Genomic DNA, 53,106 nt, shown 5'->3' with positions numbered 1-53,106 from the left:
CTCATCAAGGACGTGGCCTCCCGGCCGGACGCGGAGTACCTGGACCAACTGCTGGCGGAGGCCGCGGGGGAACGGTCCCGGACGATCCTCTCGGTACCGAAGTCGCCAGCCGCCGACGCACGTCCCGAACGGGCCGTTGACACCGGTGAGTTGGCGGCGGGAGCGGGCGAGACCATCGGCCGGTTGGAGGGTGACACGGTCGACGCGGGAGGTGCCAAGGCAGGGACCGGGGCCGGGAGCCGTACCGGACGGGGGCGCCGTTGGGTGCTGGTACCCGTGACCTTGGCGGCCCTCACCGCCGGTCTGGTGTTCCGGGGGGACCTGCTCTCCTTCGGCGAGGACAGATCGCCCGCGCACCACAACTCCCCGCCCCCGTCCAGCACTTCACCCACCGCCTCACCCACCGTGCGGGAGAACCTGCGCACACCCGCCGGGGCCCGCAGGGTCGTACGCGAGTTGAAGAAGGTGATGGGCACGACGAGGGTGATGAACTTCGACCTGGAGGTGCCCCGTGCCTCCGCCCAGGTGCCGTCGAAGGACGGAAAGGTGTGGGACTACTTCGACTACAAGGAGGGGAAGGGCGAGAAGCGCAGCGGATACCGGTCGGATGGTCGCGCGTCCTTCGACATCGCCAAGGTGAACTGGGACGCGCTGCCCCGGCTCATGCGGACCGCCGAGACCGGACTCGGGCTGAAGAAGGCGTCGGTGTCCGGTGTCCATGTGGGCCTGAAGTCCGCCGAGGTGGACCGGGACGACGAGGTCGTGGTGCTGGAGATCGTCGCCGTCGACGAGTACGGCGGCGCACGGCTGTACGCGGACGCCGACGGCAAGATCATCATGCGCGACAAGGCGAGTTGAGCCGAGGGCCACCGACCGGCCGGGAGTGACCGGCTGAGGGCCGACTGAAAAATCGAGTGCGGGGTGTCGCTGCCATGGTGTGCCATCGGGTGTATGGCAACTGTGTGGCCAGAGCGCCGAGTTGGTCTGTTGGAAGAAGCAGTGGGGGCGCTGCGGGAGTGGCAGGACGACGCGGCGCCGATGCAACTCCATCCGGGAGACCTGGGCTGGTTCTGGCGGTTCGGCGCGGAGGCCACGGCCGCGGCGGTCAGGACCTGGCGCCGCGACGGGCGGATACTCGCCGTCGGCCTGCTGGACGGCCCCCGCCTGCTGCGGCTGACCATCGCGCCGGACGCCCGGCAAGACGTGGAGCTGGCACGGCGGTTGCTCGCGGATGTGACCGACCCGGAGCGCGGCGTACTGCCCGCGGGGAAGGCGGACATCGAGGTGCCGTCGGGTGCGCTGGTCCGGGATCTGCTGGCCGAGCACGGCTGGCACGAGGGGGAGGCGTGGACACCGCTGCGCCGACAACTCACCGAGCCGGTGCCCGTTCCGGGCGTACGTATCGAGGTGATCGGGCCGGAGCAGGCAGGCGCGCGGGCCGCGGTGCATCGGGCGGCCTTCGACGGGTCGGCGTTCACCGGCGAGCACTGGCACCGGATGGCGGCCGGGTCGCCGTACGCCGATGCCCGTTGCCTGGTGGCGTACGACGAGCGGGGTGAGGCGGTTGCGGGGGTGACGGCGTGGTCGGCGGGCGCGGGCCGGCCGGGGCTGCTGGAGCCGATGGGTGTGCACCGGGGACATCGTGGCCGCGGCTTCGGCAGGGCGATCACCGTGGCCGCGGCTTCCGCACTGCGGGAGTTGGGCGCGTCGAGCGCGCTGGTCGCCACCCCGAGTGCCGACACCGGCGCCGTGGCCACCTACCGGTCGGCAGGCTTCCGGCAACTGCCCGACGTACGGGACCGGTCCACGGCCTAGGGCGGGTGAGGGCTCAGAGGCCCTGAAGGATGCGCTGGGCGCGGCCGCGGATCTGGAACGCCGTGACGATCTCGACCGCGCCCACGACCACCAGCCAGATCCCGGTGAGCACCACCAGGACGGCGACGGAGGCGACCGGGGAGACGATCAGCACGATACCGGCGAGGGCGTTGACGATGCCGAGGAAGATCTGCCAGCCGCGGGCCGGGACCGCAGGGTCCGAAGCCGCGGCGATGGTCTGGGTGATGCCGCGGAACAGCCAGCCGATACCGATCCACAGCGCCAGCAGCAGTACCGAGCGGGCGGCGTCGCGGAAGCAGAACAGGCCCAGCACGACCGCCAGCGCACCGCTGATGAACGCCATGACGCGCAGCCCGCCCGAGACATGCGCGCCGAACGCCGCGGCGAGTTGGAACACCCCGCTGACCAGGAGGTAGATACCGAAGAGGATTCCCGCGGCCAGCAGGGTGGCGCCCGGCCACGCCAGGGCGAGGACGCCCAGGATCAGCGAGGCGACGCCCGCGAACAGCACGGCCTGCCAGGCGGAGTGGGCCAGCCGGCCCAGCAGCCCGAAGGCCGCCCCCTCGGGGTCGCGGTCCGACGGCTGCTGGTTGTCCGGTGCATGGGTCATGCCCGAGTCTTCGAACGCCGCCCCGCCGACCGCAACCGAGCAGAGGCCGTTCGGGGTACGGCCCGCCGGGAGACACATCCTCTGGCCGCGTTGCCGTGCCTCCATCGTCACCGCCAGCGCGAAGAACAACTGCCGGTCGACGGCGTCCTCGTGGACGGTGAGGCGGTACCCGTCGTCCTGCACCTTGGGCTTCTCGATGCCGCAGCAGTCCGAAGGAGCCGAGCGGCCGGTCCTCCTGGTCGAAGGCCTCACAGCCGGTGAGCGCGGTGAGCCAGTCCTGCGAGCTCTCCCGGACGGTCACCAGCGTCGGCACGCCGCACAGGGCATTCGGCCTGCCGGGTGCCGGACCTCTGCGGTGCCGGTACGGCTAGAGCAGGCCCTTGGTGGAGGGGATGCCGGGCTCTCGGGGGTCGAGGGCGCAGGCGTCGCGCAGGGCTCGGGCGGCTGCCTTGAACTGGGCCTCGGCGACATGGTGGGCGTTGCGGCCGCGGAGGACGTCGACATGGAGCGCCATCCTGGCGTTGAAGGCGAACGACTCCCAGACGTGCTGGGTGAGGGTGGTGTCGTAGTCGCCGATGGTGGGCGCCAGGCCCTCGGGCTGGGTGAAGACCAGATAGGGGCGCCCGGAGACGTCGACGACGACGCGGGCGAGGGCCTCGTCGAGGGGGATGGAGCGGTCGGCGTAGCGGGAGACGCCGCGGCGGTCGCCGAGGGCCTGGTCGAAGGCCTGGCCGAGGGCGATGGCGGTGTCCTCGACGGTGTGGTGGGTGTCGATGTGCAGATCGCCCCGGGTGTGGATCCTGAGGTCGAAGAGGCCGTGCCGGCCGAGTTGGGTGAGCATGTGGTCGTAGAAGCCGACGCCGGTGGAGATGTCGACCTGCCCGGTGCCGTCCAGGTCGAGTTCCAGCTCGATGGAGGTCTCCTTGGTGGCTCGGCTGATCCTGGCGGTGCGCGGGGAGTTGGCGGGCATGGCTGTCCGTCCCTTCTCGGGGTGGTGTGTCAGCGGTGGCTGTGGAGCGCGTCGAGGACCGGTGTGTGCAGCAGGGTGTTGGTGGCGACGGCGCTGCCGCCGTCCGGGCCGGGTGTGCCGTGCAGATCGGTGAAGGTGCCGCCGGCCTCGGTGACGATCAGGGAGACCGCGGCGAGGTCGTGGAGGGCCACCTCCGGTTCGGCCGCGATGTCGACGGCGCCCTCGGCGAGCAGCATGTACGACCAGAAGTCACCGAAGGCCCGCTGCCGCCAGGTGGTGTCGTGCAGCTGGAGGAAGCCGGCGAGCAGGCCGAGTTGGCGCCATCCGGTGAGGCTGGAGTACGACAGTGAGGCGTCGGCGAGGTCCGCGATCCGCGAGGTGTGGATCTGCCGGGGCGCATCCGGGGTGCCCGGCAGGGTGGTGCGGGTGAAGGCACCGAGGCCCTGCCCGGCCCACCAGCGGCGGCCCAGCAGCGGGGCGGAGACCACGGCGGCGGTGACCTCCCCGTCCACGGAGAGGCTGATCAGGGTGGCCCAAGTGGGCACGCCGCGAAGGAAGTTCTTCGTTCCGTCGATGGGGTCGATGATCCAGCGGCGGGGCCCGGTGCCGGTGTCGGCGTACTCCTCCCCGTGGACGGCGTCACCGGGGCGTTCGGCTTCGATGCGGGCGCGCAGGGTCTGTTCGACGCTCTGGTCGGCGTCGGTGACCGGGGTGGCGTCGGGTTTGCTGGTGACGCGCAGATCGGTGGCCTGGTAGCGGTGGACGGTGATCTCGTCGGCGGCGTCCGCGAGGCGGTGGCAGAGGGCGAGGTCGTCCCGGGGTGTGGGGGCGGCGGGGGTGCGGTTCATCCGAGGGCCTGGATCGCGTCGAGGAAGGCGGTGGTCTCGGCCCGGGTGCCGGCGGTGACGCGCAGCCGGTGGCCGAAGCCGACATCGCGGACGAGGACCTGGTGGTCGAGCAGGCGCCGCCAGGTGGTGGCGGCGTCCTCGCGGGTCTCGAAGAGGACGAAGTTGGCGTCGGACGGCAGGACTTGGTGGCCCAGCGCGGGCAACTCGCGCAGCATCCGGTCGCGTTGGGCGGTGACCTCGGGCAAGGTGCTGAGGACGTCGGCCCGGTGGTCGAGGACGGTGACGGCCACGGCCTGGGTGAGCGAGGACAGGTGGTACGGCAGCCGGACCAGGCGCAGGGCGTCGACCAGGGCCCGGTCCGCGGCGAGGTACCCGATACGGGCGCCCGCGAACGCGAAGGCCTTGGACATGGTGCGGGAGACGACCAGTCGCGGGCGGCCGTCGAGGAGGGTGGTGGCGGAGGGCCGGCCGGAGAACTCGGCGTAGGCCTCGTCGATGACGACGAGCCCGGTGGCCGCCTCGTAGAGGCTGGTGATCAGCTCGTGGTCGGAGGAGGTGCCGCTGGGGCTGTTGGGGTTGCAGAGGAAGACGACATCGGGACGCAGGCGTCGGACGGCGGCGACGGCCTCGGCGGTGTCGATGGTGAAGTCGGGGCGGCGCGGGACGCTGACGTAGGTGCCGCCGGTGGCTTCGGTGATGGTGCGGTGCATCGAGTAGGTGGGTTCGAAGCCGAGGACGGTGCGGCCGGGCCCGGCGAACGCCTGCATGAGCTGTTGCAGTATCTCGTTGGAGCCGTTGGCCGCCCAGAGCCGGTCCTCGGCGAGGACGGTGCCGGTGGACTCGGTGAGGTAGCCGGCGAGGGCGGCGCGCAGGACGGTGGCCTCGCGGTCCGGGTAGCGGTTGAGACCGGTGGCCGTGTCGTGGCAGGCGCGGGTGACGGCTGCCACCAGGGCGGGGGAGGGCGGGTGCGGGTTCTCGTTGGTGTTGAGCTGGACGGCCACCTCCAACTGCGGTGCGCCGTAAGGGGTTCGGCCGCGGAGCTCGGGCCGGATCGGCAGCGTCGGCTCGGTGCTGGTGAGGTTCATCGCGGCACCCGGACCCGGACGGCGTTGACATGGGCGAGGAGGTCCTCCGCGCTGCCGAGTGCGTCGATGTGGTCGGCGACCGCGGCCAGCGCGTCGCGGTCGTACTTGACCACATGGATGCCGCGGAGGAAGGACTGGACGGAGAGGCCGCTGCTGTGGCGGGCCGTGCCGCCGGTGGGCAGGACGTGGTTGGAGCCGGCGAGGTAGTCGCCCAGGCTGACCGGGCTGTGGGGGCCGACGAAGACGGCGCCTGCGCTGGTGACGCCTTCGGCGACGGTGTCCGCGTCGCGGGTGAGGATCTCCAGGTGCTCGGCGGCCCACTCGTTGACGACGGCGAGCCCCTGCTCCGGTCCGTCCACCAGGACGAGGGCGGACTGCGAGGTCAGGGCCGTCTCCACCCGTTCGCGGTGCTTGGTCACCTCGATCTGGCGGTGCAGTTGGTCGTCGACACCGTCCAGGAGGGCCGGGCTGTCGGTGACCAGCAGGCAGGAGGCGCGCGGGTCGTGCTCGGCCTGGGAGATGAGGTCGGCGGCCAGGTGGACGGGGGAGGCGCTGTCGTCGGCGAGGATGCCGATCTCGGTGGGCCCGGCCTCGGAGTCGATGCCGATGACGCCCTTGAGGAGCCGCTTGGCCGCGGCGACATAGACGTTGCCGGGGCCGGTGACCAGGTCGGCGCGCGGGCAGTCCTCGGTGCCGTACGCGAACATGGCGATCGCCTGCGCGCCGCCCACCGCGTAGACCTCCTCGACGCCCAGCAGCGCGCAGGCCGCGAGGACGACGGGGTGCGGCAGTCCGGTGTCCCGCTGCGGCGGGCTGGCGACCGCGAGCGAGCCGACCCCGGCTTCCTGCGCGGGGACGACGTTCATGATGACGCTGCTGGGATAGACCGTCAGACCGCCCGGCACATAGAGGCCGACGCGGCTCACGGGCACCCACCGCTCGGTGACGGTGGCGCCCTCGGCGACGGTCACGGTGTGGTCGGTGCGGCGCTGGGCGCGGTGCACCAGGCGGGTGCGGCGGACGGCTTCCTCCAGCGCGGCGCGGACCTCCGGTTGGAGCGCGGCCAGCGCGTCGGAGAGGTGCCGGGCCGGGACGCGCGGCTGGGGCACGTCGACGCCGTCGAGGCGCCGGGTCAGCTCACGGACGGCCGCCGAGCCGCGGGTGCGGACGTCGTCGCACAGCGGGCGGACGAGTTCGATGGCGGCTTCGACGTCGAGTTCCGCCCGGGGCAGAACGTCGTGGCCGTTGCTTCCGGTGCCGCGCAGGTCGATACGGCGGATCAGGGGTGCGCCGGGCGGGGGCTGGGTGGAGGTCATCTCTCTCCGTTCGGGAGCTTCGGGAGCTTCGGGGGCCTTCGGGAGCAGGGGACGGGTCAGGTGAGGGGGCCGGTGAACTTCCGGGCGGCGGTGAGGAGTTCGCCCTCGCGCAGCAGGCCGACGGTGGCTTCGATCTCCGGGGCCAGCCAGCGGTCGCCGCCCGCCCCGGGTACCGCCTCGCGCAGCCGCTCGACGGCGGCCGCGGTCGCGGGTGCGGGGGAGAGCGGGGCGCGCAGGTCGAGGGCGCGGGCGGCGGCCATCGCCTCGACGGCCAGGACGCGGGTGAGGGCGTCGATGGAGCGGCGCAGTTTGCGCGCCGCCGACCAGCCCATGGAGACGTGGTCCTCCTGCATCGCGGAGGACGGGATGGAGTCGACACTGGCGGGCGCCGCGAGCCGCTTGAGTTCGCTGACCAGGGCGGCCTGTGTGTACTGGGCGATCATCAGGCCGGAGTCCACGCCGGGGTCGGCACCGAGGAAGGCGGGCAGTCCGTTGCTGCGGGCCGGGTCGAGCAGGCGGTCGGTGCGGCGCTCGCTGATGGAGGCCAGGTCGGCGGCGGCGATGGCGAGGAAGTCGAGGACGTAACCGACGGGCGCGCCATGGAAGTTGCCGTTGCTCTCGATACGGCCGTCGGGCAGCACCACCGGATTGTCGACGGCGCTGGCGAGTTCGACCCGGGCGACCTGGGCGGCGTGGTCGATGGTGGCGCGTACCGCTCCGGCGACCTGGGGGGCGCAGCGCAGCGAGTAGGCGTCCTGGACGACGGTGCAGTCCTCGCCGCGGTGGCTGGCCACGATCGCCGAACCGGCCATGAGGGCACGGAGGTTGGAGGCGGAGTCCTGCTGCCCGGGGTGGGGCCGTACGGCCTGGAGGTCCTCGGCGAACACGCGGTCGGTGCCGAGCAGGGCCTCCACGCTCATGGCGCAGGTGAGGTCGGCGTGGGTGGCGAGGGCGCTGAGGTCGGTGAGGGCCAGGCAGAGCATCCCGAGCATTCCGTCGGTGCCGTTGATGAGGGCCAGGCCCTCCTTGGCCCCGAGGGTCACCGGGGTGAGACCGGCCTCGGCGAGTGCCTTCGCGGCGGGCTTCAACTCGCCTGTACGGTCGCGGACTTCGCCCTCGCCGATCGCGGCGAGCGCGCAGTGGGCGAGCGGCGCGAGGTCGCCGGAGCAGCCCAGCGACCCGTACTCGTGCACCACCGGAGTCAGCCCGGCGTTGAGCATGTCCGCGTACAACCGGGCGGTCTGCCGGTGGACCCCGGTACGGCCGGTGGCGAAGGTGTGCAGGCGGAGCAGCATCAGGGCCCGCACCACTTCGGTCTCGACCTCGGGACCGGAGCCGGCCGCGTGGGAGCGCACCAGCGAGTGCTGGAGGCTGTCGCGCAGTGCGACGTCGATCCGGGTGGAGGCCAGGGCGCCGAAGCCGGTGGAGACGCCGTAGATCGCGGCGTCCGACGCGGCATGGGTCTCGACATGGGCGCGGGCGGTGTCGAGGGCGGCGAGCGCGGCCGGTCCCAGCTCGACCGGGGCGCCGTGCCGGGCGACGGCGACGACCTCCTCGACGGTGAGGGCGCTGGGCTGGAGGACGACTGTCGCGGGGGCGGTGCCGGAAGGCCCGGCGATGGCGGTCACCATCTCACTCCTATGTTTGAACATACTTAACGTTCGGACCTGTCCGGGCCGGGAAAGGCCCCACCGGTCGGGCCCGGTTCAGGCGGCGCCCAGATACTGCCGGGCGGTGTCCGCGACGGCGGTGCGGGCGACATCGTCGAAGGAGGTGCCGACGACCAGGATGTTCACACCGGTGCCGCGGAACGCCCGGTGGTTGCCGATGTTGATCCCGCCCTCCGCGAGGGTGGGCACCGACACCGCTTCCACCAGGGCCGCCAGCCGGTCGGCGACCTCCTTGTCGATCTCGCCGGCCGCGGCACCCCCGTAGGACATGCCGGTCATCAGGCCGATCATGTCGACGCCGATGTCCTCGATCCGCTTGGCGACCTCGGCGACCTCGGCCGGGGTCTCGGCGGGGATGCCGAAGGGGTGCCGGTCGCCGGGGTGGGAGATGTACGCGTCGACCAGCAGGCCGTTGCGGTGCGCGACCTCCACCCACTCCTCCAGGTCGGCCAGGCTGGCCTTGTGGGTGTGCAGGCAGTCGGCGCCGGAGCGGGCGAGGTTGGTGAAGTCGGCCTCGGTCAGATCGACCGGGTCGAGTTCGGTGAAGCCGCCCGGGATGCCGACGGTGATGAAGATGTCGGGGCCGACCACGGAGCGGATGCCGCGGACGACGCGGTCCACCTCGCCCATGGTCACCTCGTGGCGGACGTTCTCCGCGGAGTGCATGTCCTGGACGCCGTGCAGACCGCGGGCGAGGGCGATGGCGGGGTGGTTGGGTTCCAGCATCCGGACGCCGGAGTCGACCACGGCCTTGGCCAGCCGGGCGTCGTCGGCGGTGATGCCGGTACTCAGCAGGGTGGTGCCGCCGTGCTCGGCGATCGCCGCACGGACCTTGGCCATTCCGCGTTCACGGCGGCGCTGCATATCGGCGGAAGCGAACATCTCGGTGACTCTCCTAGGGGTGTTGCTCGGTGGTTGCGGTGACGGCCTGGCGGCGCGCACGCAGGTTCAGGGTGGCGAATCCGCACAGGGCGATCCCGGCGGAGACGAGCAGGGCGGCCAGCAGGCCGAAGTGGGCGGTGCCGACGACGGGCAGGGCGAACAGCGGGACATAGGTGACGCCCATGCCGTGGCACGCTCCGACCACGGCCCCGCCCGCCGTCGCCGCGACGACGGCCACGGCCTGCGCGGCCCGGCCGGCTCTGACGTGCGGGAAGCTGCCCTCGACATAGGTGCCGAGCAGGCTGTTGATGCCGAGGGTGCGCCGGGCGGGCTTGCGGTCGCCCGGGGTGCGGGGCAGCAGGATCGCGGCGGCGGCGACCCCGGCCGAGACGGCGACCAGGGCGACCATGTCGATCGCGGCCAGGAACGAGGTACCGCCCGCGCTGAACTCCACGACCATCAGCGGCAGCACGAAGGAGTGGTAGTAACCGCGCAGCAGCACCCACCACATACAGGCGCCCACCGCGGCACCGATCCACACACCCGCGTGCGTCAGCCCGAAGGACAGGGCGCGGGCGCACCAGTGGTCCAGCGCATGGCCGGGCCCGGACAGCAGCAGCCGGGCGAGCGCGCCCGCGACCAGCCCCGCACCGCCGCTGGCGATGATGTTGGCGCCGGTGGCCGGGACCCGGTGGCGCAGTGCGCCGCTGGCGGCCAGATCGGCCAGGGTCCCCGCGAGGAACCCGGCGACCAGCGCCGTCAGCACCCCTCCGTTGGAGGCCAGCACACCCGCCAGCACCCCGGCGATGTGCCCGGCCTGGCCCACACTGCCCACCCGGGACGAAGCGGTGTAGCTGATGCTGACCAGCACCAGCGGCACCAGCAGGCCCACAAGGTGGTCGCGGGTCCCGGCGCCGAAGAACTGCGCGATACCGACCCCGACGGCGATCGCCAGAATCGCCGGCAGCGCGTCCACCAGCACCGGCCGCGGATCGTAGCGGCGCCACCAGCCGGCCGGTGAGGTGGGCAGGTCCACCGGCCGGTACTTCAGCTTCCACTCCCGGGCGAAACCGGAGGTGTAGCTGATCGCCCGGGTGTGGTTGGTGGTGCCGGTGGTGCCGGAGGCGGACACGAACCGGATACCGAGTGCCTCCGCGGCGGCGACGGAACTGCCGCCGCTGCCCGCCGCGGGCAGCCGGTGCGCGGCCGCGGCGGCGACACTCGCCTGGTTCGTACCGTGCGGGTCGGCGCTGATCAGGATGACGCCGTCCACCTCACCGGAGCCGATCAGCTCGGCGATGGCCGCGTCCTGGTCCTGCGCCAGCTCGTTGATCTTCGCCAGCCTGCCCGCCTCCACCAGATGCGGCGCCCCGTCGTGCAGCTCCCACAGCGAGCCGGTGGCGGTCTCGGTGACCGCGTCCAGAGAGGCGTCGGCGGACACGAAGCACGCCGCCTTCAACTCGACCCCGGCCTTGCGGAGTTGCTTCTGCACGATGCGGATGAGCTGCGCGGGATCGGCCCCGCCCAACCGGTGGAGGTTGCCGCCGCTGCTGCCGAGAAGGACGACGCGTTTCACCGCGACGACTCTGCTTCCTTGCCGCCCGTTCGCAGGCCCTCCGCCGGCTCCCCGTCCAGCAGTTCCGCGGCGGAGGGCATCGACAGATGCCGGATCCGCAGCTTGCGCTTGGCCAGCACCAGGTACAGCGGGATCGACACCACCGGGCCCACCAGCCACGCCAGGTCGACTCCGCCCATGGCCCGCGCCAACGGCCCTTCGAAGACAGTGGTGTTGATGAACGGCACCTCGATGACGAAGGTGATCAGATAGGTGGCGATCGCGGGCATACCCCAGCGGCCGAAGGTGCCGTTCTTGGAGAAGAAGTCCTCGGTGCGGTACGAGCCGTGGTGGATGACGTAGAAGTCGACCAGGTTGACCGTCGTCCACGGGATCATGAAGTACAGCACGAAGTTCAGGTAGTTGATCAGGTTGTCGACGAAGTCGGCCGAGCCGGCGATGCCCGCCAGTACGGCGAGGCCGCCGATCAGCAGCGCCGCGGCCACCCGCTTCGGCACGGTGGACCTGATGTCCTTGAAGTGCTGGAGCAGGGTCAGCGTGCTGATGGTGCCGCCGTAGATGTTGGTGGAGTTCACGATGATCAGCCCGATGGCGAGCATCACCACGATGATCCCGCCGCCCGTGCCGCCGCCCAGATTCCGCACCGTCTGGACCACATCCGCGGTCGGCGCCAGGGTGGCCACCGCCGCACCCAGCACCATCACCACGACCGAGCCGCCCACGGTGCCGACGTAGGTGTACCAGAAGGCGCCCTTGGTCTCGTGCGGCGGAAGGTAGCGGGAGTAGTCCGACACATAGGGCGCGTAGGTGAGCTGCCAGGTGACGAACAGCGAGGTCGCACCGAGGAAGGACGACCAGGAGAACCCGCCGTGGCCGAGCTGGTCCATGCTCACACCGTGGCGGAACAGCAGCACCGCCACCACGATGAACAGCACACCCATGACCCAGCCGATGTACTTGATGCTGCTGTGGATCATGTCGTAGCCGACGATCGCCAGTACCAGGATCGGCACCACGGAGACGGCGATCCACAGGGCGAGCGAGCCGCCGAACACCGACTGGAAGCCCTGCCCGGCGATCACCACCGCCACCGCGGAGAACGCCACATACATCACCCAGGTGATCACCAGCGGCAGCAGGGTCCCGTAGAAGCCGAACTGGGCGCGTGACTGGATCATCTGCGGCAGCCCGAGCGCGGGCCCCTGGGCGGAGTGGCCGGCCATCATCGTCGCGCCGATCAGATTGCCGAGGACGATGGCGGCTATCGCCCACCAGAAGTTCAGCCCCAGGCTGACCGCCAGCGCTCCGGTGACCAGAGCGAAGCTGGACAGTTGCTCCCCGAACCACAGGGAGAAGAGGTTGCGTGTCTTGCCGTGCCGTTCCTCCAGGGGGACGAACTCATAGCTTCTGGACTCCACTTGGAGGGTGGAGCCGGCTTCCGCTGCCGGGGTGTGTGTCATGGCGTTCGCCTCACCGTTGAGAACAGGAACCTAGCGGCTGGTTCATATGTTTAGACTTACGATGAGGTTGCGCCGCCGACCTGTCAAGAGACGTCTGGAGCGAATTGCCCGAATGTCCCGTCGAGTGTCCCGTCGAGCGCCCTGTCGAGTGTCCTGTCGAGGCGGGTGTGACCCGGCGGAGAGGGGCGAGCTTCAGCCAGAAGTCGATTGCGTCTGTACATACCGGCTGTACCGCCCCGTATGATTGGACATATGACAGCGGAGGCACTGCACGGCGAGGCGTTCTCATCCATCGCACTGGATCGCACCAGTGCGATTCCGCTGCACGAGCAGATCTACCAGGAACTGCGGCGCATGATCGTCGACCACGCGCTCGCCGCCGACCAGATGCTGCCCCGGGAGATCGACCTCGCCGAGGCCCTCGACGTGAGCCGCGGGACCATGCGCCAGGCCATCACCCGGCTCGCCAACGACGGTCTGCTGTACCGGACTTCGGGCCGCGGCACCTTCGTCAAGGCGCAGCGGTCCGACTACCCGCTGACCCGGCTGATCGGCTTCACCGAGCAGATGATGGCCGAGGGGCGGACACCGTCCTCGGAGGTCATCGGCGTCACCGAGATCGACGAGCACCGCGGGCCGGCCGGCGTCACCTTCCCCGCCAGGGTCAAGCGGCTGCTGCGGATCGACCGCGTCCGCAAGACCGACGAGGAACCGGTCGCCCTGGAGGAGCTCTATCTGCCCTACCCGCGGTTCGCCGGGCTGCGCGATCTCGACCTGAACACGGTGTCCGTCTACGCCGCGATCGAGGACCACTTCGCCGTCACGCTGGGCGGCGGGCAGTTCCAGCTCGACATCGGCACCCTCACCTCCCGCCATGCCGCCCTGCTCCACGAGGACGTCAACGCCCCCGTCTTCCTGATGACCGGCGCGGTGACCGACGACCGCGGCGACACCGTCCTCGCCGTCAGCAGCCGCTACCGTCCCGCCTTCGTGTCCTTCCAGCTCAACCTGCCCCGCAACGGCGGCGGTTCGCGATCGGCGTCCCAGGTCAGCCTGGTCCACCGCTGAACGCACGGAACCCCCGCGGCGAGGTCCGCGGGGGTTCCGTGCGCTGTTCTGCCGGTGGCTACTTGATCGGGTTCCCCGAGAGGATTCCCGCGGACTGGTTCCAGTGGACGGCGATATCGCCCTTCATGACCCCGATCGGCGCCGAGGCGCCGCCGGGGAGCTGGGAGACCTCGGCCTTCCCGTCGGCCGTGATGACCGCCAGCTCATTCTCCTCGGCGGTGCCGTAGGCGGTGCCGTTGTCGTCGACGGCGGTGAGCTTGACGTCCTTCTGCTCGCCACCGCCGAGGCACCTGCCCTCGGTCCCGGAGAGCACCACGGAGTCGATGACCCCGTACTGGCCGTTCGGGCTGTTGGTGGTGACATCGGTGAAGCTGTCGGTCTCCCGGGCGTTGGGGCAGTCGATCTCGAACGCCTTGCCGGTGTCGGCCTTCACCCCGTAGAAGGTCCGTTCCGCCCTGGGTCCGGATGTCACCGAGAGCAGCATCAGGCCCTGCTTGTTGTCGATGGCCTGTACTTCGGACTCGATGAGGTCGGACGTGTCGATCCCGAGGTCCTTGCCCGCCGACCAGGACGCGGTGGTGACGTTGCGGTCCTCGTCCCGCCAGAAGGGGATCTCCCCGATCAGGCCGACGTCCTTGGTGGCGGAGACGCCCGGAGCCTCCAGGGGCTTGCCCGCCTCGCTCAGGACGCGGACCGACTCGCCCTCGTAGTACGCCAGGGTGGCGAACCCGTTGGTCGCCACCGTGTCGGGGATCTCGGTCTCGGAGACCGCCGAGCCGTCGGCCTGCGACAGCAGCGTGACCTTGGTGACCTGACCCGGCTTGTCCAGTCCCGACGCCTTGGACTCGCCCTTCTCCAGGACGGCCACCGTCTTGTCCAGGAAGAGGACCTGGGCGTGCTCGGACAGCTTGTGCGTCCAGACCTTCTCACCGGTGTCGGAGAACGCCTGCACCGCGCGGGTGTTGAACTTCTGGTACTCGACGAGCACCCGGTCCGCGCGCACCGCCACCGGCGCGCCCCTGCTCTTGATCACCGATCCCATGGACGGGGTGCTGATCCGGGCGGTCCAGACGGCGTCCCCGAAGGGCTTGCCGACGGGGAACGAGGCGACTTTCGGCTCGGCGGTCTCACCGGAACCGCTCGTCTGGGCGGACGGCTTGCCGGAGTCGGAGCCGGAGTCCGACGAGCCGCCGCAGGCGGTGAGCGCGAGAGCGAGTGCGGGCGCGGTGAGCGCTCCGAGCAGGGTGGTCCGGCGTCTGGTCCTGATGGTCATAGTGCGGTGCCGGCGGCAGCCGACTTCCCCCAAATCGTGCTGGCGTACAAGAGAAACGCCTTCGACCCTACCGAACGGCCGTCGGGCGTCCGCCGGCCCCGCCTCCCGCCGTCCGGTGCGTGGACGGTTGCCGGAAATCTCGGTCCGGGGGTTGTATCCGGACAGGAAATCCGGACAAGAGTGTTGCCCACCACAGGGGCTGGGTGTATGAACAATATACCGACAGTAGGCCGTCGGTGTACGAAAACGAAGATGGTCGCGCGCATCCGGATGCGGTGGCGGCTGGCCGCCCCGGTATTCCACCAGGTCGGCCACCGGGGGGAGGTCCCTGCCGCAACCCCCTTGCCCGTACGGGAAGTTGTGACGGCCATGCCTGGAAAAGTGAAGGAGCCCCATGCGGACCGGAAACGAGTACTTGGCCTCGCTCCAGGACGGCCGTGCGGTCTATGTCGACGGTGAGCGCGTCAAGGACGTGACCAGCCATCCCGCTTTCGCGCCCGTCGCGCAGAGCATCGCCGGACTGTACGACCTCGCGGCCGACCCGGCGAACGGCCTGATCTACACGGCGCCGGAGACCGGGAGTGAGGCGAACATCATCTTCTCGGTGCCGCGCAGCCGGGAGGACCTCACCTGGCGGCGGGAGGCGATCGTGAAGTGGGCGCGCCGCAACCACGGTTGGATCGGCCGCGGCCCGGACCACTTCATCTCGTTCATCGCGGCGTTCGGCAGCCACCCGGAGGCGTTCACCCGCGAACCGCGGGACTTCGGCGCCAACGCCGTCGAGCTGTACCGGAGGATGCTCGACCAGAGCCTGTATGTGACCAACGCCCTGATCCCGCCGCAGGTTTCACGGGCGACGACCGCGCACGGCTGGGACGGCGACTTCATCCAGGTCGGGGTCGTCGCGGAGAACTCCGAGGGCATCGTCGTCCGCGGCGCGCAGATGCTCGCCACCGGGGCGACCGTCTCCGACGAGATCTTCGTCTCCTGCATCAAGCCGCTGAGCCCGGAGGACCGCGTCTTCGCCAACAGCTTCAGCCTGCCGCTCAGCACGGAGGGCCTCAAGCTGTACTGCCGCCGCCCCTACGCGCCGGGCGCCACCAGCCACTACGACTACCCGCTGTCCTCCCGCTTCGACGAGACCGATGCGCTGCTCGTCTTCGACGACGTCCTGGTGCCGTGGGAGCGGGTGCTGGTCGACCGGGATGTGGCCGGACTGCGCAAGCAGTTCTTCGAGACCGGTGGACATGTGCTGGGCAACTGGCAGGCGCAGATCCGCTTCACCGTGAAACTGCAGTTCCTGGTGGGCCTCGCCCGCAAGGTGACCGCCGTCAACGGGGTGGACCGCTTCCCCGCCGTACAGGAGAAGCTGGGCGAACTGGCCAGCATCGCCTCGCTGGTGGAGTCCGCCGTCCTGGCCTCCGAGTACGGTGCCACGCCCGACGCCAACGGGATGTGGCGGCCGGACGCGCGCGCCCTCTACGGCGCCATGGGCCTCCAGGCCGAGCTGTACCCGCGGGTCATCGCGATCCTCCGGGAGCTGGCCGGCGGCGGAGTGCTGCAACTGCCCGCCGGTGTCGCGGACATGCGCAACCCGGAGAGCCGCGCCGACTTCGACCGCTATGTCCAGTCGCCGGGGGTGGAGGCCGAGGAGCGGGTCAAGCTGTTCAAGCTGGTGTGGGACGTGGTCGGCTCCGAGTTCGGCGGCCGCCACCAGCAGTACGAGATGTTCTACGCGGGCGCCCCGTTCGTCGCCAAGGGCTACGCCTTCCGGAACTACGGATTCGATCGGCACCTCGCCGATGTCGAGGAGTTCCTCGCCGGCTATGGCATCGACGGCGAGGCCTGACGGCCCCGGTACGCGGAGGAGTGGGATGAGTCAGATGACGGTACGCGATCCTGTGGCCATGCGCCGTGCGATGGGTCGTTTCGCCACCGGGGTCGCGGTGATCACGGCCCAGGGCGGCGACGGCCATCCGCACGGTATGACACTCAACTCGTTGACCTCGGTCTCGCTCGACCCGCCGCTGCTGCTGGTCTGCTTCAACGAGGGCGCGCGTACCGCCGAGGCGGTGCGGGAGGCCGGACGGTTCGCCGTCTCCATCCTCAGTGCGCGGCAGGAGCCGATCGCGCGGCGGTTCGCCCGTCGTGGCGAGGACCATTTCGCGGGACTGCCCCTGGAGTTCGGCGGGCATCAGGTGCCGGTGGTGCCGGACGCGCTGGCGCATCTGGAATGCAGCGTGGACCGGGAGGTGGTGGCCGGGGACCATGTGGTGGTGTTCGGTGCCGTCGACCGGCTGTGTGAGCGCGCGGGGGATCCGCTGCTCTTCGTCGGCGGACGCTTCGGCGACTACGTCGACCGGGGAGAGGAGCCCCTTCCGCCATGGCTCTGACCGCCGCGGACCGGGGACGGGTCGGCCCCACCGCCGAACTGCCGTTCCCGACAGGGTAGTTGCACCGCCGTCCGCACCGGGCCAGAGGACTTACAGCACGGCCATGACCGTGGCCGAGGTGTGCCGAGAAACGGTATATCCGCAAAATACTGCACATATTCACGATCGGAAGGAGTCGGAATGTCTGCCGGAGTAGGCATAGACGTGGGCGGTACCTTCACCGACCTCGTCGCGCTGAGGGAAGGCCGGGTCGACACGGCCAAGGTGGAGTCGACACCGAGCGACCAGTCCGAGGGCGTCATGCGCAGCCTCGCCGCGGCCGGGCTGACCGGTCAGGCGATCGGCGCGCTCTCCCACGGCACGACCGTGGCGACCAACGCCCTGCTGGAGCGGGCCGGTGCGAAGACGGCCCTGGTCACCACCCATGGCTTCCGCGATGTGGTGGAGATCGGCCGCCAGATCCGGCCCTCCCTCTACGACTTGACGCAGGACCGCCCCGAGATCCTGGTGCCCCGCGGGCTGCGCTTCACGGTCCGGGAGCGGACCGGCCCCGACGGCGTCATTGAGCCGCTCGACCTGGACAGCCTGCGGGCGGCCGTCGAGGAACTGAAGCGCGCCGATGTGGAAGCCGTCGCCGTCTGCTTCCTCTTCTCGTTCGTGGACCCCGCCCATGAGCAACAGGCCGGAGAGCTGATCCGCCGGGAGCTGCCCGGCGTCCATGTGTCGCTCTCCAGTGAAGTGCTCCCGGAATTCCGGGAGTTCGAGCGGTTCTCGACCACCATGGCCGACGCCTATCTGTCGCCGAAGCTCTCCGCCTACCTGGAGCGGCTGGTCGAGCGCACCGAGGCCGAGGGTGTCCCCTCACCGCTGGTCATGCAGTCCTCCGGGGGTGTCACCACCATCGGGGACGCCGCCGGGCACGCCGCCACCTGCGTCCTGTCCGGCCCGGCCGGCGGTGTCGTCGGCGCCACCTTCGTGGCGGGCCTGGCCGGGATCGAGGACTTCCTCACCTTCGACATGGGCGGCACCAGCACCGACGTCGCCCCCGTCGTCGAGGGCAACCGGCAGGTCACCACGGACTCGGTCGTCGGAGGCGTCCCGGTCAAGCTGCCGATGGTCGATGTGCACACCGTGAGTGCCGGCGGCGGGTCGATCGCCTGGGTGGACGACGGCGGTGCGCTGCGCGTCGGACCGCGGTCCGCGGGCGCGGTGCCCGGCCCCGCGGCCTACCGGATGGGTGGCAGCGACCCCACCGTGACGGACGCCAATCTGTGGCTCGGCTACCTCCGCGACGGTGCCCGGCTCGGCGGCGGCCTGTCGCTGTCCCGGGACTTCGCCGGCAAGGCCATCGGCTCGCTCAGCGACACCGTCCGGCTCGACGTCGACCAACTCGCCCTGGGCATCGTGGCGGTGACCAACGCGGAGATGGCCGGGGCCCTGCGCGTGATCAGCGTCGAGCGCGGACTCGACCCGCGGACCTTCGCACTGGTCGCCTTCGGCGGCGCCGGACCCCTCCATGCCTGCGCCCTCGCCGAGGAGTTGAGTATGCCGCGGGTCGTCGTCCCGAAGGTCGGGGGAGTCCTCTCGGCGCTCGGGCTGGCGATCTCCGAGCTGCGCCGGGACTTCGTCGCCGCGCATCTGCGTCCGCTCGGCGAGGCCCAGGAAGAGGTCCTCGCCAAGTTCGACGCACTGGAGGAGCAGGCGCGGGCCGCACTGCCCGGCGCCGGGATCCGCCGCTACGCGGACCTCCGGTACAAGGGCCAGAGCTTCGAGATCACCGTCCCCGCCGACGACCCGGAGAAGATCCCCGCGCTCTTCCACGAGGAACACGAACGCCTCAACGGCTACCGCATGGCCGACGACGAGATCCAGTACGTCAACCTGCGCGCCGTCGCCCTGAAGGAACGCGACCTCCCCGCCCTCCACGAGGGCCCCGCCACCGGCGAGGACGGGCCCGTGGAGACCCGGCGGATGAACATCGACGGCCAGTGGATCGAGGCACCGGTCTACGACCGGGACCGGCTGGGCGCCGGCTCGCGTGTCTCGGGCCCCGCGGTCGTGGAGTTCGCGGAATGCACCTGCGTCGTCCGCCCCTCCTGGGCGGGCGAGATCGACGCACACGGAAACCTGATCCTGGAGCAGAAGTGAATCAGACATTCGACGCCGTATCCCGCTCGGTCATGTCCGGCGCACTGGCCGGGATCGCCGAAGAGATGGGAATGCTCCTGATCCGGGGCGCCTACTCCTCGAACATCAAGGAGCGCAGGGACTGCTCGACGGCCCTCTTCGACCGGCACGGGCGGATGATCGCCCAAGCCGCCCACATCCCCGTCCACCTGGGCGCGATGCCCCAAGTCGTGGCCACCGTACGGGAGATGGACCCGCGGCCCGGTGACGCCTTCGTGGTCAACGACCCCTACTCCGGCGGCTCCCACCTGCCCGACGTCACCATGGTCAGCCCCATCGTCCGCGAGGGGACGATCATCGGCTACACCGCGAGCCGGGCCCACCAGAACGACATCGGCGGATCACGCCCCGGCTCGATGCCGTCCGGGTCGCGGGAGATCTACCAGGAAGGCCTGATCATCCCGCCGGTGCGCCTGGCCCGCGGCGGCGAGATCATGGACGACGTACTGCGCCTGATCCTGGCGAACGTCCGCACCCCCTACATCAGGAAGGGCGACCTCTACGCCCAGCTCGCCGCGAACAAGATCGGCGAGACCCGCTTCAACGAACTGGTCGACCGGCGCGGCCTGGACACCGTCGAGGCGGCCTGCGCCGACATCCTCGACTACACCGAGCGCCGGACCCGCGAGGCCATCTCCGCGCTCCCCGACGGCACGTACACCGCCGAGTCCTGCCTGGAGGGCGACGGCGTCACCGACGACGACTTCCCCATCCGGGTGTCGCTGACCGTCGACGGCGACTCCCTGCGGATCGACTTCACCGGAACGTCGGCGGCGGCCGCGGGCAACATCAACTGCCCGCTGGCGGTCACCCGGTCCTCCTGCTATTTCGCGGTGCAGACGGTGCTGGCCAAGGACGTCCCGATCAAGAGCGCGGGCACCTACGCCCCGATATCGGTCGAGGCACCGGTCGGCTGCCTGGTGAACGCGCAGCACCCCTCCGCGATCGTCGCCGGGAACGTGGAGACCAGCCAGCGCATCGCCGACACCGTGCTGGAAGCACTCAGCCATGTCGCGGATGTGTCGGCGCCGGGCATGGGCACCACCAATGTGCTGGTCCTCGGCGGCCGGACCTGGACGTATGTGGAAACCCTCGGCGGCGGACAGGGCGCGCACTCCTGCGGCGCCGGCAGCTCGGGCGTCCACGTCGGCATCACCAACACCCTCAACACCCCCATCGAATCCCTGGAGTTGGAGTACCCGCTCCGCATCGAGCAGTACGAGCTGGCGTACGGCTCCGGGGGCGAGGGTGCGCACACCGGTGGCGACGGACTCATCCGCACCATCCGCCTCCAGGAACCGGCCAGCGTCTCCCTGCTCACGGACCGCCGCACCTACGCCCCCGGCGGGGCGGAGTCCGGCGAGTCCGCCCGGACCGGAAGCAATCTGATCAACGGTCAGCCCGTGGCCGCCAAGACCAACCAGGAGCTGGACCACGGCGATGTGGTGACCGTGGTCACCCCCGGCGGCGGAGGCCACGGCGCGGCCAACTGACGTAATCCCACGGCGACTTCGAGGAGACGAGAAGCAGAACCATGGCACAGATCACCAGGCACCGGCCCGGCCCCCGCATCACCGCGGGCGTCGTACACAACTCCACCGTCTACCTGGCGGGACAACTGGACACCACCACGGACGACGCGTACGACCAGACCGTACGCACCCTGAAGAAGGTGGACGAACTGCTCGCGGAGTGCGGCTCCCGCAAGGACGCGGTGCTGCACGCCACCGTCCATCTGGCGCATGTCGAGGACAGCGCGGCGATGAACAAGGCCTGGGACGAGTGGGTCGCCGACGGCGCGGCGCCCGCCCGGGTCACCGTCCAGGCGCCGCTGGTCAGGCCCGAGGCCCGGGTCGAGATCACGATCATCGCGGCGCAGACAGACTGACCAGGACGCCGGTGTGCGGTGCCTCGGCACCGCACACCGGCGTACCGCCGCGTCGGGTGGCTCAGGACAGCAGGCTGTGCGCCTTCGCGGTGAGACCGCCGAGGTTCACCGACAAGTCCCGCACCAGATACTCCTGTACGCGGGTCCGGAACAAGTGCACATGCCGCAGCGCGACTTCCTCGGCGGCGTCCTCGTCCCGGCGCTCCAGGGCGTCGATCATCGCGTCGTGATCGTGGACGACCTTGGAGAGGTGGTCCGATAGATCCGGTTCCGTGATGTCGGTCTGGTCGCCGCCGTAGCAGAGGTAGGCCAGGCGCTCGCTCTGGTCGTGGATGGAGGTGGCGCAGGACGCGATGATGTCGTTCCGTGTCGCCCGCCCCTCCAGCCGGTGCAGCTCGGCGTTCTTCGCGGTCATGGTGAGCCGGTCGCCCCGCTCGATGGCCTCCCTGATCTCGGCGGCCACGGCCCGCATCTCCTTCAGCTCGGACTCCGTGACGCGCTGCGCGGCGAGGCGGCCGACCAGACCGGCGATGAGTCCGTGCGCCTCGAAGAGCTGCGCCACGTTCTGGATGTCCAGGGACCGCACCACGAAGCCGACCTTCGGCTGGGCGTCCACCCACCCCTCGGCACCCAGGCGGAACATCGCCTCCCGGACGGGGGTGCGGCTGCACTTCAGCTCCGCGCTGATCTCGTAGTCGTCGAGGCGGGTGCCCGGCTTGTACTCAAGGGTCAGTATGCGGCGGCGGAGCTCGGTGTAGGCCAGTTCGCTGAAGGACGGCTTCTTGGACAACGGAATGCTCCAATCCTACTGGTATACCGCTGAGTATACTCCGTTTCTTTCTTTCGGTGTACGCCGGGACCGCGTAGCAGGCGACTGCCGGGCGGGCATCCCGGGCGGGCCGTAGCCGGGGCCGGACGGCCGTACGGGTTCACGCGTTTCGCGGACTGTGCGGCGGGTCGGCGGACTCGGGGCGGTCGGGCGGATAGGCATTCGCCTCGGTCGTACCGCCGGTCCGACCTCCGAGACACCGTAAGGACACGACATGGTTCAGGGGTTCTCCCGCGAGCCCGGGACGCACGGTCCGCTGACGGCGGTCACGCCGGACGGGCTCCGCAGGATCAAACGCTGGGCCGCCGTCATCGCCGTGGGGGGATTCCTCTTCGGCTTTGACACCGGTGTGGTGTCCGGCGCCCTGCTGTACATCCGGAGCGACTTCGGGCTCAACTCCTTCCAGCAGGGCAGCGTGGTCAGTGTGCTGCTCATCGGTTCCGTGATCGGAGCGATGGGCTCGGGAGGACTGGCCGACCGCTGGGGGCGGCGCCGGCTGCTGGGCGCCGCGGGCGCGGTGTTCCTGGCGGGCACCGCACTCGCCGTGTTCTCCACCGGGTACCCGATGCTGCTGGCCGCGCGGATCGTGCTGGGTCTCGCGGTGGGCACGGCCTCGGCGCTGGTGCCGGTCTATCTGTCGGAGATCTCCCCGACCGCCGTCCGCGGCCGGCTGCTGACCATGAACCAACTGCTGATCACCGTGGGCATCCTGGTGGCGTACCTGGTGAACATGGTCTTCTCCGGCGGCGGGCACTGGCGCGCGATGTTCGCCTGTGGTGCCGTACCGGCAGTGGTCCTGGTGGTGGCCTCACTGTGGTTCCTGCCGGAGTCGCCGCAGTGGCAGATCGCCTCGGGCCGCCCCGACCTCGCGCGCGCGGCGATCGCCTCGGTGACCGACGGGCCCACCGCCGACCGGCTGGTGGCCACCGCGCAGCGGCGGATCGCGGACGCCCGGACCTCCTCCGGGGCCGAGGACGGCGGGCGGCGGCTGCGGGCACCCGATGTGCGTCCCGCGCTGGTGGTGGGGCTGACGCTCGCGCTGGTGCAGCAGTTCGGCGGCATCAACACGATCATCTACTACGCCCCGACGATCATCGAGCAGACCGGACTGAACGCCTCCAACTCCATCGTCTACTCGGTGGCGATCGGTGTGATCAACCTGGTGATGACCCTGGTCGCGATCAAGCTCGTCGACCGCGTCGGACGCCGCCCGATGGTGCTGGTCTCCCTCGGCGTGATGGCCGCCTCCGTCTTCCTGCTCGGCCTGAGCTTTGTGGCGCACCTCAGCTCCGGGCTGACGCTGCTCTTCATGGTCGTGTACATCGCGTCCTTCGCCGGCGGACTGGGGCCGGTGTTCTGGACGCTGATCGGTGAGATCTTCCCGCCGACCGTGCGCGCCCAGGGGTCGAGCGCCTCCACCGCGGTCAACTGGGTGGCCAACTTCGTCGTCAGCCTCGCCTTCCTGCCGCTGGCCACCGTCATCGGACAGGGCGAGACGTTCTGGATCTTCGCCGGGATCTGCGTACTGGCGTTCCTCTTCGTCGGCCGCTTCCTGCCCGAGACCCGCGGCCGGGACGCCGAGCAGATCCAGCAGGACCTGAACCGCCGCTTCGGCCGCCGCCCCCGGACACCAGGCCGGACCAAGGCGCCCCTGAACTGACCCGGCCCCGACCACTGCGGAACGGACCCCGAATGACCGAGACCACACTCCCCGCCTCCCGGCTCGAACCCTGCGACGCCCTGGTGCTGTACGGCATCTCCGGCGACCTGGCCCGCAAGATGCTGCTGCCCGCCCTCTACCATCTGAGCGCGGCGGGCCGGCTCGACGTCCCCGTCATCGGGGTGGCCGCCGTCGACTGGGACGACGAGACGCTGCGCGCCCACGCCCGCGAGGCGGTCGCCGCCACCGGAACCGACATCGACGACGACGTCTTCGGCCGGTTCGCGGCCCGACTGTCCATCGTCACCGGGGACTTCGGCGACGACGCGACCTTCGAGCGGCTGAAGGACGCGGTGTCCGGCTTCGGTTTCGTGACCCACTATCTGGCCGTGCCGCCCGGCCTGTTCACCACGGTCGCCGCGGCGCTGGGCCGCGCCGGACTGAACCGCGGCGCCCGCCTCGTCGTGGAGAAACCCTTCGGCCACGACAGCGCCTCGGCCCAGGAGCTCCAGGCCGAGCTGAGCCGGTACTTCGACAGCAACCACCTGCTCCGCGTCGACCACTTCCTCGGGAACTCCGCGGTGGAGTCGCTGATGGTGGCGCGCTTCGCCAACACCCTGCTCGCACCGATCTGGCACCGCTCCTACGTCGACAACGTCCAGATCAGCCTCGCCGAGGACTTCGACGTCGCCGACCGAGGCTCGTTCTACGACGCCGTCGGCTGCCTGCGCGATGTGGTGCAGAACCACATGCTGCAGATCCTCGCGCTGCTCGCGATGGACCCGCCGAGCGTGGCGAGCGCCGCCTCGCAGGGCCTGGAGAAGTGGCGGGTGCTGCACGCCGTGCGCCCGATGGACCCGGCGGCGACGGTCCGCGGCCAGTACCGCGGCTATCTGGACGTACCGGGTGTGGCAGCGGGCTCGACCACGGAGACCTACTTCGCCACCACCCTGCAGGTGGACAACTGGCGTTGGGCCGGGGTGCCGTTCCATCTGCGCAGCGGTAAGGCGCTGGCGGTCACGGCGACCGAGGTGGTGGTCGAACTGCGGCGCCCGCCCCTGGAGTTGTTCCGCGGACGCCACGGTGAGGCACCGCCCAACCTCGTCCGCTTCCGTCTCGACGGAGACACCGGCATCCGGGCCGACCTGGTGGTCCGCAAGTCGCAGGGCGAGGACGACCCGCGCCGGGTGCCGGTCGGCGTCGAGTACGCCAAACTCTTCGGGCGGCTGGAGCAGCCCTATGAGGCCATCCTCGACGGCGCGATGAGCGGCGACCCCGAACCCTTCGCGTTCTACCCCGCCATCCTGGAGTGCTGGCGCATCGCCGACCCCGTGCTGAACCCCGCCGAGCCGCCGGTCGTCTACGACCCCGGCACCTGGGGTCCGCCCGCCGCCGCCCGGCTCCCGGGCCCCGCGGGCTGGCACCACCTCGGCCGCACCCTCTTCGACTGAGCGGGCGGTGTGCCTCACCCGGGGCGGAGGTCGACCGGGACGGTGTCCCGGGGGGTGCGGCCGACGCGCAGGTCGGTGAGGTTGTCGTGGAACACCCGGGCCACGGCGGCGGGTTCGCCGGGGAAGGCGAAGGCGCAGTGCGGGGAGACCACCAGGCCCGGGGTGTGCCAGCGAGGGTCGTCCGCGGGCAGCGGCTCGATGTCATGGACGTCGAGCAGCGCCCCGCGCAGCGCCCCGGTCTCCAGCGCCCGGCGCAGCGCGTCGCCGTCGACCGTGGCGGCACGGCCGACGTTGACCAGTGCCGCCCCGGGCCGCAGCGCGGCGAGCACCTTCCCGTCGACCAGCCGGCGGGTCCCGGCGGTGGCGGGCAGACAGCACACCAAGTGGTCGGCGGAGGTGGCGACTTCGGCTAGCCGACCCGCCCCGACGGTACGGTCCGCGCCCGGCACCTCGCGTTCCCCGGTGCGGTTGACGGCGATGCACCGGGCGCCCAGCGCGGTGGCCTTGCGGATCACGGCCCGGCCGATCCGTCCGGCGCCCACCACCAGGACGGTCGACCCGCTGAGCAGGGTGGCGGTGGAGGTGTGCCAGGCGCGCCGCTGGGGGCGCGCCGTCAGGGTCGGGAACTCCTTGAGCAGCATCAGCAGTGCGGAGAGGGCGTACTCAGCGACCGGTTCGACGGGGACGCGCGCCGAGTTGGTGACCAGGGTCCCGGGGGCGAGTCCGGCGGCGGCGAGGTGGTCGGTGCCGGTGCCGGTGAGGTGCAGCCAGCGCAGACCGGGCAGCCGGGCGAGGGAGCGCTCGGGAAAGTGGTGGCCCACCAGCACCTCCACCTCGGCGAGTTCGCTGCGCGGCAGGTCGTCGAGGAAAGCGGCCCGCCGTGCCGTGACCAGGGGTTCCAGGTGGGGGAGGAGCTGCTCGGCCATCGCGGTGTGGGCGACGAGGACGGACGGATCGCGCCAGGCGGACGCGTTCACGGTTGGACCGCCCGCCGCGCCAGGAGTTCCGCGACCGGGTCGGCGCTGCCCTGGCCGCTCAACTCGGTGACCAGGGCGCAGTTGTGGCGGATCTTGTCCGCGATCCAGCCGCGCAACCACTCCGCGAGGCGGGGCGCGGGCAGCCCCGACGGCGCCGTCCCGGTGAGGATCGCCCCGGTCAGCGCCGCACCGCCGGCGTTCACCACCACATCGGGCAGCACCGTGTGCCCCGCCTCACGCAGCAGACGGCGGGCGACGGGACCGCAGCTCAGGTTGCCGCCCTCGACGATGACACGGGCGCGCACCTCGGGGACCGAGCCGGGGCCGATGGCGTCGGCTCCGGCCGCGAGGACCAGTACGTCCGTGTCGACGGTGAGCCAGGCGCGGTCCGGGCAGCCCAAAGTCCGTACTTGGGACGGGAGTTGGGAGCGGTCGAGGGTGCCGTCGGAGGAGGTCGCCGCGATCAGGCCCTCGGTGCTGAGGCCGGCCGGGTCGGCCACCGTGCCCAGGACATCGGCGACGGCCACCACACGGTGGCCCGCACGTTCGAGATGCAGTGCCGCCGCCCGGCCCACCACTCCGAAGCCCTGCACCACCACCCGCTGGGGTGCGGTGACCCGCTGTGCCTCCAGGGTGCTGAGGGCGGCCACCGCGACACCGTAGCCCGTGATGTCGGACATGGACGGGTAGAACTGCTCCCAGGGCACGTCGAGTTGGGTGGACCCGGGGACTTCGGCGAGGTCGTAGCCGGCCGCGGCGAAGAAGGTGTCCCGGTCCGCCGGTGTGGTGCCCTGGTCGCAGCCCAGATACACACCGCCGCGCAGCAGCGGGCGGCTGACCCGGCCGAAGGTCCGCATCAGCCGGTCGCGGTCGGTGATGGGGGAGCGGGGGCGGATGCCTGCCTTGGCGCCGCCTATCGGGAGGTCGACCAGGGCCAGTTTGTGCGTCATCGCCCTTGCCAGGGCGGCCAGTTCGGGTGCGTCGACGGTCTCGGTGAGACGGGTTCCGCCCATCGCGAGGCCGTGCACGGTGCTGTCCACCACGACCCAGGCGTCGGCCTCGCAGTCGGGCAGGGAGAGGGCGGTGGTGAGGAGCGGAGGCGAGGCCAACACGCCGTCGCTGCTGAGGAGTTGATGCATGTCACGTCTTTTCTTGTTCCGGTGGGCGGCGTCAGGTGGTGTTTCGGCTTCGGTGCAGCAGGGCGTCCGCCTCGTCCTGGAGGGTGTCGAGGTCGTCCGCCACCACCTCCGCCGTGGAGATGTCCGGGAGCCGGCTCTCGATGTGGCGCAGCGGGCGGTACCGCAGGCCGAGGACGCCCCAGACGGCGAGCAGCAGCCCGCCGGTGATCATGAGGAGTCCCATACCGCGGCCCGGGCCCGTGCCGCCCATGAGCTGCTGGAGGAACACGGTGTGGCCGAGGAGCGGATCGAAGAGGTGGCGCAGTAGGAGGGGGGTGAGGAGGAAGCCGAGCGGCATCAGTCCGGTGGCGAGCATCTGGTTGGTGGCCACGACCCTGCCTTGCAGTTCAAGGCCCACCTTGGCCTGGAGGATGGCGAGCCAGTGCGCGTTGAGGAGGGCGTTGCACACCCACCACAGGAACAGGCCCGCGCCCATCAGGACCGGTTCCGGCCGCAGTCCGATCAGTGCGGTCGCCAGGCCCAGCCCGATCGTCATGCCGATCATGCCGTCCGCCCGGCGCCGGGTGCCGCCCCAGAACGCCATGGCCAGCCCGCCGACCGCGGCGCCGAGTCCGCCCGACGCGGTGACCGTACCGAGGACGGCCGGGGTGCTGGTGGAGAGGACGAGCGGGGCGGTGAGCACGGTGGTGGTGGCGATGATGTAGTTGACGACGATGAAGAAGAGCACCATCGCCACCATCGGCGGCCGCCGGGCCAGGAAGCGCCAGCCCCCGGTGATCGCGGGCAGGAAGCCCTCCTGCCGCCTGCGGAAGAGGCGGTCCGGGAAGCGGATCACCAGCAGCACGGCCCCACCAGCCAGGACGGCGACCAGGTCCAGGCAGACCACCCCGGGCAATCCGGTGAGACTGATCAGCGCCCCGCCCAGTACCGGCGCGATCAACGTGCTGAGGGCGGTGCCCAGTTGGACCACGCCGTTGGCCTGGCCGAGGTAGGGCTTCGGTACGAGTTGGGCGACCGAGGCGAGATAGGCGGGCCGTTGGAACGCCGCGGTGAGGGAGGTCAGCGCGGCGAACACCGCGACCTGCCACACCCGCAGGGTCCCGGTGGCCGCGGCGGCGACGAGCCCGGACAGGGTGATCCCGTAGACGGCGGCGCAGCACAGCAGGACCCGGCGGCGGTCCCACCGGTCGGTGGCGGCACCGCCCAGCGGCGCCGCGAGGAACGCCGGAAGCATGGCCAGCATGGTGACCAGGGAGTACGCGGACACCTGGTGGGTCTGCTGGAAGACCCACACCCCGAGTCCGAAGGAGGTGAGCGCGGAGCCGGTCATCGAGGCCGTCTGCCCGAGCGCGAACAGCCCGAACCGGCGCAGGTCCCGTCGCTGCCCCGAACTGTCCTGCGTCTGCCGGGCGTTGGCGGTGGCCGCCGGGGCGGTCAGCCGCGCCTGGACGATCCCGGCGAGTTCCCCGGCCTGGTGTTTGAGGAAGTAGTGCCCGGCGTGCGGGATCCGGGCGAGGGAGACATCGTCGGCGACGGCGGTCCACTCGCGGTGGCGCTCCTCGAAGAGTTCGGTGGTGCGGTCGCGGTCGCCGACGACGCACAGGACAGGTGCCCGCAGCCGTGGCGGGTCCTGGGTTTCGAAGCGGGCGCTGAACCAGTCGACCGCCTGGCGGGCGTCATGCCGCACGGCGCGGATCATCGCGCCCCGGGTGTCGTCCTCCAACTGCCCGCCCAGCGCCCGCAGTACATCCTGGTAGGCCCGGTCGGAGGTGCGCCGGTCGTCCGGGAACCAGCGGTGGACCAGGGCGGACAGCCGGCCGGGCAGCCGGGCGCTGGGGAACGCGGCGCCGAGTACCAGGCCCGCGAGTTCCGCGCCCGCCTCCTGAAGCGCCAGGGCCAGCGCCACGGCGGGTGCCGTGCCGACGCAGTGCCCGTAGACCAGGATCCGGCCGGTGTCGAGGCCGGCGAGTTCGTCGCGGCAGCGTGCCACCACCTCGGTGAGGGGCCGCAGGTCCTCCTCGGCGCGGGCCGGGTCGTGGCCGGGCAGCTCCACCGCGAGTACCTGCAACTCGGGCTGTCGCAGGGCGAGTTCATGCGCGAGCGGCTGGTACGAGGCCGCGGAGCCACCGCCGTACGGCAGACACACCACGGTCGCCTCGGGGGAGGTGCCCGGGGGTGGTCCGGCCAGTCGCTGGAGGAGTCCGCTGTCCGCCGCCGCGGGGTTGTCGAGGAGGGTGGCGAGTTCCCGCACCGTGGGGTGGGTGAAGAGGGACACCACCCGCAGTTCGGGGCTGATCAGCCGGGCGGCGCGCAGGGCGCTGAAGGAGTCCCCGCCCAGGGCGAAGAAGTCGGCGTCGATGTCGAGGTCCCGCTCCGGGAGTTCCAGCACCTCCTGCCACGCCGCCGCGACCCGCTGCTCGGCGGCACCGCGCGGAGCCGTACCGCGGTGCTGTTCGGAGGCGCGCGGGACGGGCAGGGCGGCGCGGTCCACCTTGCCGTTCGGGGTGAGCGGGATCGCGGGCAGGGGCACCAGGGCCGACGGGACCATATGGTCGGGCAGCCGGGAGCGCAGGGCGGAGCGCACCTCCGCGGTGTCCAGGGGTGCGCCGTCGTCCGCCGGGACCACCCAGGCCACCAGGCGCCGCCGGTGCGCCTCCCCGACGGCGAGCACCACCGCTTCCCGTACGGAGGCCAACTCCCGGCAGGCCGCGGCGACTTCACCGGGCTCCACCCGGTATCCGCGCACCTTGACCTGGTCGTCCAGGCGGCCGAGGAACTCCAGCAGCCCGTCCGAGCGGATGCGCACCCGGTCGCCGGTGCGGTAGCAGCGCCGGGTGCCGTCGACCGGGTCCGGGACGAAGGCCCGCGCGGTGGCCTCCTCGTTCCCGGCGTAGCCGCGTGCCACTCCGGGGCCGGCGATCCACAGCTCCCCGGGCGTCCCCGGCGGTGCGAGCCGCCCGCCGCGATCGACCACATAGCACCGCGCGTTGGGGAAGGGTGTGCCGAGCGGGACGGACGCGGCGGCCGGTTCCGAGGGGCCGTCCGGGGCGGGGGGCTCGCAGCCCAGGACGGACACGGTCGTCTCGGTGGGCCCGTAGTGGTTCTGCACCCGCAGTCCGGGGCGGGCCGCGCGCACCCGCGCCACGAGCCGCGGCGGACATGCCTCACCGGCGAGAACCAGCAGGTGCCTCGGCAGTACGGACGCCAAGTCCCCGTGTGCGGCGAGGAGTTCGAGGTGGCTGGGCACCATCTTCACCACATCCACCGGGTGGGTGGCGAAGTACGCGGCGAGCCCGGCCGGGTCGGTGGCCCGCTCACGGTCCAGCAGATGCAGTTCGCCGCCGCTCACCAGCGCCCCGAACAGCGAGAGGTAGCCGAGGTCGGCGGCCGCCGTGGAGAGCAGTGCGAACGACCGCCCATGACCGTCGATCCGCTCCAGCGCGGCATGGAGATAGTGGACCAGCGAGCGGTGCTCCACCCCAACTCCTTTGGGAGCGCCGGTCGTTCCGGAGGTGAAGATCAGGTACGCGAGCCCGTCCCCCGCCACCTTCAGCCGCGTCCCGGGCCGCTCCGTACGCACACCGCCAGGGGCGGACAGCTCCTCCGTCACCAGGACCCGCGGCGCCCGCACCCGGCCGGCCCGCGCACGCGGCGCGAGTACGAAGCGGGCACCGGACGCCGCCACGGTGCGGGCCAGCCGCTCATCGGGGTGGGCGGGCTCCAGCGGAACGAAGGCCGCCCCCGCCTTGAGCACTCCCAGCAGGGCCACCGGCAGATGGACATCCCGCTCGGCCAGGACCGCCACCGGCTCACCGGCGCCCACCCCGGCCGCGAGCAGCCCGTCGGCGACCCGGGCCGCGCGCTCCTCCAGTTCTGCGTAGCTGAGGGCGGCGCCCTCCGCGCGGACCGCGGTCCGTCCGGGCGCCGAGTGGGCCCAGCGCCGCACCAGTTCGGGCACGGAGGCGTCCGGGTACGTGCGGGCCGGCCCGTGCAGTACGCCCTCGGCCGGGTCCGTCGGCAGCAGTTCGCCCACCGGACGGTCGGGGTCGTCGGCCAGGCCGGTCAGCAGCCGCAGATAGGACGCGGCCAGCAGCTCTGCGGTCGCCGGGTCGAACCGCCCGCGACGGTACTGGAGCACCCCGCTCAGCGGCCCCTCGGCGCCCGCCAGAAAGCAGTGCAGGGCCAGCTCGCTCTTGACGGCGCCGGTCGGGATCTCGGTGAGCCGTGCCGTCAACTCCGGGAAGAGGCCGGTGAGTTCGGGCCGGACGTAGAGATTCGCCATCGTCTCGAAGAGCGACCCACCGGACGCACGTTCGGGGCGTACCTGCCGCACCACTCGGTCGAACGGAACGTCCGCCCGGGCCAGCGCGTCGAGCACCACACCGCGCACCTCCGCCAGCAGCCGCCGCCCCGACCACTCCCGGGACAACACCGTCCGCATCACGACCGTGTTGACGAACGGGCCGACCGCACGCGCCGCCCGCGCCGTGGGCCGTCCCCCGTCCGGTACGCCCACGCAGATGTCCTCGCTGTCCGACACCCGCGCCAGCAGGAGCTGCCAGCAGGCGAGGAGCACCATGAAGAGGGTGACACCATGATCAGCGGCCAGGGCGTCCAAACGCGCCTTCAGCCCGGCGGGGAAGACCAGCGGAACGCTCGCCCCCGCGTCGTCGGGAAACGGCTGGACGGGACGGTCGGCGGGCAGGTCGAGCGCGGTGGGCGCACCCTTCAACTGCTCCCGCCACCAGTCCAGTTGGGCGGCAGAATCCTCGGGGAGTTCGGCGGCCACCTCCGCGTGCTGCGGTGGGTGCGGCGGTGGCGGACCCTGCCCCCGTTCATGGGTGTAGAGCGCGGCCAGGTCGGTGAGCAGCAGACCGTTGGACCAGGCGTCCGTCGCCATATGGTGCAGCACCAGCAGCAGGGCGTGCTCCCGCTCGCCGAGGCGGAAGCAGACGGCACGCAGTGGGCACTCCCGCTCGGGTGCGATCGGCCGCCGCACCTCCGCATGGACCCGCCGCTCCAACTCCGCCTCGGCGTCCGCCACTTCACCGAGGTCCACCACCTCCACCGGCACCTCCGACACCGGGCGCAGAGCCAGCACCGGGACGGCGCCCGAGGCGTCGACCACACCGCGCAGCACCTCATGCCGCCCGACGAGCCCGCGCAGCGCCGCCAGCAGCGCCGCACGATCCAGCGGGCCGCTCAACCGCAGCAGCATCGGCACCAGATAGGCGGGGCTGTCCGGCTGGAGCTGGGAGGCCAGCCACATCGCGTGTTGCGCGGCACTGAGCGGCACCGGCCCCTCGGCCCGCCGCGGTGTGTCCTGCGGGCGGTGTGCCTTGCGCGCGGACAGCAGGGCACGCAGCCGCTCCTGGTCGGCCTGCGAGGCGGCGGCCGTCGTCCTCCTCACGCCGGCTCCTCCGTCCCACCGGAGGCCGAGGCGTCCAGGGCGGCCAGCGCCCGCCGCTCCACCTCGGCGGCCAGCTCACGCAGCACCGGCAGCGCGAACACCGTACGCACCGACACATCGACACCGAGCGCGTCCCAGATCTCCGCCGACACCCGCATCGCGGTGAGCGAACTCCCGCCGAGATCCAGGAACGAGTCGGACGCCGCCACCTCCGACACCGGCAGCAACTGCTCCCAGGTAGCCGCCAGGAACTCCTCGACCACGGTGGACGGCGCGACCCGCTGCCGTTCCTCGGGTGCCGCCGGCTCGGCGCGCGGCGGGGGCGGGGGCAGGGCGATGGCCGAGCAGGACCGGTCGGGCGCCGCGCACCCCTCGGCCAGGACCTGGAGGAAGCCGTCCAGCAGGGCCCCGGCGGACCGCTCGTCGAAGCACTCGGCGTCGTGGACCAGATGGATCTCGGTCCCCTCCACGGTGGTGTTGACGAGGAAGGTGGCATCGTCCCGCGCACCGCCCGTGTCCCGCTCACCGAGCACCCGCAGGCTCGCCCCGCCCGCCGCGACCCGGACCGGCGCACCCGACGGCCGCATGGACAGCGACACCGGGGACAAGGGTGCGCCGGGACGCCTCGGGAGTCCCGCCGCGGTGGCCGCCTCGGTGAGCGCGGCGGCGGGGAGCATGGTGTGGGCGAGCGCCCGGTTCCGCGCCAGCGCCGCCCGCGCCGCCACCGTACGGAAGGTCTCCTCGGGCGCGAAGCGGACCCGGACCGGCGGCACGAACAGCAGCGGCCCCACCACCCGCTCCAACTCCGGCACCGGGCGCCGCGCCACCGGCACCCCGACCAGCACGTCCGGCCGCCCGGTCCAGTGCGCGACCAGCACATCGAGCGCCGCCAGATACACCGCGAACTCCGACACACCCGAAGCCGCCGCCACCTCCCGTACGGATTCGGCGGTACCGGGCGGCAGTTGACGCACCAGCCGCACCCCGCGATGCGCCGGCGCCCCCGCCCGCACACCGCGCGCGAGGTCCCACGGCGGCAGCGAACCCTCCAACTCGGTACGCCAGAAGTCGCGGTGGGAGCGGGAGGCCAGTGCGGGAGTCTGCTGCTCCCAGCGCGCGACATCCCCGAGCTGTACGACGGGCTCCGGTACGGCCCGGCCGTCGAGGGCGGCCGCGATTTCCTCCAGGACGAGGCTCCCGGACCACCCGTCGAACGCCAAATGGTCGACGGTGAGCACCAGTTGGGCGCGATCAGCGGCGGTGCGGACGAGTACGGCGCGCAGCAGCGGGGAGTCCCCGGGCGCGAACACCTGCCGGGCCGCCGCATCCACCAGTGCGGCCACCTCCGCCGCGGACCGTCCGGAGGCATCGTGCTCGGTCACCGGAACCGGCCCCGGAGGCAGCACCCGCGCCACCGGTCCCCGCGGTGTCTCCACGACGACGGTACGCAGCGCCTCGTGCCGTACCACCAGCGCGTCGAGCGCGGAACGCAGCGCACCCGTGCTCACCGTGCCGTCCACACCGAGAACGAACGCCTCCGTGGTGACCCCGGGGAACGGGCTGATCTGGCGGGTCGTCCACAACTCCCGTTGCATATCGCTCAGCGGCGACTCGATGGCCCCGGCGAGCCGGACCGGCACCGGCAACTCCGGTGCCATATCCATGAGTTGGGCCAGCGCCGCCACCGTCGGCTCGGTGAGGAAGTCGCCCAGGGAGACCGCCGCGCCCCACTCGGCGCGGACCCGGGTGAGGACACGCGCCGCGGCCAGCGAGTGCCCACCGAGCACATCGAAACGCTCCCGGCGCCCCACCACCCGCTCCACACCCAGCACTTCACCGACGATCGCCGCGATACGGGCCTCCACCCCCGGCCGGGGCCGCTCGCCCGGCTCGGCCGCACCGACGGGCGGGGCGAGCGCGGCGAGCGCCTTGCGGTCCACCTTGCCGTTGCTGCTGCGCGGCAGCCGGTCCGTCACCACCACCCGCGCCGGTACCAGGTAGTGCGGCAGGCGGTCCCGCAGCAGCGCGAGGAGTTCACCCTCCGTCGGACCGGGCGACGCCTCCGGGGCGGCCTCCGCGTAAGCGTGCAGGGTGCGGGTGCCCGCCTCGTCCACCGGCGCGAGGACGACGGCGTGCCGCACCCCCGGGAGCGCGGCGAGGGCCGACTCGACCTCACCGGGCTCGACCCGGAAACCCCGCACCTTGACCTGCTCGTCGCGGCGCCCGAGATAGTGGAGCACCCCGCCCGTACGGCGCACCAGGTCCCCGGTGCGGTACCGCCTGCCACCGGGCACGGCGGCATCGGCCACGAAGCTCGCCGCCGTCGCCTCCGGGTCGCCCAGATACCCCAGGCCCACCAGCGGGCCGGCGACCCACAGCTCACCGGCGGTACCGTCCGGCACCGGCCGCCCCTCGGCGTCCCGCACCGACAACTCGCAGTCCGCCACGGCCGTACCGATCGGCGGTGTGCCCGTCTCGTCGCGGCCTATCGGGTGGGTGGCGCAGAAGACGGTGCACTCGGTGGGGCCGTAGAGATTGACGACGGTCTCGACGCCCGGGTGTGCGTAGAGCCGGTCGACCAGGGGGCGGGGCACCGGCTCCGCCCCGGCGTTGACCCTCCGCACACCCGGCGGCAGTGGGTGTTCCAGCAGCAGGGCGAGCGCGGACGGCGGCGCGCTGATCATGGTGACCTCGTCCCGGGCGGGCAGGTCGGGCAGGGCCAGGATGTCCTCGGCGATCACGACGCTGCCGCCCGCGCAGAGCGGGCCGAAGATCTGGTGGAGGGAGGCGTCAAAGGACAGCGAGGCCGTCGCCAGCCCCACCCGCAGATGCGCCGGCTCGATCGTCCGCGTCATCCACTCCATCAGCGCCAGCACCGAGGAGTGCCCGATGACCACACCCTTGGGGGTGCCGGTGGAACCGGAGGTGAACAGCACATACGCCTCCTCACCCACGGCGCGCACCGGCGGCGGTACGGGTCCGCCGTGCGGGGCGCCGTCCACGATGAGGGGGCGGGCGCCCGCCGCCGCGACGACCGGGGCCAGCTCGGGTGTGGTGAGGACCTCGCTCATCCCGGCCGCGGCGACCATATGCGCCAGCCGGGACGGCGGCAGCGCCGGATCCAGCGCCACACAGGAACGCCCGGCCCGCCACACCCCCAGAAAAGCGGCGACCGTACGCTCGTCCCGCCCGAGGCAGATACCGGTTCGGCCCCCTGGCACGGCGGGGAGGAGCGCGCTGATCCGCCCGGCGAGCGCGAGCAACTCCCGGTAACTCGTGCTGCGTTCACCCGAGATCACGGCGGTGGCCTCGGGACGGTCGGCGGCGTGGCGGGCCACCAGGTCATGGACGGTCAGCGGAGGGGAAACCGCCGCCTCGGTCCGCGGTTGCTGTGGTGAATCGACCGGCATGGGATGGCTCCAGATCATCTTCGAGAGAGCGCCGCCGCGGTGACGGGGGCGCCCATGGCACATGGCGACACGGCCCCCATGACCGCGGGGCGTGCCTCAGACGGGTGGAGCGGCGGGTCCGCTCAGCGAGTTCTCTCGTGGCGGGACGCGCCGGCGGTGGCCCGGGCCTCGCGCTCCCGCAACAGGGCGGCGAGCAGGGGCCGTTGACCTTGCCTGGGGGACGGCGCGGCGGGTGCGGAGCGTCCGGTACCGAGCTGTCGTTCGGCACGGGAGCGGAGTCCCGCCCGGTCCAGCTTGCCGCTACCGGTCAACGGCATCTCGTCCAGCAGCAGATAGTGGCCGGGCACATACCCGGAGGGCAGGGCGGAGATGAGGTGTGCGCGCAGGGCCGTGGACAACTCGCGCGCGGAGGCAGCGTCCTCGGCCGGATGGATCCACGCCACGAGTTCGGCGTCGTCCCGGAGTTGGGCCGCCACCACCACCGCGTCCCCCACCAACGGGTGGGAACGCAGCCGGTGTTCGACCTCCTCCGGTTCGATCCGCTGCCCCCGGATCTTCACCTGCTCGTCGATCCGCCCCAGATACTCCAACTCCCCGTCGACCAGGCGCACCCGGTCACCGGTCCGGTAGACCCGGTCCACGGAAGACCAGGGCGGCGCGGGCACGAAGACGCGGGCGGTGCGCTCCGGATCGTTGAGGTAGCCCAGGGCCAGCGGTGTGCCCCCGATGCACAACTCCCCTTCGCCACCGTCGAGTACCGGCCCACCGTCCTGATCGGCCACCAGCAGTACGCAGTTGTCGATGGGCCGCCCGATGGGGACCCGGTCGATGTCCTCCGCCGACGCCGGGCAGGCCCAGTGGCTGACCTCGATGGCGGCCTCGGTGGGACCGTAGAGGTTGTGCAGCGCGGCCGGAACGGTGTCCACACATCGGCGCGCCACTTCCACCGGCAGTGCCTCGCCACTACAGAACACATGCCGCAGGGATACACACCGCGGCGCATCGCGGTGCCGGAGGAACTCGCGGAGCATGGTGGGCACGAAATGGCAGAGGGTGATGGCCCGTTCGCGGATGGCCCGCGCCACCAGCCCCGGCTCGCGGTGCTCCCCGGGCGCCAGCAGCACACAGGTGCCACCCGAGATCAGAGGCAGCCACAACTCCCAGCCGGAGACATCGAAGGTGACAGGTGTCTTCTGCAACACCCGGTCCTCCGGCCCGACCCCGTAGGCGTCCCGCATCCACACCAACCGGTTGGCGAGCGCGGTCCCCGGCAGCACAACTCCCTTGGGAGTACCGGTGGTTCCCGAGGTGAACAGCACATACACCGGCTGCCCCGCGCCGACCACCGGCACGGCGTCCCACTCCGCCTCCCCACCCACCGCCCCCGCGAAGCGCGCCGGCACCGTGAGCGTACGCAGCCCCAGCGAGGCCAGCCGGTCCCGCGTCGACTCGGTGACGACGGCCACCGCACTGCCCGACACATCGAGTACGCGCCGCAGCCGCTCCGGAGGGTCGTCGGCGTCCAGCGGCAGATAGGTGAGCCCTGCCTTCAGCACACCGAGCAGCGCCACCAGCAGATGAACACTCCGCGGCACGGCCACCACCACGGGCACCCCGGGCGGCGCGACGGCCCGCAGCGTACGGGCCGTCTCATCGGACCACGCTTCGAGTTCCGCGTACGTCAGCGTCTGATCGCCGCACTCGACGGCGACGGCGCCGGGCCTCGGCCGGGACGCTTCCCGCACCAGCCCCGGCAGTCCCGCGGGAAAGGAACACGCGGTCCGCCGGCCCGATAACTCGGCTGTGGGCAGCTCCTGTTGGGCGCGCAATTTCCGCTCCGCTCATTGCTCTCGTTGCTCGACCTCCGCGGGATCCAGGACCCCGCGGACCGGTCGAACTCGTGTGAGTGGAGACGGAGGCATCCGCCGTCGGGTTGCGCGCACACCCCGAAAAATCTTCCGGCGCAAGGGTGTGAACTCATGGACCCGGCTGTGCCGATGCCCGGCGGATCAGCGTCACATGGTCGGTCACCGTGGCTGTCGAGCCGTCCGGTCCGGTCGCCTCCCGCCGCGGTGCCTCGGCCCGTTCGAGGACCCACTCGGTGGCCGGTAGAGCGAGTTCCTCGTAGATCTCCCGCGGGGTGGGGAAGCGGGTGTCGTGGTCCTGGTTCCAGGACCAGGGGGCGATCGACGCGTGGTCCACCACGAGCAGCCGTCCCCCGGGGCGCAGGGCCTCGGCCGCGGCACGGAGGATCGACGCGCGCGGCAGTTCATAGGGGGTGTGGAAGTACTGGGCCGAGACCAGGTCGAACTCCCCGGACGGGAAGGTCCGCGCCAGATTGTGGGACTCCGCGGTGATCAGCGCGCACAGCCCCTCGGCCCGACCGAGCGCGGCCACCCGCTCCACGGCGGTGGGCGCGATGTCCACCGCCGTGACCCGCCAGCCGCGGCGGGCCAGCCACAGGGTGTCCCCACCCGTACCGCACCCCAGATCCAGCGCCGCCCCGGGTGCCGACTCGCCCGCCACCTCCACCAGTAGGGGATTGACCCGGCTCGCCCAGACCGCGGCGTCGTCCGCGCGCTGCCGGTAAAGACCCTCCCAGAACTCCTCCGGCGTCTGAGCGGCGAGATCGGCCGCGGTCGGTACCCGAGGTTGCTGCGCCATGGCACTTCTTCCCTTCTCTTCCCTTCGTGGACACATCTCGCAGCGCCCTGCGAGACATCAACGCCTGCGAGACATCAAGGAAAGCCACCGTGACCAGCCGGTCCGCCGCTACGCGAATTTTCATGCTGTTTTGACAACAACCGATTGTTCGGTGCCTGCCCGTAGCCGACTGTGCGATCCGGCCACCGGGCATGTTCACCTCCCGCGCACACCGGGCCGACCGGGCCCGATCGCCCGCCACCAGGGCCGATGCGCGGGTCGGTCGTACTGCCGGAAAGAGCTGCTGGTATGGGCGTTTTCGTGGGCACTCGCTGTGTTGCTCGTTCGCTGAGCGGTTGTGCACTGGTCTGTTGGAAATGTGTGACGGTGCCGCGAAATAACGCTTCGGCGCCGTCCCACGGTTCGTGCCACCGCCCCAGCAGACCGCACAGCCGGACCAACAGCAGCCGGACGAACAGCAGTTGGACGCCACGTCGTTCACCAGCATCGTCAGCGTCAACCGCGACGGCACCGCCCCACGAGCTTCTGGGGCCACACCCTCCTCGACGACGTCAGCTACGGCCACAGCCTCTCCCACCACCTCGGACTGGCCTACCCCGTGCTCGGCCTCGAACGGTTCTCCGTGGACGGACAGATCCGCGTCTTCGACACCATCGAGGATCATGACTCGTGGCCGAAGGGTTCTCCACGACGAGGCGGGCGCCACGCACCGACGGCCCCACCACCCTCCAACTCCACGACCACGGCGGCCACTTCTTTCCCCAGACCCACCCCACCCCGCTCACCCCCTCCCTCACCGAGCACCTACTCCGCCTGTGCGTCCCCTGACTCCGACCAAGGTGGTATGGCGGCCCAGTAGCCTGACCCCGTGGACCGATTCGAGCAACTGCGCAATCCGTCGTCGTGCTGGTGGCGTGCTCTCAGGTCGGTCCGCCGCTTCCGGCAGGAACCGGGAACGGCGGACCTGCGCCCCCACGCCCCCCTGGTGAACGCCATCATGGAACAGCGCGCGACCCTCCGAGACCTGGGCGACGAAGCCCTGGCCCAGCGCGCCCGACACACCAGCCGGATGAACCCCGCCGCCGACGCCGACCTGACCCGATTCCTCGCCGTCGCAAGTGAGTTGGCACGACGACAGCTCGGCCTCGAACCCTTCGCCCCGCAGTTGCTGGCCGCGGTCGCCATGCTCCGCGGCAACGTGGTGGACATGGCCACCGGCGAAGGCAAGACCCTCGTCGGATTCCTCACCGCCACCGGACTCGCGGTGACCGGCCGCCGTGTCCACGTCCTCTCCGCCAACGACTACCTCGCCGGCCGGGACGCCCACGCCGGAGCCCCCCTCCTCGCCTCCTTCGGCCTCACCTGCGCCGCCGTCACCGACTGTATGGACACCGACGAGCGACACACCGCCTACCGCGGTGACGTGGTGTACACCACCGCCCACCAAGTCGGCTTCGACCTCCTACGCGACCGCCAACGCACCCCGGGCACACCGAAGTTGGTACCAGAGCTCGACGCGGCACTCGTCGACGAGATCGACGCCGTACTCCTCGACGACGCCATGGTCCCCCTGGTGATCGCCGCGGACACCGAACCACTCCCCGAGGACACCCCCCTCAACGACGTGGTCGCCGCCATGACCGCCGGCACCCACTACGAGATCGACGGCGAAGGACGCAACGTCTCCTTCACCGACACAGGCCTCTCCCACCTGGAACACACCCTCGGCATCGACGACCTGTACAGCGAACAGCACACCGCACTGCTCACGGCCGCCCATGTGACGCTCCACGCCCACGCCCTGGTGGAACGCGACGTCCACTACATCGTCACCGACGGCCAGGTACGACTCGTCAACGACGCCCGCGGCAGAGTCGCGGACCGTCAACGCTGGCCCGACGGTCTGCACACCGCCATCGAACGCAAAGAAGGCCTCGAACCCACCGGACAGGCCGAAGTCCTCGACCAGATGCTGGTGGAGAACCTCGCCCGCTCCTACCGCACCCTCACCGGCATGAGCGGCACCGCCCTGGAAGCAGCCGAACGCCTCGCCGAGGACCTCGACCTGCGCACCGGAGCCATCCCCACCCACCGGCCCTGCGTCCGCGTCGACACCCCCGACCAACTCCACCTCACCACCGAACAACGCGACACCGCGGCAGCCCGACGAGTACGCGCGGAACACGCCACCGGCCGCCCCGTACTCATCGGCACCGCGAGCGTGGCCGACTCCGAACGCTTCGCCGCCCTCCTGACCCGGGAAGGCCTCACCCCCACGGTGCTGAACGCCAAGAACGACGCCGCCGAAGCCGAGATCATCGCCCGCGCCGGCGAACGAGGAGCCGTCACCGTCTCCACCCAGATGGCCGGCCGCGGCGTCGACATCCAACTCGCCCCCGACACCGCCGAGTTGGGCGGACTGCTGGTACTCGGGCTCGGCCGATACGACTCCGCCCGCCTCGACCGCCAACTCCGCGGCCGATCAGGAAGACAGGGCGACCCGGGCCGCACACAGTTCTACACCAGCACCCAGGACGACGTCCTGACCGAACACCTCATCGTCCGGCACACCCCACGCTCCGTCGACCCCCAAGGCCGCGTCAGCGACGCCAAGTTCCACCGGCTCTACGCCCACGCGCAACGAGTCGCCGAGGGAAAACTCCTCCAACTCCACCGCACCACCCGCCGATACCACACCACCACCGAACAACACCGCACCACCGTCCTCGACACCAGAGAACGCATCCTCACCGACCCCGACGCACTCACCGCATACCTCACCCCCCTCTGGCCCGACCACCCCGACCGTGTCTCCACCTGGACCACACCGCCTAGACGCCACCTCGCCACCGAAGTAGTCCTCCACCAACTCGACCGCGCCTGGGCCCGGCACCTCAACCTGCTCGCCGAAGTCCGCGAAATCATCCACCTGCGGGCACTCGGCCGCCAGAACCCCCTGGACGAATTCAACCGCATCGCCGACGACGCCTTCCGCACCCTGGGAACCGAGGCGGCAGACGCCGTCCGACACCTCCTCGACCACGCCCCCGAGGACGCCACCAGCCTCACCGACCTCGGCCTCCGACGCCCCTCGTCCACCTGGACCTACATGGTCACCGACAACCCCTTCGGCTCGGAAGCCGACCGCGTCCTCGCCTTCATCGGCAACGCACTACGCGGCGGCAAACCCCCCTCCGTCGGCTCCACCTGACCAACTCCCGCCCACCGCACCGAATTTGAGGACACCCCGACAACGACGCTTCGTTGACAGGTCCCTGCCATCCCGCACTACGGTTCCCCGAAGCGCCACGGCGTAGCGCAGGACGTCACCAACACGCGAACTGAGGAGAGGCCCGTGAGCGAGACACGACACCAGCGCAACCCAGGAAGCACCCCACTCCTACGCGCCGCACTCGCCACCACCCTCGCCCTCACCGCCTCCCTCGCCCTCACCACCACCGTCGCCGCCACCACCGACCAACCACCACCAGCGGCGAACACCACGAACACCCTCACCACGGCGTCCGCCTCCTCCTTCCCTCTCGCCGACCCCGACACCGTCCGAGGCAAGAACGGCACCTACGTCACCTACGGCACCACCACCCCGGCAGGCCGCGGCAAACGCTGCAACCACGCCACCGGCAAACTCCACGTACCCGTCCTCGTCCACGGATCCGGCAACACCGTAGGCATGACCAACTGCGCCTCAGGCGACGCGCTCCCCGGCGGCCCCGGCGCTTGGGCCCAACCGGGCAGCGCCATTTGGGCACCCGGAGTCACCCGCTACGGCAACCGCTACTTCATGTTCTACACAGCGACCCGCAAGCACTCCGGCCAGAAATGCATCGGCCGCGCCATAGCCGCCTCCGCCCGTGGCCCGTTCCGCAACGCCGGCCTGTGGGCCTGCCCACCCGGCGGCCGATGGGCCATCGACGCCAACCCCTTCGTCAGCGGCAGTACCCTGTACGTCACCTACCGGGACGACGCCATCACCTCGGGCGCGGAGACCGGCATCTCCACCGTCCGCATCGACCGCCAGGGCAACGCCCGCTGGCGGACCCGCCGCGACATCCTCAAAAGCACCGACATCACCTGGGACACCCGAAAAACCAACAGCGCCACCCACGTCATCGAAAACCCCTCGATGTGGCGCTCCAACGGCCACTGGTACGTCATGTACTCCGGCAACAACTGGGACAGCGCCCGCTACGCCACCGGCATCGCCTCCTGCGGCACCACACCCCTGCCCAACTCCCGCTGCACACCGATCCGTCGCGGCGTACAACGCCCCTACTTCGGCTTCAGCGGCGCCGCCGGCATCAACCCGTACAAGAGCCTCCCCCAAAACCACCGCGGCCCCGGCGGCATGGACGTCTTCCCCGCCGCCGACGGCACCCCACGAGTGGTCTGGCACTGGTGGACCGGCAGCACCCGCCACCCCATGACCGGCGTACTGCACCTAGGCGCTGACGGCTTCTCAGTCCGCTGACACCCGCCCACGGCCCCACCAACGCGAAAGGACACCCACCGCCATGGACATCAGCAGGAGGCGCGCCCTGGCACTCGGCGGCGGCGCCGTCCTCGGCGCCGCCACAACGCTGACGACATCCGGCCCCGCCGATGCCACCACCGGCTGGCACCGCCTCATCGTCATCACCGCCAACATCGGCCGCACCCACAAAGGCCAGCGCGAACGAGCCATCCGCGACGTCCGCCACGCCGTATCCCACAACGGGCAACTCGACAAGCCCCTCGTCGGCTGGCAGGAAATACGCGAAGGAGACGGCGACCGCCTGGAGCCCCGCTACATCAACCGCTACTTCGCCAACGCCTACCAGAACGCCTACGTACACCACGCCTACGCCCACCGGGTGCCGATGTCGATCCCCCGCGAATACACCATCCTCAAACGCCGAATCACCAAGGTCCACGGCGGCAAGTCCGGCGTCACACCCCACCGCGTCATCACCCAGGCACTACTGGAACGAGCCGACACCCCAGGACTGCGATTCGTCTTCGCCAACACCCACTACGTCGCCGGAGCCTGGAACGGCAAACACGACTCCCACGAGCAGTGGCGACGCAACATGTGGCAACTCCACTTCCGCAAACACCGCGACGAGGTTCTCACCTACTGGCGTGCACGCGGCTACCCGGTGATCTGGACCGGCGACGTGAACCGCACCTCGATGCCCCTCCTCCTCCCCGCCGAACAGCGCGCCTTCCCCCACGGACTCGACCAGATCGCCTGGACCCCCGGCACCAACGGCACCCAAATCCTCCTGAAACGAACCAAGACCATACCCATGCACATAGACACCCACAACGCCCGAGCCGCCATCCTCCACATCCGCCACACCTGAACGGCCATCAGGCCCCAGGCTCCTCCTCTACGGCCGGGGCCTGCTCTCGGGGGTAGGACACATGCTGGTGGACCATCACCCACTCCCCGTTTTCTCGGCGGAAGACCCGGGTGCCACGTGACCACTCCTCGGCGAGGGTGCCGTCAGGCATCTGTGCCGTCATGTGGTTCAGCCCCCAGGCGACCGCGAGGTCGTCCCGAACTACGACGTTCAACTCCGGCACTGTCCATGTGACCCGGCCAGGCGTCTGTTCGAGACCAGAGCGGCACATCGCACGAACCTCATCGACCCCGACGTACTCCAGGGGTGCCTCGTGTTCGTAGGAGACGACGTCGGGGGCGATGTGGCTCATGATCCCGTCAAGGTTCTTCGCCTCTGTGTCGGCGAACCAGCCTTCGTGGATATCGCGAACGGTCTCCTCGCCACCGAACCGATCAACTACATAGGTGAAGGAGTGGTGTTCGTGTTGCACAAGCCATTCATCGGCACGTTTCACCAGTCCGAGACTGAGGCGAAGACATTGGTCCGGGGCAGTGTTCAGGTCCTCGGGGCTCCCGCATCTCAGGAGGGCGATAGCGTAGGCCACGTCTGTGCCCGTCATGACATCGAGTTCCACGATTTCGAAGACAGCACCGGACGCAATCCATTCGAAGAAGCCAGGCCAGATTGCTCGATACTCGCTCAGACCGCGCACCCCGCGTTCGGGCGGCGGGACGTCGAACATCACGATGTCCTTCGCGTGCCGGGCAAGGACGCCTTCGAGGTCTCTCGCACGAATAGCGGTCACCCAACTCTCGATGAGTTCGCGGACCTGTTGCTCGTCGGTCTTGCCAGTCATGTCAGCCAGCTCCTTGATGCTCGGAGGTCCTTCACTTGTAGACCCCGACTGACACGACGACTCATCGCTCGAACCGAAATCGTCTCGCTAGTTCGCCGGGACCTGATGCGCGCCCACCGTCACCACGGGCCACGGGAGCGGACCGAATCCTCGCGCGTACACGTACTCCGGTGCGATGCACCCACGGCATCGCACTGAGGCGTGTGTAGTGCTCCCCCCGTACTCAAGCCGGTGAGAAACGACCACCCACCCCCTCTATAAGCCTTTTCTGCGGGAAATGCGGAAGCACACAGAACGCACCCCCAGGAGTAGGAGTGCGTTCTGTGTCCCGCGGGTGCTCGCGAAGCAGTTAGTGGTCGTCCCAGTGGCCCTCGTGAGCCGCATGACGGTGGCCGTCGTGCACGTAGTCCATGTGGTCACCGTGGGGAACCGCCACATGCCCGCAGCCTGCACCGTGTGCGTGGGGGTGCCCGGTGTGTTCCCGGTGCTCGTCCACCTCGCACTCATCCGCGTGGCCGTCGTGCTCACGGTGCAGATGCCCGTCGTGTACGTAGTCGACGTGATCGTCATGAGGAACCGCCACGTGGCCACAGCCCGCGCCATGCGTATGGTCGTGTCCGGGATGCGGCTGATGCTGCAAAGGTGTCGCCACTTCACTCATCTCCATGAATTCGGACCACCGCCCATTCGCGACGGCAGCTTCGAGCGTTCTCCCTTTTTCTACCCTCACGGACAACGCTGCCACGGAGAACACGCACCGGCAAACAGGCTAATTGCACCGCCTATCGATAATGATTCTCGATACTGAATCCGAGAATGCATTTCACCGGTTTCAGTGTGCGCACGGTCGACTCCGGGTCTACTGAGCCCTTTCCAACCTCCCGCGTCGGCTGGGCAGTTGGCCTGACGGACGGGTGAAGCCCCTGGTAGATGGGTTTTCGACCAAGAGAACCGTCTCCAACGATCAATACAGCTAGCGGATGCCGTGTTCGGGGTAGGGGCGGTCGTCGAGGATCCGCTGATACTCCATGCGGTGCAGGTCGACCGTGGCGTACCCGCCGGTCAGGATCAGCTCGGTCAGGCCGCGCCCGACACCAAGAGCGTGCATAAACCCATGGCCGGAAAATCCGGAGGCGACGTAGAAGTTGTCGAGGCGACCAGGCCCGTTGCCGAGGATCATATTGCCGTCGAAGCGGTTCTGGTCGTACAGGCCTGTCCAGGTGCGCTGCTCTGTCAGCACCCCGTGGTGGCGCAGCCGGTGGGCGAGGGCGGGAGCGACGCTGCGGGCGTAGTACGAGGAGTCAGGAGTGAAGTCTTCGCTGCCCCCCGCCGCGGGCTCCCGGTCACGCCCCGGGCTCGCGTCTTCTCGCCTGTCATACGGCGGGGCCGTCGCTGTTCTCGTTCTGCTGTTGCTCACGGCCCGGAGTGGGTTGTGTGGAACGTCTTCGGGGAGATCACCCGCGCCGATAGCGTGGCCGCGGGAGAGGTGGGGCCGATCGGGAGGGGGCAGGTGGGCATGGACGGCTTCGTTGCCGGGGCGAGGCCTGCGCGCGGGGAAGGGGCCGGGCGTTGACGTCCGGATGGCTTGTGACGGGTGCGGGTGGGCTGCTGGGCCGGCATCTCACTCGGCGGCTCGGGGACGAGCCTGTGAATGGCGAGCCTGTGATTGCGTTCGATCGCCGGAGCCTGGACATCACGGACGCGGATGCGCTGTAGAGGGCCTTCGCTCGTCACCGTCCCCGGATCGTCGTCAACTGCGCGGCCTGGACGGCCACTGAAGAAGCTGAGCGGCATCCGGATGTGGCTTGGCGGGTCAACGTGACGGGTACCCGCAACCTCGCCCGGGCCGCGTGCCGCCAGGGCGCGGTACTGCTCCACGTCTCCAGCGACTACGTGTTCTCCGGCACCGCCGGCAGCCCGTACCCGGAGGACGCCCCCACCGCCCCCTACAACATCTACGGCCGTACGAAGGCCGCCGCGGAACAGGAGGTCCTCGGCCTGCTCCCCGGTACGGGATACGCGGTGCGTACGGCGTGGCTGTACGGCTCCCGGGGACGCAATTTCGTGGACACCATGATCGGTCTGGAGAGCAGCCGGGAGACCGTACGGGTGGTCGACGACCAGTGCGGGCAGCCCACTTGGGCTGAGGACGTGGCCGGTCTGCTGGCGTGTCTGGGCCGGGGAGCGTACTCCGGCGCCGTGTCCCCGGGTGTCTACCACGCCACCAGCCGGGGGGAGGTCACCTGGCATGGCCTTGCCCAGGAGGTGTTCCGGCTTCTGGGCGCGGAACCTTCACGGGTGTTGCCCGTCACCAGTGAGGAGTTGGGCCTCGCGGCGCCCCGCCCCGCCTACAGCGCGCTCTCCCATGGCGGGCGGTGGGGCACCGGTGTCCGTCCCCTGCCGCACTGGCGCAGGGCGCTCCACGCCACTTTCCCGTCCCTTCTGGAAGCCCGCGCGGAAAGAAGCGGAACATCTGACGTTTGCTGACATCGGGCCTGCTGTGACGGGGGTTTAGGTCTTGATAGGCAGGTTTATCTGGTCTGATGCTTTGTGTTTCTGGTGGGATTTGAGGGTGCGAGGGGGTGAGATGGGGGTCTTTCTTAGGTTTTGTGGTGGGTGTCGGTTTGGGTGTTTCGGGGTGTTGAGTAGGGGTTTCTGGTGTGGCCGTGTAGAGGCCTGGTGGGGCGGGTGGTGGCCGTCTCGATGACGAACTCCTCGTCGTCAACGCTCAGTAGGCGGGGACGACATCCCGCCCACTGAGGGTCCAGACAGGCCAGCCCTGAGGTGCGGTTGGCTCTCGGCGAGGAAGTGTCTGCGGCGAGTCCCCACGAGTCACTCATGCCGTCCGGGAGCAGGGCCCGACCGACGACGGCCATGGTCCTGGTGGTTGAGACGGCCTTGGCGAGCTGTTGAGACACGGTATCAGGGGCCGCGAGTGCGACCCAGTGCGCGAATGCGGGAGTGGACCGTTGGTGGTCTGCGCGGGAGTGTCGGCAGTGGTTCGTCACGGAGGTGTCAGGAGGTTGGGGCGTTCAGCATCAAACCCCCGCGTTCCCACGCCATCGCGGGCTACACCTCCATCCCCTCCCGCGCTCGCCACCTGCACCCCCGCGCACCAACTCTGACCCCCGGTCCGGTCAGCGCGGAAACCGGCACCGGCCGGCGGCGGTCCGCGAACCCCCGTCGGCCGGTGCTGTGTTCACGCACGCGCGCTCAGACGCTCGTATTCAGGTTCTGGCTCTCAGCCGGAGCTCAGGCCTCCTCGTAGACCACCCAGACCTGGCCGCGGTCGAACGGCATGGGCTCGCCGTTCTCCTGCGTGAAGGTCGTGCCCGACTCCTCCGTCGGACGCTCCCACTTGGTCTTGTACGCCTTGCCGTCACGGAGCACCGTCGCCTCACCGCTTCCCACGGTCTTCTCGTACGGAGAGCCGGCGTCGTCCGCCGGCATGTCCACCTTCTGCACGACGACGGTCTTGCCGCCCAACTGCTCTCCGCCCGTGGTCTTGGCGGGTTCTCCGTCGAAGGAGGTGAGCCAGCGGTCCTCCTCCGCCGACCAGTTGAAGGTCGCCTTCGCTCCGCCGTAGTCGACTGTGCGCTCGTTCGTCTCCTCGCCGCCGTTCGGGGCGTCGTCGGCGAAGCGGAAGCCGATGTCCTTGCTCTTGCTGGCCTCCGGGGCCTGGGCGAGGACCTTGTCGGTGTGCATGTACAGGTTGTGCGGGGCCTCGTTGTCGCCGCCGCGGAAGTACCCGCCCGGGTAGTCGTCGTGGGAGACGCCGTGGAGGGGAGACTTCTTGATCATGTCGACGACGCCCTGCCGCGCGCCCGCGTAGGCGAGGATCGGACGGTCGAACATCCGCAGCTGCTCGACGTTGTACGCGCGGGCGCTGCGCACGGGGCCGATCCCTTCGGGGAACTGGCTGGAGAAGACCCCGAGCAGCCGGCTCAGGCCGCCCTCCACCTTCTCCATGAAGACGATGTCGGCCTTTTCCAGCTCGGTGTGCGGCCGGGCGTCCTTGTGGTTGTCGATCTTCACTGCCAGCACCGGGGCGGGATCGGCGGGCAGCCCCGTGAACGGCGAAGTGGCCTCGCGTGCCTGGGAGTTACGGTGCGACGTGTCCTTGCCGGGGGCGGACTGGGACGTGGACGCGTAGGACGCGCCCGCCGCACCGGCGGCCACCGCCATCACTGCCAGTGTCGCCAGCACACGCGTCGTCCTGCGTATGCGCATTCGTGCCGGCTTGCCCTCGGACGCCGATGGAGTGGTGCTGCCTCGCATGGAACTGCCTTCCGTCGTGGGGGGATTTGAAGCGCGCCCCCACTTCATATCCGCCGCACGGCGGCGTCAATACCGGGGTTACGGCTTCCGGTAAGGCTCGGCCGCGCGGCCCGGTGGTCCGCGCGGGAGCGTCAGCAGCGGTTCGGCACCGAGATGTCAGGGGATAGTGGCGTTCAGCCTGCTGTTCTGCACTGACAGTTGATGACGAACGGGGCTGATGCGAGTGACGAACTCTATGGGTGTGTGGTGCGGTTCTCGTTGAAGTGCTTGTCAGGTTCGCTGCTTCAGCACCTGGTGAGCTGCTCGTGCTCGGGCAGATCGAGGTGAGTGATCCGGCCCCGGGGCAGGACGGGGCGAGTTCGCGTGCCTCCTGGGCGCTGCGCGCCAGGACCCGTTCCTCGCGAGCGCGGGGCAGGCGGCGACGAGATCGTGGCACGGCCGCACGATCCCGTACAGCGTCCGCCGCTTGCCGGGCACGTGGACCGGAACGCCGCGGGCGTACTGCGACCACATCACCGGCTTCTCCGGGATCTCCACCCGCAGACCCGACTCGCGCGAGGCGTACTCGGCGACAGCGGCGAACAGCTCGTTCTGCTGCTGCGGCGACAGCCGGCCCCACCACGCCCTCGCCGTCTCCAGCGCCTGGTGCCGCGCCAGACGTGGCCTCGCGCTGCAATTCCTCGGCACCCGCCCCCACCTCGTCTGGTACCTCCCCACCCTCGCAGACTCCACCGCCACCGGCGGCAACCGCACCCTCCTCGGCCTTCCACGCACGCTCCTTCTCTTCCACCTCCCTCTACCTCGCCTCCCGCTCCGCCCGCGCAGCTTCCTGCTGCTGCCGCACCACCTCGTGCCGGTCCTGATCGGCGATCGACTTCCGCGACGTCCACCAATGATCCCGCCAGAACCGCCGCTGCTCACCGCCGACCACCCGGTAGACCCCCCCTGTACCGGGGCAGCACCTCAGCCGGAGTGAGCTGCCCCTCCAACGCCCAGCGCACGAACCGCTCCAAACGTCTGCTCCCGGAACTCCCACCGCCCGCTGTGGAAGAAGAACCCGGCGAGCCCGTCGTCCACCACCCATGGCTAATCCCGCTCCTGCGGAGCCCTGACCCGGACGGCAGGCACTGCGCTCATCCACTGCGACGGCCGCGCGCCCGGATCCACCCAGTACACCCGGATCCCCTCCTCGGCGTACCGGTCGGTGCGGGCCGACTACGAAAACCGGCGGGGGCACCGGCCGGGGGAGCGGGCCGACTACGCGCTGGACCGGCAGGCCGCCGACCGGACCCACTTGCCCAAGCGGAAGGTGCTGCTGTCGCTGACCGAGCTGCGCGTGAGGATGTTCTCGGTCAAGCGGATGATGGTCTGGGCGATGCAAGGGAAGGCCAGGCAGGCGCCGTCGCCGTTGCACAGGACCTCCAGCAGCAGTCGCCCGAGCGCCGCCGCCATGAAGGAGTGGGCGCACGGCTCCCCGTCACAGTCGTCCACAGCGGTGACCGGGATGAAGACGCGCGCGGCGACGTCCAGGAGCAGTTGGCGCATCTTTGGGCCCGTGGCGTGGCGACCGCGCCGGCGGTGTCGATGTCGTGTGGGCCTGCATCGCCCGGATGTAGGCGAAGGCGGTGGCGACGTCTTCCGGCTCCATCGGGGCGAGCGGCGCGGTGACGATGTTCTCGGGCATGGGTGACTCTTCATCTTCGAGGCCGCCTCGAAGATCGCGGCGGCCTCGAAGACACTCTCGAACCGCGGCCCTGTGGACAGCGTCCGGCCGCCGCAGGAGAGAACTCTCCCTCCTCCAGGTTGATCACGATGCGGTCACGACGGAGGGGTTTTCCAGGCCGGCGTCACACGGAGCCTGAATTCCACACCTGTACGAAGTGAACGGCGGCAGTAGGCCCGCCCCACCGTGCAGGAGCACCCCGTGACCCCAGACGACTCTGAGCAGCCCCTTGACCGGACCGGAGAGGCCCCCTCCGCGGACCCCTCCATCACCCCCTCCGCGCCCGGCGCTCAGCGACCGGGCGTTTCCGCAGGTCAGGCACTGCGGGCAGGAGGTCGTCGCAGGTCCGGCAACCCTCATGTGAATGTAGCAAGGCGTCCCAAGCACCGGAGGACTTCGACCGGACCTCGACGCCGGGAACTCCTTCAAGCACTGTGGATCTTCCAGAGGGCTACGCCCTACCAGCTCTGGAAGCTGACCCGTCCGGACAACAAGCACGACCGGCTCACGCGGGACAACCTCCTGGATCTGGAGGACCACCCGCTGGTGAGGATCGAGTCGGTGCAGGAGGACAAGCGGCAGGTGTGGGTGCTGACGAAGCGCGGACGCGGCGAGGCGAGGCAGCTGCTGGAGCCGAAGGGCATACGGGTCTCGGTGCTGCGCAAGCAGGAGTACGCCCCGGACACCGGGGAGCTGCTCGGCACCGGCTACGACGACCACGCCGCGGCGGTCACCTTGACGGCCGCCGAACTCCACCGCGCCGGGATCGGCCACCGGCTCGGCTTCCAGACGGAGATCGGGCACCGGCTCCGCACCGGCTACGTGCAGCGGGCGGACCTGGTGGTGCGGGAGCCGTAGGCCGGGGTGCCGGTGCTGCTGCTGGAGATCGACCGCCGTACCGAGGACGCGCACGACCTGGTCGCCAAGCTGCGCCGGTACTGGGAGTGGGGCCGGCTGCTGCCGAAGGACGCGGACAAGCGCACCGTGGACCTGGTCCGCTCCCGGCCGGACGCCGTCGACCAGGTCGTCGACCACGAGAAGCGGCTGTGGCGGCGGGTCTACCCGCCCACCGGCCGGGAGGGCCTGGTGCCGGTGGCGTTCGTGTTCGCGGACACCACCGAGGCGAAGGTCGCCAACACGATCGCCGTGCTGGAGGAGGCCGGCCGCCGCTACTGGGCACCACGCCGGTACCAGAGCCTCAACTCGGAGGCGATCACGGCGAAGGACTACAGCCGGGTGGTGCGCGTCGTCGTCACCACCCTGGAGCAGCTTCTGGAGCACGGCGCGGGTGCGGCGGTGTGGCGGCGGCTGGGACGGATGGGCGATCAGACGCTGACGGCCGCGCTCAACAACCCCGACGGCGACGACCTCTACCGCGACCAAGAGGCCCGCGCCAACACGGAGGGCCAGCGGCGCCGTGCCGCTGAGTGGGAGGCACAGCGCCCCGTGTGCAAGCGGTGCGGACAGAAGTTCACGGACCAGCGCTGGGAGGAGACCACCGCGCATCGGAGGGCCTGGGGTGCCGGTGACGTGTCCGTGTGCGGCGCCTGCCAGGCCGCTGATGTCGCCCGCGAGGAGGCCGCTGCCGAAGCCGCCCGCCTCCAGGCCACCGCACCGCTGGAGCTGGAGGATGACCAGGAGCCGGGCCGGGGCCGCGGCTGGTTCCGCCGGCGGCCCTGACGACGCCCTCCGCACCCGGGAGCGACCACCGGCTGTAGTTGCCACCAGGAAGACGGATCTTGGCCACTCTGATCTACCGGCGCCGGAGAATCAGAACTGGAGGTGACCGCGGTGGCCAACGTGGACACCTGGCAGCCTGCCGACGTACGGCAGGCCGAGAACCAGCGCGCGTATCGTGCCTGGATCACCGAGCAGGGCGACAAGATGCGCTCCAAGGGCATCGACACCTCCCCCCCCCCGCGGCTCCCGGCCGCGGGGGTACTGCCCGCATTGCGGCGGCGACCTGTTTTACTGCGTCACCAAGGCCACTACCACGTTGGCGGAAACGAACGGCGTACGTCATCGACTACAAGGGACCGGCGCCCGCGCCAGGACGACCGAGTAGATGACGACCGCTCCCTCAACTCTTCGGGCACTCAGGGGCCTTGTGTGATGCGGTCAGCGGCAGCGGTGGCTCACCGGGGGTCGGCTACCGGCACCAGCCCCGTGAACAAAATCCGAACACGGCGTCAGAGGCGGGGCTCACACTAGGGCCTGTGTGATGTCGTGATCAATCTTGCCGACCCGGGTTCCTCGGGAAGGGGGATCCGGTAGGAAAGACGATCGTGACACGCAGGCAACT

38 protein-coding genes and 3 pseudogenes are annotated in these 53,106 nt (G+C 70.6%); 18 read left to right on the top strand and 23 right to left on the bottom strand.

The window, feature by feature from the left end:
- Together ACFVST_RS22215 and ACFVST_RS22210 are read left to right on the top strand one after the other, a co-directional pair.
- A pseudogene (locus tag ACFVST_RS22215) lies at positions 1–858 on the top strand (serine/threonine protein kinase); the annotation flags it as partial.
- Between the two features lie 93 nt (positions 859–951).
- Entirely contained in the window at positions 952–1,815 is an 864-nt protein-coding gene (locus tag ACFVST_RS22210; protein ID WP_390154665.1) for a GNAT family N-acetyltransferase, read from the top strand.
- 13 nt (positions 1,816–1,828) lie between these two features.
- Here ACFVST_RS22210 and ACFVST_RS22205 read toward each other — a convergent pair whose 3' ends face one another.
- The 9 genes from ACFVST_RS22205 to ACFVST_RS22165 form a co-directional block, all read right to left on the bottom strand.
- Positions 1,829–2,446, bottom strand: a complete 618-nt coding sequence (locus tag ACFVST_RS22205; RefSeq protein ID WP_390154676.1) for an HdeD family acid-resistance protein — start codon at positions 2,444–2,446, stop codon at positions 1,829–1,831.
- 367 nt (positions 2,447–2,813) lie between these two features.
- Entirely contained in the window at positions 2,814–3,416 is a 603-nt protein-coding gene (gene hisB / locus ACFVST_RS22200) for an imidazoleglycerol-phosphate dehydratase HisB (RefSeq protein WP_390154662.1), read from the bottom strand.
- Positions 3,417–3,445: 29 nt separating this feature from the next.
- Positions 3,446–4,264, bottom strand: coding sequence for an inositol monophosphatase family protein (locus tag ACFVST_RS22195; protein ID WP_390154659.1), 819 nt, complete (start codon positions 4,262–4,264; stop codon positions 3,446–3,448).
- Positions 4,261–5,349 (bottom strand): histidinol-phosphate transaminase, encoded by a 1,089-nt coding sequence (locus ACFVST_RS22190; protein ID WP_390154656.1) that lies wholly within the window; start codon positions 5,347–5,349, stop codon positions 4,261–4,263. Before ACFVST_RS22190 ends, ACFVST_RS22195 begins: the two co-directional genes overlap by 4 nt.
- The gene (gene hisD, locus ACFVST_RS22185; protein ID WP_390154674.1) at positions 5,346–6,632 is read right to left on the bottom strand and encodes a histidinol dehydrogenase; all 1,287 of its coding nucleotides are present in this window, start codon (positions 6,630–6,632) and stop codon (positions 5,346–5,348) included. Before hisD ends, ACFVST_RS22190 begins: the two co-directional genes overlap by 4 nt.
- An 89-nt stretch (positions 6,633–6,721) precedes the next feature.
- The gene (gene hutH / locus ACFVST_RS22180) at positions 6,722–8,296 is read right to left on the bottom strand and encodes a histidine ammonia-lyase (protein ID WP_390154654.1); all 1,575 of its coding nucleotides are present in this window, start codon (positions 8,294–8,296) and stop codon (positions 6,722–6,724) included.
- A 75-nt stretch (positions 8,297–8,371) separates the two neighbouring features.
- Positions 8,372–9,217 (bottom strand): hypothetical protein, encoded by an 846-nt coding sequence (locus ACFVST_RS22175; RefSeq protein ID WP_390154651.1) that lies wholly within the window; start codon positions 9,215–9,217, stop codon positions 8,372–8,374.
- Positions 9,218–9,230: 13 nt separating this feature from the next.
- Positions 9,231–10,793 (bottom strand): hypothetical protein, encoded by a 1,563-nt coding sequence (locus tag ACFVST_RS22170; protein WP_390154649.1) that lies wholly within the window; start codon positions 10,791–10,793, stop codon positions 9,231–9,233.
- Positions 10,790–12,253: a purine-cytosine permease family protein gene (locus tag ACFVST_RS22165; RefSeq protein WP_390154646.1), complete on the bottom strand. Its 1,464-nt coding sequence runs from the start codon at positions 12,251–12,253 to the stop codon at positions 10,790–10,792. Before ACFVST_RS22165 ends, ACFVST_RS22170 begins: the two co-directional genes overlap by 4 nt.
- Before the next feature lie 252 nt (positions 12,254–12,505).
- Between ACFVST_RS22165 and ACFVST_RS22160 the strand changes: the two genes are divergently transcribed.
- Complete coding sequence (locus ACFVST_RS22160) at positions 12,506–13,321, top strand: GntR family transcriptional regulator (protein WP_390154643.1); 816 nt, start codon at positions 12,506–12,508, stop codon at positions 13,319–13,321.
- Between the two features lie 58 nt (positions 13,322–13,379).
- Here ACFVST_RS22160 and ACFVST_RS22155 read toward each other — a convergent pair whose 3' ends face one another.
- Positions 13,380–14,594, bottom strand: a complete 1,215-nt coding sequence (locus ACFVST_RS22155; RefSeq protein ID WP_390154641.1) for a hypothetical protein — start codon at positions 14,592–14,594, stop codon at positions 13,380–13,382.
- 394 nt (positions 14,595–14,988) lie between these two features.
- Between ACFVST_RS22155 and ACFVST_RS22150 the strand changes: the two genes are divergently transcribed.
- From ACFVST_RS22150 to ACFVST_RS22130, 5 genes are all read left to right on the top strand, one after another.
- Positions 14,989–16,443 carry a 4-hydroxyphenylacetate 3-hydroxylase family protein gene (locus tag ACFVST_RS22150; RefSeq protein ID WP_390154638.1) on the top strand — a complete coding sequence of 485 codons (1,455 nt, stop codon included), beginning with the start codon at positions 14,989–14,991 and terminating at the stop codon, positions 16,441–16,443.
- A gap of 25 nt (positions 16,444–16,468) precedes the next feature.
- The gene (locus ACFVST_RS22145) at positions 16,469–16,987 is read left to right on the top strand and encodes a flavin reductase family protein (RefSeq protein WP_390154636.1); all 519 of its coding nucleotides are present in this window, start codon (positions 16,469–16,471) and stop codon (positions 16,985–16,987) included.
- A 180-nt stretch (positions 16,988–17,167) separates the two neighbouring features.
- On the top strand, positions 17,168–19,135 hold the full coding sequence (locus tag ACFVST_RS22140) for a hydantoinase/oxoprolinase family protein (RefSeq protein WP_390154633.1): 1,968 nt from the start codon (positions 17,168–17,170) through the stop codon (positions 19,133–19,135).
- Positions 19,132–20,667 carry a hydantoinase B/oxoprolinase family protein gene (locus ACFVST_RS22135; RefSeq protein ID WP_390154631.1) on the top strand — a complete coding sequence of 512 codons (1,536 nt, stop codon included), beginning with the start codon at positions 19,132–19,134 and terminating at the stop codon, positions 20,665–20,667. The genes ACFVST_RS22140 and ACFVST_RS22135 overlap by 4 nt, the downstream gene beginning before the upstream one ends.
- 41 nt (positions 20,668–20,708) lie before the next feature.
- Complete coding sequence (locus ACFVST_RS22130; protein ID WP_390154629.1) at positions 20,709–21,062, top strand: RidA family protein; 354 nt, start codon at positions 20,709–20,711, stop codon at positions 21,060–21,062.
- Positions 21,063–21,123: 61 nt separating this feature from the next.
- Here ACFVST_RS22130 and ACFVST_RS22125 read toward each other — a convergent pair whose 3' ends face one another.
- Positions 21,124–21,852, bottom strand: coding sequence for a GntR family transcriptional regulator (locus ACFVST_RS22125; protein ID WP_390154626.1), 729 nt, complete (start codon positions 21,850–21,852; stop codon positions 21,124–21,126).
- A gap of 253 nt (positions 21,853–22,105) precedes the next feature.
- On the opposite strand from ACFVST_RS22125, the gene ACFVST_RS22120 reads away from it, so the two are divergent.
- Together ACFVST_RS22120 and zwf are read left to right on the top strand one after the other, a co-directional pair.
- Positions 22,106–23,551, top strand: coding sequence for a sugar porter family MFS transporter (locus ACFVST_RS22120; RefSeq protein WP_390154624.1), 1,446 nt, complete (start codon positions 22,106–22,108; stop codon positions 23,549–23,551).
- A gap of 32 nt (positions 23,552–23,583) precedes the next feature.
- Complete coding sequence (zwf, locus tag ACFVST_RS22115; protein ID WP_390154621.1) at positions 23,584–25,002, top strand: glucose-6-phosphate dehydrogenase; 1,419 nt, start codon at positions 23,584–23,586, stop codon at positions 25,000–25,002.
- A 14-nt stretch (positions 25,003–25,016) separates the two neighbouring features.
- Here the strand turns inward: zwf and ACFVST_RS22110 are convergent, their stop codons facing one another.
- The 6 genes from ACFVST_RS22110 to ACFVST_RS22085 form a co-directional block, all read right to left on the bottom strand.
- Positions 25,017–25,979 (bottom strand): D-2-hydroxyacid dehydrogenase, encoded by a 963-nt coding sequence (locus ACFVST_RS22110; protein ID WP_390154618.1) that lies wholly within the window; start codon positions 25,977–25,979, stop codon positions 25,017–25,019.
- Positions 25,976–27,118 (bottom strand): Glu/Leu/Phe/Val dehydrogenase dimerization domain-containing protein, encoded by a 1,143-nt coding sequence (locus tag ACFVST_RS22105; protein WP_390154615.1) that lies wholly within the window; start codon positions 27,116–27,118, stop codon positions 25,976–25,978. Before ACFVST_RS22105 ends, ACFVST_RS22110 begins: the two co-directional genes overlap by 4 nt.
- A gap of 31 nt (positions 27,119–27,149) precedes the next feature.
- The gene (locus tag ACFVST_RS22100) at positions 27,150–32,528 is read right to left on the bottom strand and encodes an amino acid adenylation domain-containing protein (protein ID WP_390154613.1); all 5,379 of its coding nucleotides are present in this window, start codon (positions 32,526–32,528) and stop codon (positions 27,150–27,152) included.
- The gene (locus ACFVST_RS22095; RefSeq protein ID WP_390154611.1) at positions 32,525–35,938 is read right to left on the bottom strand and encodes an amino acid adenylation domain-containing protein; all 3,414 of its coding nucleotides are present in this window, start codon (positions 35,936–35,938) and stop codon (positions 32,525–32,527) included. Before ACFVST_RS22095 ends, ACFVST_RS22100 begins: the two co-directional genes overlap by 4 nt.
- A 122-nt stretch (positions 35,939–36,060) precedes the next feature.
- Positions 36,061–37,683 carry an amino acid adenylation domain-containing protein gene (locus ACFVST_RS22090; RefSeq protein WP_390154608.1) on the bottom strand — a complete coding sequence of 541 codons (1,623 nt, stop codon included), beginning with the start codon at positions 37,681–37,683 and terminating at the stop codon, positions 36,061–36,063.
- Between the two features lie 232 nt (positions 37,684–37,915).
- Entirely contained in the window at positions 37,916–38,602 is a 687-nt protein-coding gene (locus ACFVST_RS22085; RefSeq protein ID WP_390154605.1) for a class I SAM-dependent methyltransferase, read from the bottom strand.
- Positions 38,603–39,271: 669 nt separating this feature from the next.
- Between ACFVST_RS22085 and ACFVST_RS22080 the strand changes: the two genes are divergently transcribed.
- The 4 genes from ACFVST_RS22080 (at position 39,272) to ACFVST_RS22065 (ending at position 43,965) form a co-directional block, all read left to right on the top strand.
- Positions 39,272–39,430, top strand: a complete 159-nt coding sequence (locus tag ACFVST_RS22080; RefSeq protein ID WP_390154604.1) for a hypothetical protein — start codon at positions 39,272–39,274, stop codon at positions 39,428–39,430.
- Positions 39,431–39,470: 40 nt separating this feature from the next.
- A complete protein-coding gene (secA2, locus tag ACFVST_RS22075) occupies positions 39,471–41,813 on the top strand; it encodes an accessory Sec system translocase SecA2 (protein ID WP_390154602.1) in 2,343 nt (780 codons plus the stop codon).
- Positions 41,814–41,957: 144 nt separating this feature from the next.
- Positions 41,958–43,091, top strand: a complete 1,134-nt coding sequence (locus ACFVST_RS22070; RefSeq protein ID WP_390154600.1) for a family 43 glycosylhydrolase — start codon at positions 41,958–41,960, stop codon at positions 43,089–43,091.
- Positions 43,092–43,134: 43 nt separating this feature from the next.
- Positions 43,135–43,965 (top strand): hypothetical protein, encoded by an 831-nt coding sequence (locus tag ACFVST_RS22065; protein ID WP_390154597.1) that lies wholly within the window; start codon positions 43,135–43,137, stop codon positions 43,963–43,965.
- A gap of 7 nt (positions 43,966–43,972) precedes the next feature.
- Here the strand turns inward: ACFVST_RS22065 and ACFVST_RS22060 are convergent, their stop codons facing one another.
- The 3 genes from ACFVST_RS22060 to ACFVST_RS22050 all read right to left on the bottom strand — a co-directional run bounded on the left by ACFVST_RS22060 (position 43,973) and on the right by ACFVST_RS22050 (position 46,313).
- Positions 43,973–44,803: a YybH family protein gene (locus ACFVST_RS22060; RefSeq protein WP_390154594.1), complete on the bottom strand. Its 831-nt coding sequence runs from the start codon at positions 44,801–44,803 to the stop codon at positions 43,973–43,975.
- Positions 44,804–45,152: 349 nt separating this feature from the next.
- Complete coding sequence (locus tag ACFVST_RS22055) at positions 45,153–45,464, bottom strand: hypothetical protein (protein ID WP_390154671.1); 312 nt, start codon at positions 45,462–45,464, stop codon at positions 45,153–45,155.
- Positions 45,465–45,776: 312 nt separating this feature from the next.
- A complete protein-coding gene (locus ACFVST_RS22050; protein WP_390154668.1) occupies positions 45,777–46,313 on the bottom strand; it encodes an FAD-dependent oxidoreductase in 537 nt (178 codons plus the stop codon).
- A 59-nt stretch (positions 46,314–46,372) separates the two neighbouring features.
- On the opposite strand from ACFVST_RS22050, the pseudogene rfbD reads away from it, so the two are divergent.
- A pseudogene (rfbD, locus tag ACFVST_RS22045) lies at positions 46,373–47,290 on the top strand (dTDP-4-dehydrorhamnose reductase).
- Between the two features lie 191 nt (positions 47,291–47,481).
- Here the strand turns inward: rfbD and ACFVST_RS22040 are convergent.
- A pseudogene (locus tag ACFVST_RS22040) lies at positions 47,482–47,583 on the bottom strand (helix-turn-helix domain-containing protein); the annotation flags it as partial.
- Positions 47,584–48,055: 472 nt separating this feature from the next.
- Complete coding sequence (locus ACFVST_RS22035; RefSeq protein WP_390154592.1) at positions 48,056–49,009, bottom strand: DUF3048 domain-containing protein; 954 nt, start codon at positions 49,007–49,009, stop codon at positions 48,056–48,058.
- 538 nt (positions 49,010–49,547) lie between these two features.
- Between ACFVST_RS22035 and ACFVST_RS22030 the strand changes: the two genes are divergently transcribed.
- Positions 49,548–50,057, top strand: coding sequence for a hypothetical protein (locus ACFVST_RS22030; RefSeq protein ID WP_390154679.1), 510 nt, complete (start codon positions 49,548–49,550; stop codon positions 50,055–50,057).
- A 281-nt stretch (positions 50,058–50,338) separates the two neighbouring features.
- Here the strand turns inward: ACFVST_RS22030 and ACFVST_RS22025 are convergent, their stop codons facing one another.
- Entirely contained in the window at positions 50,339–50,626 is a 288-nt protein-coding gene (locus ACFVST_RS22025) for a hypothetical protein (RefSeq protein WP_390154589.1), read from the bottom strand.
- 538 nt (positions 50,627–51,164) lie between these two features.
- On the opposite strand from ACFVST_RS22025, the gene ACFVST_RS22020 reads away from it, so the two are divergent.
- Both ACFVST_RS22020 and ACFVST_RS22015 read left to right on the top strand, forming a co-directional pair.
- Positions 51,165–51,662 carry a hypothetical protein gene (locus ACFVST_RS22020; protein WP_390154587.1) on the top strand — a complete coding sequence of 166 codons (498 nt, stop codon included), beginning with the start codon at positions 51,165–51,167 and terminating at the stop codon, positions 51,660–51,662.
- Between the two features lie 6 nt (positions 51,663–51,668).
- Positions 51,669–52,484, top strand: a complete 816-nt coding sequence (locus ACFVST_RS22015; RefSeq protein ID WP_390154584.1) for a hypothetical protein — start codon at positions 51,669–51,671, stop codon at positions 52,482–52,484.
- Positions 52,485–53,106 lie beyond the last annotated feature (622 nt).

Origin of the sequence: Streptomyces sp. NPDC058045 (assembly GCF_042885635.1) — a bacterium.
In the GTDB taxonomy this organism is placed as follows: Bacteria; Actinomycetota; Actinomycetes; order Streptomycetales; family Streptomycetaceae; genus Streptomyces.
The sequence above is the reverse complement of the archived record's forward strand: the minus strand, read 5'-3'. Positions and strand labels throughout refer to the sequence as shown.

Excerpts from the sequence above, each read along its gene's own strand:
- ACFVST_RS22210 (WP_390154665.1), top strand. The coding sequence starts at position 952 with ATGGCAACTGTGTGGCCAGAGCGCCGAGTTGGTCTGTTGGAAGAAGCA.
- ACFVST_RS22205 (WP_390154676.1), bottom strand. The coding sequence starts at position 2,446 with ATGACCCATGCACCGGACAACCAGCAGCCGTCGGACCGCGACCCCGAG.
- hisB (WP_390154662.1), bottom strand. The coding sequence starts at position 3,416 with ATGCCCGCCAACTCCCCGCGCACCGCCAGGATCAGCCGAGCCACCAAG.
- ACFVST_RS22195 (WP_390154659.1), bottom strand. The coding sequence starts at position 4,264 with ATGAACCGCACCCCCGCCGCCCCCACACCCCGGGACGACCTCGCCCTC.
- ACFVST_RS22190 (WP_390154656.1), bottom strand. The coding sequence starts at position 5,349 with ATGAACCTCACCAGCACCGAGCCGACGCTGCCGATCCGGCCCGAGCTC.
- hutH (WP_390154654.1), bottom strand. The coding sequence starts at position 8,296 with ATGGTGACCGCCATCGCCGGGCCTTCCGGCACCGCCCCCGCGACAGTC.
- ACFVST_RS22175 (WP_390154651.1), bottom strand. The coding sequence starts at position 9,217 with ATGTTCGCTTCCGCCGATATGCAGCGCCGCCGTGAACGCGGAATGGCC.
- ACFVST_RS22165 (WP_390154646.1), bottom strand. The coding sequence starts at position 12,253 with ATGACACACACCCCGGCAGCGGAAGCCGGCTCCACCCTCCAAGTGGAG.
- ACFVST_RS22160 (WP_390154643.1), top strand. The coding sequence starts at position 12,506 with ATGACAGCGGAGGCACTGCACGGCGAGGCGTTCTCATCCATCGCACTG.
- ACFVST_RS22155 (WP_390154641.1), bottom strand. The coding sequence starts at position 14,594 with ATGACCATCAGGACCAGACGCCGGACCACCCTGCTCGGAGCGCTCACC.
- ACFVST_RS22150 (WP_390154638.1), top strand. The coding sequence starts at position 14,989 with ATGCGGACCGGAAACGAGTACTTGGCCTCGCTCCAGGACGGCCGTGCG.
- ACFVST_RS22145 (WP_390154636.1), top strand. The coding sequence starts at position 16,469 with ATGAGTCAGATGACGGTACGCGATCCTGTGGCCATGCGCCGTGCGATG.
- ACFVST_RS22140 (WP_390154633.1), top strand. The coding sequence starts at position 17,168 with ATGTCTGCCGGAGTAGGCATAGACGTGGGCGGTACCTTCACCGACCTC.
- ACFVST_RS22130 (WP_390154629.1), top strand. The coding sequence starts at position 20,709 with ATGGCACAGATCACCAGGCACCGGCCCGGCCCCCGCATCACCGCGGGC.
- ACFVST_RS22120 (WP_390154624.1), top strand. The coding sequence starts at position 22,106 with ATGGTTCAGGGGTTCTCCCGCGAGCCCGGGACGCACGGTCCGCTGACG.
- zwf (WP_390154621.1), top strand. The coding sequence starts at position 23,584 with ATGACCGAGACCACACTCCCCGCCTCCCGGCTCGAACCCTGCGACGCC.
- ACFVST_RS22105 (WP_390154615.1), bottom strand. The coding sequence starts at position 27,118 with ATGCATCAACTCCTCAGCAGCGACGGCGTGTTGGCCTCGCCTCCGCTC.
- ACFVST_RS22095 (WP_390154611.1), bottom strand. The coding sequence starts at position 35,938 with ATGCCGGTCGATTCACCACAGCAACCGCGGACCGAGGCGGCGGTTTCC.
- ACFVST_RS22085 (WP_390154605.1), bottom strand. The coding sequence starts at position 38,602 with ATGGCGCAGCAACCTCGGGTACCGACCGCGGCCGATCTCGCCGCTCAG.
- ACFVST_RS22065 (WP_390154597.1), top strand. The coding sequence starts at position 43,135 with ATGGACATCAGCAGGAGGCGCGCCCTGGCACTCGGCGGCGGCGCCGTC.
- ACFVST_RS22060 (WP_390154594.1), bottom strand. The coding sequence starts at position 44,803 with ATGACTGGCAAGACCGACGAGCAACAGGTCCGCGAACTCATCGAGAGT.
- ACFVST_RS22055 (WP_390154671.1), bottom strand. The coding sequence starts at position 45,464 with ATGAGTGAAGTGGCGACACCTTTGCAGCATCAGCCGCATCCCGGACAC.
- ACFVST_RS22025 (WP_390154589.1), bottom strand. The coding sequence starts at position 50,626 with ATGCGCCAACTGCTCCTGGACGTCGCCGCGCGCGTCTTCATCCCGGTC.